Source organism: Bartonella sp. AS69XJJH (assembly GCF_042195585.1).
GTDB lineage: Bacteria > Pseudomonadota > Alphaproteobacteria > Rhizobiales > Rhizobiaceae > Bartonella.
Window position 1 is genome coordinate 1 of the sequence record NZ_JBHIOO010000001.1, and the last position, 57,671, is coordinate 57,671.

Annotated in this window: 47 protein-coding genes and 1 pseudogene (1 of these 48 running past the window's edge); 18 read left to right on the plus strand and 30 right to left on the minus strand. The window is 38.5% G+C overall.

Translation table 11 applies throughout. The features are described 5' to 3' along the window. Positions 1–3: 3 nt before the first annotated feature. The 5 genes from ACFIK6_RS00005 to virB11 are packed head-to-tail and all read left to right on the plus strand — an operon-like array spanning position 4 to position 3,858. On the plus strand, positions 4–147 hold the full coding sequence (locus ACFIK6_RS00005; protein ID WP_015857026.1) for a hypothetical protein: 144 nt from the start codon (positions 4–6) through the stop codon (positions 145–147). Continuing rightward, positions 144–845: a virB8 family protein gene (locus ACFIK6_RS00010; RefSeq protein ID WP_375641128.1), complete on the plus strand. Its 702-nt coding sequence runs from the start codon at positions 144–146 to the stop codon at positions 843–845. Before ACFIK6_RS00005 ends, ACFIK6_RS00010 begins: the two co-directional genes overlap by 4 nt. A 13-nt stretch (positions 846–858) precedes the next feature. Further along, positions 859–1,665, plus strand: a complete 807-nt coding sequence (gene virB9, locus ACFIK6_RS00015) for a P-type conjugative transfer protein VirB9 (RefSeq protein WP_375606008.1) — start codon at positions 859–861, stop codon at positions 1,663–1,665. Beyond that, complete coding sequence (gene virB10, locus ACFIK6_RS00020) at positions 1,665–2,822, plus strand: type IV secretion system protein VirB10 (RefSeq protein ID WP_375641130.1); 1,158 nt, start codon at positions 1,665–1,667, stop codon at positions 2,820–2,822. Before virB9 ends, virB10 begins: the two co-directional genes overlap by 1 nt. Beyond that, complete coding sequence (gene virB11, locus ACFIK6_RS00025) at positions 2,797–3,858, plus strand: P-type DNA transfer ATPase VirB11 (protein WP_375641132.1); 1,062 nt, start codon at positions 2,797–2,799, stop codon at positions 3,856–3,858. Before virB10 ends, virB11 begins: the two co-directional genes overlap by 26 nt. Before the next feature lie 3,298 nt (positions 3,859–7,156). Here virB11 and ACFIK6_RS00030 read toward each other — a convergent pair. The 7 genes from ACFIK6_RS00030 to rimM all read right to left on the minus strand — a co-directional run bounded on the left by ACFIK6_RS00030 (position 7,157) and on the right by rimM (position 13,275). After that, on the minus strand, positions 7,157–7,936 hold the full coding sequence (locus ACFIK6_RS00030; protein WP_375641134.1) for a succinate dehydrogenase iron-sulfur subunit: 780 nt from the start codon (positions 7,934–7,936) through the stop codon (positions 7,157–7,159). Positions 7,937–7,951: 15 nt separating this feature from the next. Then, positions 7,952–9,796, minus strand: coding sequence for a succinate dehydrogenase flavoprotein subunit (gene sdhA / locus ACFIK6_RS00035; RefSeq protein WP_375626304.1), 1,845 nt, complete (start codon positions 9,794–9,796; stop codon positions 7,952–7,954). A gap of 6 nt (positions 9,797–9,802) precedes the next feature. Continuing rightward, complete coding sequence (gene sdhD, locus ACFIK6_RS00040; protein ID WP_375625992.1) at positions 9,803–10,189, minus strand: succinate dehydrogenase, hydrophobic membrane anchor protein; 387 nt, start codon at positions 10,187–10,189, stop codon at positions 9,803–9,805. 18 nt (positions 10,190–10,207) lie between these two features. Then, positions 10,208–10,609, minus strand: coding sequence for a succinate dehydrogenase, cytochrome b556 subunit (sdhC, locus tag ACFIK6_RS00045; RefSeq protein WP_375656931.1), 402 nt, complete (start codon positions 10,607–10,609; stop codon positions 10,208–10,210). A 476-nt stretch (positions 10,610–11,085) separates the two neighbouring features. Further along, positions 11,086–11,526, minus strand: coding sequence for a 50S ribosomal protein L19 (gene rplS, locus ACFIK6_RS00050; RefSeq protein ID WP_375635295.1), 441 nt, complete (start codon positions 11,524–11,526; stop codon positions 11,086–11,088). A 209-nt stretch (positions 11,527–11,735) separates the two neighbouring features. Then, complete coding sequence (gene trmD / locus ACFIK6_RS00055) at positions 11,736–12,434, minus strand: tRNA (guanosine(37)-N1)-methyltransferase TrmD (protein ID WP_375641136.1); 699 nt, start codon at positions 12,432–12,434, stop codon at positions 11,736–11,738. 283 nt (positions 12,435–12,717) lie between these two features. After that, complete coding sequence (gene rimM / locus ACFIK6_RS00060; protein WP_375641138.1) at positions 12,718–13,275, minus strand: ribosome maturation factor RimM; 558 nt, start codon at positions 13,273–13,275, stop codon at positions 12,718–12,720. 132 nt (positions 13,276–13,407) lie between these two features. Between rimM and ACFIK6_RS00065 the strand changes: the two genes are divergently transcribed. Both ACFIK6_RS00065 and ACFIK6_RS00070 read left to right on the plus strand, forming a co-directional pair. Then, a complete protein-coding gene (locus ACFIK6_RS00065) occupies positions 13,408–14,229 on the plus strand; it encodes a SapC family protein (protein ID WP_273723284.1) in 822 nt (273 codons plus the stop codon). A 3-nt stretch (positions 14,230–14,232) separates the two neighbouring features. After that, positions 14,233–15,201 carry a tyrosine recombinase XerC gene (locus ACFIK6_RS00070; RefSeq protein WP_375641140.1) on the plus strand — a complete coding sequence of 323 codons (969 nt, stop codon included), beginning with the start codon at positions 14,233–14,235 and terminating at the stop codon, positions 15,199–15,201. A gap of 19 nt (positions 15,202–15,220) precedes the next feature. On the opposite strand, the gene ACFIK6_RS00075 is transcribed toward ACFIK6_RS00070, so the two are convergent. After that, complete coding sequence (locus ACFIK6_RS00075) at positions 15,221–15,493, minus strand: BolA family transcriptional regulator (RefSeq protein ID WP_273723281.1); 273 nt, start codon at positions 15,491–15,493, stop codon at positions 15,221–15,223. A 125-nt stretch (positions 15,494–15,618) separates the two neighbouring features. On the opposite strand from ACFIK6_RS00075, the gene ACFIK6_RS00080 reads away from it, so the two are divergent. The 3 genes from ACFIK6_RS00080 (at position 15,619) to cobT (ending at position 19,328) form a co-directional block, all read left to right on the plus strand. After that, on the plus strand, positions 15,619–16,239 hold the full coding sequence (locus ACFIK6_RS00080) for a J domain-containing protein (RefSeq protein WP_375641142.1): 621 nt from the start codon (positions 15,619–15,621) through the stop codon (positions 16,237–16,239). Positions 16,240–16,437: 198 nt separating this feature from the next. Further along, positions 16,438–17,418 carry a cobaltochelatase subunit CobS gene (gene cobS, locus ACFIK6_RS00085; protein WP_375641144.1) on the plus strand — a complete coding sequence of 327 codons (981 nt, stop codon included), beginning with the start codon at positions 16,438–16,440 and terminating at the stop codon, positions 17,416–17,418. Positions 17,419–17,432: 14 nt separating this feature from the next. After that, positions 17,433–19,328 (plus strand): cobaltochelatase subunit CobT, encoded by a 1,896-nt coding sequence (gene cobT, locus ACFIK6_RS00090; RefSeq protein WP_375656930.1) that lies wholly within the window; start codon positions 17,433–17,435, stop codon positions 19,326–19,328. 64 nt (positions 19,329–19,392) lie between these two features. Here the strand turns inward: cobT and ACFIK6_RS00095 are convergent. From ACFIK6_RS00095 to rpmB, 6 genes and pseudogenes are all read right to left on the minus strand, one after another. Next, positions 19,393–20,087: pseudogene (locus ACFIK6_RS00095) on the minus strand (HaeIII family restriction endonuclease). Continuing rightward, positions 20,012–20,416: a HaeIII family restriction endonuclease gene (locus ACFIK6_RS00100; protein ID WP_375677256.1), complete on the minus strand. Its 405-nt coding sequence runs from the start codon at positions 20,414–20,416 to the stop codon at positions 20,012–20,014. The pseudogene ACFIK6_RS00095 and the gene ACFIK6_RS00100 overlap by 76 nt, the downstream one beginning before the upstream one ends. 91 nt (positions 20,417–20,507) lie before the next feature. After that, positions 20,508–20,882 carry a DNA adenine methylase gene (locus ACFIK6_RS00105; protein ID WP_375641150.1) on the minus strand — a complete coding sequence of 125 codons (375 nt, stop codon included), beginning with the start codon at positions 20,880–20,882 and terminating at the stop codon, positions 20,508–20,510. A 109-nt stretch (positions 20,883–20,991) separates the two neighbouring features. Next, on the minus strand, positions 20,992–21,192 hold the full coding sequence (locus tag ACFIK6_RS00110; RefSeq protein WP_375641152.1) for a DNA adenine methylase: 201 nt from the start codon (positions 21,190–21,192) through the stop codon (positions 20,992–20,994). Positions 21,193–21,836: 644 nt separating this feature from the next. After that, positions 21,837–22,520 carry a VUT family protein gene (locus tag ACFIK6_RS00115; protein WP_375656929.1) on the minus strand — a complete coding sequence of 228 codons (684 nt, stop codon included), beginning with the start codon at positions 22,518–22,520 and terminating at the stop codon, positions 21,837–21,839. A gap of 118 nt (positions 22,521–22,638) precedes the next feature. Next, positions 22,639–22,956, minus strand: coding sequence for a 50S ribosomal protein L28 (gene rpmB, locus ACFIK6_RS00120; RefSeq protein ID WP_375656928.1), 318 nt, complete (start codon positions 22,954–22,956; stop codon positions 22,639–22,641). 298 nt (positions 22,957–23,254) lie between these two features. Here rpmB and ACFIK6_RS00125 point away from each other — a divergent pair, with 298 nt between their 5' ends. From ACFIK6_RS00125 to ACFIK6_RS00135, 3 genes are all read left to right on the plus strand, one after another. After that, positions 23,255–24,037, plus strand: coding sequence for an SURF1 family protein (locus ACFIK6_RS00125; protein WP_375677257.1), 783 nt, complete (start codon positions 23,255–23,257; stop codon positions 24,035–24,037). A 720-nt stretch (positions 24,038–24,757) separates the two neighbouring features. Beyond that, on the plus strand, positions 24,758–26,377 hold the full coding sequence (purH, locus tag ACFIK6_RS00130) for a bifunctional phosphoribosylaminoimidazolecarboxamide formyltransferase/IMP cyclohydrolase (RefSeq protein ID WP_375677258.1): 1,620 nt from the start codon (positions 24,758–24,760) through the stop codon (positions 26,375–26,377). Positions 26,378–26,726: 349 nt separating this feature from the next. Continuing rightward, positions 26,727–26,879, plus strand: a complete 153-nt coding sequence (locus tag ACFIK6_RS00135) for a DUF1127 domain-containing protein (RefSeq protein WP_375677259.1) — start codon at positions 26,727–26,729, stop codon at positions 26,877–26,879. A gap of 874 nt (positions 26,880–27,753) precedes the next feature. Here the strand turns inward: ACFIK6_RS00135 and ACFIK6_RS00140 are convergent. The 3 genes from ACFIK6_RS00140 to htpX all read right to left on the minus strand — a co-directional run bounded on the left by ACFIK6_RS00140 (position 27,754) and on the right by htpX (position 32,004). Beyond that, positions 27,754–29,481, minus strand: a complete 1,728-nt coding sequence (locus tag ACFIK6_RS00140) for a heparinase II/III family protein (RefSeq protein WP_375677260.1) — start codon at positions 29,479–29,481, stop codon at positions 27,754–27,756. A 64-nt stretch (positions 29,482–29,545) separates the two neighbouring features. After that, positions 29,546–30,910, minus strand: coding sequence for an RsmB/NOP family class I SAM-dependent RNA methyltransferase (locus ACFIK6_RS00145; protein WP_375641163.1), 1,365 nt, complete (start codon positions 30,908–30,910; stop codon positions 29,546–29,548). 50 nt (positions 30,911–30,960) lie between these two features. Further along, positions 30,961–32,004, minus strand: coding sequence for a zinc metalloprotease HtpX (gene htpX / locus ACFIK6_RS00150; protein WP_375641165.1), 1,044 nt, complete (start codon positions 32,002–32,004; stop codon positions 30,961–30,963). A gap of 83 nt (positions 32,005–32,087) precedes the next feature. Between htpX and ACFIK6_RS00155 the strand changes: the two genes are divergently transcribed. Beyond that, positions 32,088–32,303: a DUF1674 domain-containing protein gene (locus tag ACFIK6_RS00155; protein WP_375641167.1), complete on the plus strand. Its 216-nt coding sequence runs from the start codon at positions 32,088–32,090 to the stop codon at positions 32,301–32,303. 136 nt (positions 32,304–32,439) lie between these two features. Here the strand turns inward: ACFIK6_RS00155 and rpsP are convergent, their stop codons facing one another. From rpsP to ACFIK6_RS00175, 4 genes are all read right to left on the minus strand, one after another. Next, positions 32,440–32,814, minus strand: coding sequence for a 30S ribosomal protein S16 (rpsP, locus tag ACFIK6_RS00160; RefSeq protein ID WP_375641169.1), 375 nt, complete (start codon positions 32,812–32,814; stop codon positions 32,440–32,442). Positions 32,815–32,830: 16 nt separating this feature from the next. Next, a complete protein-coding gene (locus ACFIK6_RS00165; protein WP_375641171.1) occupies positions 32,831–33,160 on the minus strand; it encodes a chorismate mutase in 330 nt (109 codons plus the stop codon). A gap of 32 nt (positions 33,161–33,192) precedes the next feature. Beyond that, positions 33,193–34,761, minus strand: a complete 1,569-nt coding sequence (ffh, locus tag ACFIK6_RS00170; RefSeq protein WP_375656934.1) for a signal recognition particle protein — start codon at positions 34,759–34,761, stop codon at positions 33,193–33,195. A gap of 236 nt (positions 34,762–34,997) precedes the next feature. Further along, a complete protein-coding gene (locus tag ACFIK6_RS00175) occupies positions 34,998–35,648 on the minus strand; it encodes a carbonic anhydrase (protein ID WP_375656924.1) in 651 nt (216 codons plus the stop codon). Positions 35,649–35,923: 275 nt separating this feature from the next. On the opposite strand from ACFIK6_RS00175, the gene ACFIK6_RS00180 reads away from it, so the two are divergent. Then, positions 35,924–40,633 (plus strand): NAD-glutamate dehydrogenase, encoded by a 4,710-nt coding sequence (locus ACFIK6_RS00180; RefSeq protein ID WP_375677261.1) that lies wholly within the window; start codon positions 35,924–35,926, stop codon positions 40,631–40,633. A 1,314-nt stretch (positions 40,634–41,947) separates the two neighbouring features. Here ACFIK6_RS00180 and ACFIK6_RS00185 read toward each other — a convergent pair. The 4 genes from ACFIK6_RS00185 to ACFIK6_RS00200 form a co-directional block, all read right to left on the minus strand. Continuing rightward, on the minus strand, positions 41,948–43,003 hold the full coding sequence (locus ACFIK6_RS00185) for a DUF2125 domain-containing protein (protein WP_375641434.1): 1,056 nt from the start codon (positions 43,001–43,003) through the stop codon (positions 41,948–41,950). Positions 43,004–43,729: 726 nt separating this feature from the next. Further along, on the minus strand, positions 43,730–44,476 hold the full coding sequence (locus ACFIK6_RS00190; protein WP_375641177.1) for a glutamine amidotransferase: 747 nt from the start codon (positions 44,474–44,476) through the stop codon (positions 43,730–43,732). Between the two features lie 146 nt (positions 44,477–44,622). Further along, entirely contained in the window at positions 44,623–46,182 is a 1,560-nt protein-coding gene (locus ACFIK6_RS00195) for a heme biosynthesis protein HemY (protein ID WP_375641179.1), read from the minus strand. Between the two features lie 11 nt (positions 46,183–46,193). Continuing rightward, on the minus strand, positions 46,194–47,378 hold the full coding sequence (locus ACFIK6_RS00200) for a COG4223 family protein (protein WP_375641180.1): 1,185 nt from the start codon (positions 47,376–47,378) through the stop codon (positions 46,194–46,196). A 384-nt stretch (positions 47,379–47,762) separates the two neighbouring features. Here ACFIK6_RS00200 and tsaD point away from each other — a divergent pair, with 384 nt between their 5' ends. The 3 genes from tsaD to ACFIK6_RS00215 all read left to right on the plus strand — a co-directional run bounded on the left by tsaD (position 47,763) and on the right by ACFIK6_RS00215 (position 51,377). Then, positions 47,763–48,857 (plus strand): tRNA (adenosine(37)-N6)-threonylcarbamoyltransferase complex transferase subunit TsaD, encoded by a 1,095-nt coding sequence (tsaD, locus tag ACFIK6_RS00205; RefSeq protein ID WP_375641182.1) that lies wholly within the window; start codon positions 47,763–47,765, stop codon positions 48,855–48,857. Positions 48,858–49,470: 613 nt separating this feature from the next. Continuing rightward, entirely contained in the window at positions 49,471–49,905 is a 435-nt protein-coding gene (locus tag ACFIK6_RS00210; protein WP_375641184.1) for an EVE domain-containing protein, read from the plus strand. A 791-nt stretch (positions 49,906–50,696) separates the two neighbouring features. Continuing rightward, on the plus strand, positions 50,697–51,377 hold the full coding sequence (locus ACFIK6_RS00215; RefSeq protein WP_375641186.1) for a response regulator transcription factor: 681 nt from the start codon (positions 50,697–50,699) through the stop codon (positions 51,375–51,377). A gap of 898 nt (positions 51,378–52,275) precedes the next feature. On the opposite strand, the gene ACFIK6_RS00220 is transcribed toward ACFIK6_RS00215, so the two are convergent. The 5 genes from ACFIK6_RS00220 to argH form a co-directional block, all read right to left on the minus strand. Then, positions 52,276–53,016 carry a methyltransferase domain-containing protein gene (locus ACFIK6_RS00220; protein WP_375641188.1) on the minus strand — a complete coding sequence of 247 codons (741 nt, stop codon included), beginning with the start codon at positions 53,014–53,016 and terminating at the stop codon, positions 52,276–52,278. A gap of 252 nt (positions 53,017–53,268) precedes the next feature. After that, complete coding sequence (locus tag ACFIK6_RS00225; protein WP_375677262.1) at positions 53,269–55,698, minus strand: TIGR02302 family protein; 2,430 nt, start codon at positions 55,696–55,698, stop codon at positions 53,269–53,271. Positions 55,699–55,824: 126 nt separating this feature from the next. Continuing rightward, positions 55,825–57,105, minus strand: a complete 1,281-nt coding sequence (gene lysA, locus ACFIK6_RS00230; RefSeq protein ID WP_375641191.1) for a diaminopimelate decarboxylase — start codon at positions 57,103–57,105, stop codon at positions 55,825–55,827. 8 nt (positions 57,106–57,113) lie between these two features. Further along, positions 57,114–57,293: an LPS translocon maturation chaperone LptM gene (locus ACFIK6_RS00235; RefSeq protein WP_375641193.1), complete on the minus strand. Its 180-nt coding sequence runs from the start codon at positions 57,291–57,293 to the stop codon at positions 57,114–57,116. Positions 57,294–57,344: 51 nt separating this feature from the next. Continuing rightward, positions 57,345–57,671, minus strand: partial view of an argininosuccinate lyase gene (argH, locus tag ACFIK6_RS00240; protein ID WP_375677263.1) — the end only. The gene runs 1,074 nt beyond the window's last position; 327 of the gene's 1,401 nt are visible here — the last part of the coding sequence; its start codon lies off the right edge, out of view; it ends in the stop codon at positions 57,345–57,347.

The following is a 57,671-nucleotide window of genomic DNA, read 5'->3' on the forward strand; positions in this document are numbered from 1 at the left end:
AAAATGAAAAATATCATTCTTGTAATTTTGATTGCAAACCTTTTATCGGCTTGTGCATTAGCACCAAAGCTAAAACAGCCTAATGATAGGAACCGTGTGCCTATTAATAAAACAATCCCTGCCGAAATTAAGCGAGGAGACAGATGAAAACAAAACAAGCAAAACCAGTGAAAGCCGAACAACTTAGAAGTTATTATGAAGAAAGCCGTGGCTTAGAACGTGATCTTATAAATGAATTTATAAGGTCGCGTAGAACGGCATGGCGTGTAGCAAGTACTGTTGGTCTTTTTGGCTTATTCGGTATGATATGTGGAGTCGTTGGATTTTCTCAACCAGCTCCAACACCTTTAGTATTGCGCGTTGATAATACGACGGGTGCAGTTGATGTTATCTCAATCATGCGTGAACACGAGACCAGCTATGGTGAAGTTGTAGATAGATATTGGCTAAACCAATATGTGCTTAACCGCGAAACTTACGACTATGATACCATTCAACTGAATTATGACACAACAGCACTTTTAAGTGCGGCATCTGTTCAACAAGAATACTATAAAATCTATGATGGAGAAAATGCACGAGATAAAGTGCTTTCCAACAAAGCACGTATCGCTGTAAAAGTACGATCAATCCAGCCTAATGGGCTTGGTCAAGCAACTGTACGTTTTACAACGCAGCAACATGACAGCAACGGTGCTGCTACTGGACCAAAACAACACCAAATTGCAACAATTGGTTACACCTATGTTGGTGCACCTATGAAATCATCTGATCGATTGCTTAACCCCCTTGGTTTTCAAGTGACAAGTTACCGTTCTGATCCGGAAGTCCTGTTGAATGATTAAGGAATTGATTGTTATGAAAAAACTTGCATTCGTTGTTCTATTGTCTTCGTTTTCTTCTCTTTATACGGTACCTGTGCAGGCGCTCAAAAGCCCATCAAATTCACAATATGATCACCGCATTCGCTATATAACATATAACGAAGCCGATGTGGTTCAAATTGAAACAGTTCTTGGTGTGGCAACACATATTATTCTTGAAGAAGGTGAACAGTATATCACTCATGCCTTTGGCGATTCGGAAGCCTATGCCTTTGCTCATAAAGGGCGGCATATTTTTATTAAACCAAAAGCAGAACTCGCTAATACGAATCTCATCGTTGTAACTGACAAACGGAGTTACAAATTCCGACTACAATTTCGAAATGACCGTGCGGGATCAACATATGAATTAGCTTTCCATTATCCCGATTCAAATGATGAAAAGTCGGAAGAAAACAACCGACGCCTTGCGATTGAGCGTGGTTTTCACCAAAGCGTCAACGGCTATAATCTCAGTTACACCATGAGCGGTCACCAAGATATTGCTCCGATAAATGCTTGGGACAATGGGCGTATTACTTACTTCAAATTTCCCGCTAACATGGATATGCCATCGATTTATGTCGTAGATGCTGAAGGAAATGAAAGCTTAATACCACGCACCGTTATCGGCAGTTCTAATGATATTATCGCCGTTCATAAGGTCAATCCTAAATGGCTCATACGACTTGGTAAACGTGCTCTAGCTGTTTTTAATGAAGCCTATGACCCCAATGGTGTACCAAACACAACAGGGACAGTATCTTCGGTGGTTTATCGTATCAATAAAGGAGGAAAATGATGTTTGACAATAAGGAAGGAGAGGGAAAAAGTACAAAACTCGATAACGTCGAGCAAAAACATATTGAAGGTACCTATGGAGGGTCGGAACTAGGTTCTGAACGTCGTCCAACAATTCCAGGTACCCGTGCATTGTTAATGGTAGGACTTATTGTCATAGTAGCGATACCGATTGCCTTGACTTGGAAAGCTTTTAAAATGCGTAATACTGTGGAAGTTGAGGAAGAAAACCCACAACAAATAGTACAGCAAATTATACCAAACTACGTCCCTCGGATTATAGAAGAGCCAAAGCCTGTAGAAGAAGCAGAGAAATCAACACAAATAGAAGATTCAAGCCTAGATATTCCACCGGCCTTGAGTAAGCTTCTTCAAACAGCCATTCCTCCACATATGCTCCAAGATTCTGAAGAATTAGCACGCAAACGTATGCTTAGTTCTAGCCTTAACAGCGGCGGTAGCGAAGGATCTACAGATACAAGTAATAAAGCATCGAATAATGATAGAGGTAATGGCGCATTATTTGATAACCTTCAGCCCGTGCGTTTAGGTCAATCACATGCGGCGCAACTTCGTAACCGTGACTTTTTGATTACGCAAGGAACGCAAATAGATTGCACGTTAGAAACAAAGATCATTACATCACAACCTGGAATGACGACGTGTCATTTAACACGCGATATTTATTCCACAAGTGGTCGAGTTGTTTTGCTTGACCGTGGTTCTAAAGTCGTTGGTTTTTACCAAAGTGGCATACAACAAGGACAAACGCGTGTGTTTGTTCAGTGGTTACGCATCGAAACACCTTCTGGTGTTGTTGTCAATCTTGACTCACCCGGCACGGGTCCTCTGGGGGAAGCGGGTATTGGTGGATGGGTTGACAGACACTTTTGGGAGAGATTTGGTAGTGCAATTATGGTAAGCATTATCGGTGATTTAGGAGAATGGGTAAGAGGCAAAGTTAGTAAAAGCAGCAAAGAAAATAAAGAGAACTCACAAAATAAAGGTAATCAGAATGCTGAATCTATAGCAATCGATTTTATTCAAAATTCCATCAATATCACACCAACACTTTACAAAAACCAAGGTGAACGAGTAAATATTTTTGTTGCTCGTGATTTGGATTTCAGCAATGTCTACAGTCTTGTCACACGTTAACCCGATACAGAAAGATCAAGCTGTTTCTCAGCTTCTACAACCGCTTGATTGTTTCTTAGAAGATCCCACGATCACTGAATTATCGATTTGCCGCCCCTGTGAAGTATGGACGAAAAGCTTTAAGGGTTGGCAAGTACATAGCGTACCAGAGTTAACAACCAATTTTTTGCAAACGCTCATTACAGCTATTATCGTTTATAACGGTATGGCTCCCAGAAGTATTAATTATGTGCTATTGCCTGGTGGACAACGTGGTACAATCATACAAACGCCAGCTGTCGTTGATGGTGCTCTTTCCTTTGTGATTCGTAAACATTCTCTTATAGTTAAGACGTTAGAAGAACTCAAAGAAGAAGGTGCATTTGATAATTTCTCTGACGTAAGTTTTAACAAACCTTCAAAAAAAGAAGCAAATAACTTGTTATCGAAGCAGGACTTCACAAGGTTGGAACCATTTGAAGTTGAACTCTTGCAACATAAACGTGATGGAAAAATTCTTGAATTTTTACAAGAATGCGTCCTTCATAAACGCAACATTATTATTGCAGGCAAGACAGGATCTGGTAAAACAACATTTGCTCGCTCTTTAATTGAAAAGGTTCCTGTAGAAGAGCGTATTATCACAATTGAAGATGTTCATGAGCTTTTTCTACCCAATCATCCCAATCATGTACATATGATTTATGGTAGCAATGTAGGCCGTGTTTCAGCTGAAGAATGCCTAGATGCGTGTATGCGTCAATCACCCGACCGAATTTTTCTCGCTGAATTGCGAGGCAATGAGGCATGGGAATATCTCAATTCACTCAACACTGGTCATCCCGGATCGATTACAACAACGCATGCCAACAGCGCTTTGCAGACATTTGAGCGATGTGCCACCTTGATTAAAAGATCAGAAGTTGGCCGGCAACTCGAGTTAGAGATGATAAAAATCGTTCTCTATACAACGGTTGACGTAGTGTTGTTCTTTAAAGATAGAAAACTCTCTGAAGTCTTTTACGACCCGATTTTTGCTAAATCAAAAATCGCTTAAAAGGAGCTTCTTCTCTCGATAATATGATGCAAACAATAAATAGCCGTAACCAATTGTTACGGCTATTTATTTAACTTTCCCTATTCTCTTTGCTTCTCCAATGCATTTTCTACACTCTTCATGAATAAAAAAAGAAAAAAGTTAATAGACAACAACTTTACGAGAAAACCAAATTATACATAAGGCTCTCTCTATTCTCTTACCTTTAATCATTTTTTCCATTTATCTTTTGATAAAGGTATGTTTGATGCAAAAAAGAAAAGAATAAATTTTGATTCGCCTATCAATGAAAGCCTCGTAAAATAGGTACTTTTGATCATCACAAATAATTATCGTCATCAAGACCAAAACTTATCGTTTAAAAATTCTAAGTGCTATTTTCAAATGATTAATAAATATGTTTTTTAACCAAACAATCTCCAGATACGGAAAACCTCATATGAAATAAACTATCATTTCGATTTAGTATCCATAAACCACATTCTATTTGGTAATAAAAAGTATAGTGGTATATCAATGTCTTCTTCGAACGAAGAAAGATTCTTAACCTCCGGCTGTTCGTAAACAACCAAATTTCTCTTAAGCAAGCTTTGCTAACCATATCACGTGGCTTATGTCCCCACCCTAAAGACGATATCCATAGACTACACAGGTAAGCTCTACTCTAAATATTCCTGCCCTCTTCTCTGCACCTCAAAAAGCGAAAATTCCTAAAAGCACAGATTTAAAATCCCACTTCTTAAGATGCATCACATTGATTTATAAAGAGTGTTCATTATTTTGCGTGTTAGATAAAAGATCTTAGTACCGTAGGATTCTCTCATTTCAAAGCTGTTTATTAACCAAAACCATGTCTCTTGCACATTCCAAGTAAATAAAGCCGTGTAGAATGAAACTGTATAAAAAAGCACTAAAAATGCCTCTTATAAACCATCCCAAATGCCAAAATGTTCGTAACATTGGGAATTGGCAAAGTGTCTAATGGCGCCCAGCTTGCTCTTTTATGAAGTGTAAAGATAGAGATGCTCTATAAATTTTATATTATTCAACGGGGCTTTACCATTATACCATCCACGAACTCTGTCGTGAAATGAGCTTGGGCACCTTAAAGAAAGGTTTCTTAAAAACAAGTGCGTAAATTGACAAGCCAAGTGTATTTTGTTTGGAGCATTCTGTTTTTGCATAAGGGTTGTGATCTTATTAAAAAACGAGAGAAACAAAAACGTGAAGCAATGAGTAATCTCTATTATTTAAAAGACATTACTCTAGACGTTTTTGAAAGTTATAAAACTGAACTAAAAATAACGGCAAAAATGGAAACTGGTTTGCATCTCTACAGCTTCATATTCTCCCTAAATTAGAAGACTGTATACCGGTTTCAGAGATTACACCAACAGAAAGATACCTAATATTCTTAACTCCCATCTGCTAGATAAAAGCTGCAACAGCAAAAGCTCTTTTAGAAAAACAACGCCATAAAATCATTAATAATCCGGCAATGAGTTGGAGAAATGTTACAGATTTTTATCAAACACTCTGCAAAGCAACAATAATGATACAACTGACTTTGTGTCTGCTTATTCTTACAGGTTTCGTACCCATCTCTTGCATCAATTCGTGAAAATTAAATTGAAGGGGATATATGAACAATTCTTGACTCGAGAATATGAAAGATCTGCATGATACTATAATACTATAAGAGATTTTCACGTACCCTTATGATCAGAAGCATTAAAAATTTTAAAACAAGCACGCTTGTTTTTTCGCAATGATTTCTTTTTTCTGCAACCAGTCGTGGTCCTTATTAACGTGAATTTCCTATCACAATATATAAGAGAGATTAGACTAAAAACCTGTCCATGTAGATTTCACTCTCGTTTACGTAATTGGCTAGCAGACTCCACCTACCACATCTCAAAGGACAAAGCCTCTTAATACGCACTGATCTGCAAATTATTCGCCTCCTCGCCTAGCAGATTTCACCTTCTAACCACTTTAATTACCACGTCCTAAATACGATAATGTTTTACGGCACAACAGAATAAATACCAAAACAATGACCGATTATACCGTTAATACTTGGGCACCTCTCTTTCATGTTAAGAAATATCTTTTATGCTGAAAAATAAAAAACACTTTTACTGCTTAAATAACTTTCTTAAGAAGACATACAAGAAAAAATGAAATACTCTAACATAATAAATAAGATCTAAACCTAGAAATCTCTATTTTTTATAGATAAAACATATAAAATCAAAACCTATGAAACTCATCAAAATACAACATGTTTTCTTTGATAATTGAATTTATTCAACTCAAACGAACCTATAAACATCGCTTATTCCACATTTGCAACACGTGTTTTTAGAATTCTCACTACCGTTTTCTAAATTTTTAGAAAAAACTATAAATTTGATATTTTTTCAAACATCTTATCTGCTCTTTAATGAATTTAAATCTATGACGTTGCAATAATTTTAAATTACTGCCCCCTTAACTGTATGGTCTATCTCTACAATAGATAGGGATTTTACATTCTCCATTTTGAGAACTATAAATTTTGTTTTTTAATGCGATTAACAATCCAATCTTTAAAATAAAAAATATGACCTTTAAATATTTATAATGATTTTATCAAAAATTCCTAATCCCTGAATATTAGCAATGTTTTCGATATTATAATAAATGTGTCGTAAAATGACGAACTGTCATAATGACCACTTCTTTGTATTTCATTTGAATAATTTACATACGTTATAATATTCGTATCAGCATTTATTTTTTGTGCTCTATTTATACAGAGTTATCTTTTTTATAAAAAATGATTAATTGAATCTGCATTAAAATAAAAATTCTGATACGAATTTAATAAAAATAAAAACACATGGCATATTGATTTTATTGTTTTTACATAGAACGCTATTTAAAGTATAGTTTTCCCAAAATACTAATGCCTTTTTAAAGGTAATAATAACTATGGTAACCGCTTCATAGAAGCCAATAAATTTTAGAGATTAAACCTCAAGAGGCACAAAAAACACACATAATTTTCTGTTTTTCTTTTTACTGTTCGTTAATCGGCTAATTTTCAAAGATAACATTCAATTATGAGTTTTCTGCTCAGCCATTGCAAGGATTGCTCCTACAAGGATTGGTTAGTTTTTAGAGATTACTTCGCTTTTAGAATGATTATAGCTACTGCACCCTTATAAACAGCCGATCTTCTTTTAGAGATTTAATTGCTAAAAGGAGATCCAACTTTCTACCTTGCGCTTTATTTTCATCAATCAGTAAATTTTCAAAGGCGGCGTTCAACCATGAGTTTTTTAATTTCAGCAATCGCTTTCGCTGGATTTAATCCCTTTGGACAAGTTTGCGCACAATTCATAATCGTATGGCAACGATAAAGGCGGAAAGGATCTTCTAAATTATCAAGACGTTCACCACACATCTCATCACGTGAATCCGCAATCCAGCGATAAGCTTGAAGCAAAACAGCGGGGCCCAAATAACGATCACCATTCCACCAATAACTTGGACATGAAGTCTGACAACACGCACACAAAATACACTCATAAAGGCCATCGATTTTTTGACGATCGGAGTGACTTTGTAACCATTCTTTTGCAGGTTCAGGAGAAACTGTTTGCAACCAAGGCTCAATAACTCGGTGTTGCGCATAAAAGCGATTCAAGTCAGGAACCAAATCTTTAACAACCGGCATGGAAGGCAAAGGATAGACTTTAATGGGGTGTTTTACATCATCCATCCCTTTGGTACAAGCCAATGTATTGGTTCCATCAATATTCATCGCACATGAACCACAGATGCCCTCACGGCAAGATCGACGAAGTGTCAAAGTTGGATCAATATGGTTTTTAATAAACAAAAGCCCATCAAGAATCATTGGACCACAAGCAGAACGATCTACATAATAAGTATCCAGACGAGGATTATTCTCATCATCAGGCGACCAACGGTAAACCTGAAATTCTGTCAGCTTTGTCGCACCTTCAGGTTTAGGCCAAACCTTCCCCGGTTTTACTTGAGAGTTTTTGGGAAGCTTAATTTGTACCATAATTCGTGTCTCCCCTTAATAAACCCGTTTTTTAGGTGCAATGCGCTTTAAATCGATCCCACCATCAGCTTCAGATGTTAACGGGTCCACATGAACAGGTCGATATGATAACGTCACCTTACCTTCTTTTGACAAATGTGAAAGCGTATGTTTACGCCAATTTTTATCATCACGTTCCGGATAATCTTCACGAGCATGAGCGCCACGGCTTTCTAAACGGGCTTGTGCAGAATGAACAGTCGTGATTGCATTCGCCATGAGATTTTCAAGCTCTAACGTTTCAACCAAATCAGAATTCCATATCAACGAGCGATCTGTAACTTTGAGGTCAGACAATTCCCCCCAGATTTTATTCATCCGTTGACATCCTTGTTGTAAAGAATCTTCTGTACGGAACACTGCCGCATCTTCTTGCATCGTACGTTGCATTTTTTCACGCAATAGAGCAGTCGGTATCGCCCCTTGTGCAAAACGTAAACGATCAAAACGCGCTATAATTTCGTCAACAGCTTCTTCATTGATGGGTGGAATTTCTGCATTCCGATCAATAACTTCACCTGCGCGAATGGCAGCAGCACGACCAAACACCACAAGATCAATTAATGAATTTGACCCCAAGCGATTAGCCCCATGAACAGAAGCACATCCTGCTTCTCCTACCGCCATCAGCCCTGGTTGAATACGATCAGGCGAATCAGCCGTTGGGTTGAGAACTTCTCCGTAGTAATTGGTAGGAATCCCACCCATATTATAATGAACCGTTGGCAAGATAGGGATAGGCTCTTTTGTTACATCCACACCCGCAAAAATCCGTGCTGATTCCGAAATTCCCGGTAAACGCTCGTGCAAGATTGCAGGATCAATATGGTTGAGAACCAAATGAATATGGTCCTTCTTAGGTCCAACACCACGTCCTTCACGAATTTCAAGTGTGATACAACGCGAAACCAAGTCACGTGAAGCCAAATCCTTAAAGGAGGGTGCATAGCGCTCCATAAAGCGTTCACCTTCAGAATTGATTAAATAGCCTCCTTCACCACGAGCTCCTTCTGTAATTAAGCAGCCAGAACCGTAAATCCCTGTAGGATGAAATTGCACAAACTCCATATCCTGAAGTGGCAATCCAGCACGTGCGATCATTCCACCACCATCACCTGTACAGGTATGCGCCGATGTCGCGGAAAAATAAGCCCGTCCATAACCACCGGTTGCAAGAACAACCATTTTGGCAGAAAAACGATGTATTGTACCATCATCGAGATTCCATGCCACAACCCCCGTACAAACCCCATCCGTCATGATGAGATCGAGTGCAAAATATTCAATAAAAAATTGCGCATTATGCTTTAAGCTTTGTCCATAAAGCGTATGCAAAATGGCATGGCCTGTACGATCAGCTGCTGCACAAGTACGCTGAACAGGTGGACCTTCACCAAATTGTGTCGTATGTCCACCAAACGGACGTTGATAAATTTTGCCTTCTTGCGTCCGCGAAAAAGGAACGCCATAATGTTCTAATTCGTAGACAGCAGCAGGTGCATTACGCACCAAATACTCCATTGCATCGGTATCACCCAACCAATCAGAACCTTTCACGGTATCATATAAATGCCACTGCCAATTGTCAGGTCCCATATTTGAAAGCGATGCAGCAATCCCCCCTTGTGCTGCAACCGTGTGCGAGCGAGTTGGAAAAACCTTCGTGATACAAGCTGTCTTTAATCCTTGTTCCGCCATACCAAGCGTTGCACGTAATCCTGCACCACCTGCCCCAACAACAACAACATCAAATTTATGATCTACAGTGCGATAAGGGGCGTTACCTGCTTTAGCGCCCAGAGATGATCCTGTACCCGCCATACTTGTTTAACCCCCTAATGCAATTTTCAAAAGAGAAAAAATAATGATACCACCTATGAGAAAACAAAATGAAATATTTAACGTCAAAAAGAATATCCGGAAACCTTCACGTGGAATATAATCTTCAATCACCACCTGCATACCAAGTTTCATATAATAAAGGACCGAAAAAGTCATCAATCCCATCAAAATAGCAACAATAGGATGTGCAAGTCTTGCACGCACAATGCTATAGTCCTTTCCCACAAGCGAAAGAATAAGAACAATAAAAAATATCAAAAGTGGTAGATTGATAAACCCTGTCAAACGTTCTAGCCAAAAATGCTCTGTTCCTTCATGAGCACTGCCACGCCCCCGTACTTTTCCAAGTTCCGTTCGAAAATCTTTTTTCATATCTCTTTTCACCCCCAGCTAAACAACGGTATATCCAATAATCCAAATCGCAAAAGTAACAATAAGAGAAATAAATACTGTCGCCCAAGCAGTGACTGTTGCCTTTTCTTTTGCCAAAAGGCAAGGCTTCAGATCCCAAACAATGTGGCGAACACCACCAACCATGTGATGAACCCCTGCCAAAGTATAAAGAAACAAGATACACAATCCAAACCAAGAACTATAAATCTCGTGAACCGTTCTGAATGCCTCCTCCCCACACGCAATAGCAATTAACCAAACAGCAAGAAAGACCATTCCAACATAAAGTGCTATACCTGTAATGCGATGCGCAATGGACATAGCCATAGTAATTGTCCAACGATAAATACTTATATGAGGGGAACGAGGGCGCTCTTTTATCCTAGTTGTCTCTGTCATAAAATATCCTGACCTGGTTTTTACTGCAACCGCAATGAACGAGAAAATTCGCATAAAACGACTAAATATATTATCTCGTTTTTACTTGTTTGGCATCTTAAGATACCAATATTACAGGTCGGTTGTCTCAAATAACGGATTAAAGGTCACGCATAAAAAAAACCGATTGCTCCACGGATATAATCCGCAAAACTTGCTTTAATCTAATACAATTTTATCTTCACGTCAAAGGTCTAACATCTTTTCTCAAATATAAAATAGGAATTTTTCCAGATTAAACCTATCTTTTTGAGGATCCACGATATATGCAACGATATCTTAAATTAACCCCATGATTAAGAATAAAACGAGGCAAAAATGATAGATTAAACATTTTTATGTCCCCTCTAAGCCTTTTAAAAGACAAAACGAATCACGAAAGACACAAATAAGCGGCATAAAAGCCGCTTTTGCATAAAGTTTAGCCGATATAATCTCTACTCAGCAACTTGCTTTTCAACATCTGTGCTTACAGCTGCTGCTTCTACTTTCTCAACAACCTTTTCAGCTTTTTTCCGATAATCTCTCTTTTCAGCGATACGCGCAGCTTTACCTCTCAAACCACGAAGATAATAGAGTTTTGCACGGCGCACTTTACCACGGCGCACCAGCTCAACACCTTCAATCAACGGAGAATAAACAGGAAATACCCGTTCCACCCCTTCACCATAAGAAATCTTGCGTACTGTAAAGGTCTCATTCAACCCACCGCCTGAACGGGCAATACAAACACCTTCATAAGCCTGAACACGCGTCCGCGTACCTTCCGTCACACGCACCATGACACGGACTGTATCTCCTGGCTGAAAGGCTGGAAATTGGCGCTTTTCTTCAATTTTTGCACATTGTTCAGCTTCAAGTTGTGCGATAATATTCATTTCTTTTATCCTTCATGTTCTTTATCAAACAGTCAGAGCGCTCAACTCTTACCAAAAAAGCCTTTATTAAGAATAAGGAGCTCTTTAGGCTATGCCTTACACAGGAGCGAATACACCATTCCTTCATTTTAATTCTGGAACTACAGAAAACCTTTTATAAAAAACTCTCTAAAAAGAGAGCCATGCAATACACCACCTTATCATATGAATCAAGTTTTCTGATGATTTTTATCATAACGCGCATAAAGATCAGGGCGACGTTGACGTGTTAACAATTCGGCTTGACTTTGACGCCAATCTGCGATCGCTTTGTGATGACCTGAGAGCAACACAGGCGGAATACCCCGCCCTTCGAAAAGAGAAGGACGTGTATATTGCGGATGTTCCAGCAAGCCATTTTCAAAACTTTCACTCTTCGCAGAAGCTGCATTTCCCATCACTCCAGGCAGAAGACGTATAACAGCATCTAAGATAACCAATGCGGCTGTTTCACCCCCTGAAAGAATATAATCACCAATAGAGACTTCTTCTAATTCTCGCGCTTCTATGACTCGCTCATCAACCCCTTCAAAACGTCCACAAACTAACGTTACACCCCTATCACGAGCCAAGCTATGCGCATAAGCTTGGTCAAAAGGGCGCCCACGTGGACTCATCAACAATCTTGGCGAATCCTGTGGACAACAGTCAAGAGCAGCCGCCAATACATCCGCCCGCATCACCATACCAGCCCCCCCACCAGCAGGTGTATCATCAACGCTATGATGTTTATCCAAAGCAAAATCCCTAATCTGCACCGTCTCCAGTGACCAAATTCCGCGCTCTAAAGCCTGCCCTGCTAAAGAATACCCTAAAAGACCAGGAAACATTTCAGGATAAAGGGTTAAAACGCGCGCCTGAAACTTCATTTTATTTCTCATCCTTATTTTCTTAAACAGACTTTCAATAGTAAAAAGAGCACAAACAAAATATTTAACGCTATAGCGTTAAATTGAATCTCCTTGATATGGCCATATTTAATACGATCCTTCTAAATACTTGCACTAAAAAAGACTCTAAAAATTCAGGACTATCTCGAGATAAAGTGCTTAAAATATCCGCTCAAAAGTGCATTTTTAATATTTCCACACTTTCCACTTTTTATTGACGAAATTCGTCTGTTATTTTTTACCTTCATCTTTATTTTTAGATTCAAGCTATTTCCTTTTTATCATTGTCTCCCCCATCACTTAAACCAGCTGCCATGGGATCAACAACAAGAAAACCAGAATCCATACAAATTTCTGGTACCGCCGCCTTACTAAAGGGAATAAGAACTTTTTTACCCGTATTCAAACGTATTTCAAGCAAATCACCAGCCCCGAAATTAAAGAAACCACACACTTCACCTAAGATTTTTCCCCCACAATCTTGAACACACAAGCCTATTAAATCAACTTGATAAAACTCATCCTCCATCAAATCATCAATTAATTGATCACGCGTCACATAAAGGCGAATACCTTTTAAAGACTCAGCCGCATTACGATTTTCTACCCCTTTAAAATGTACAATCGCCTTATTTTTTTGTATGCGAAGAGTTACAATTTCATAAGAACGCCCCATATCATCATAAAGAGTGCTGTAAGACTTGAAACGCTGTGGCTCAGCACTTAGAATTTTAACAAAAACATCTCCTTTTATACCATGAGGCATACCAATAATGGCAAGATAGACTTTATTTTTAAGCTTTTCTTTATTATACTTCATGAAAAAGATATTATCTCTCAAAAATGAACCCTTCAATCTTATAGTTTTCTATTCAATCTTGTTGCCATATGAGACAATCTTCTAAAAGACCTTTCTTGGTAACAAAAACAAATTAATAAAGGAGAAAGTCTTATGGCAAATATTATGCTATTTTACAAAGATATCACGCCAATCAACAAAGTTTCCCATAAAAATCTAAAATTTGCTCCTCCAAGTGATATGTCTTTTGCCAAGGATACTCACTGGGTTCCTTTAGCAAGTACTGAGTATTTTCAAGCAGCACTAGACTATCCTATTTTATTTATGTGCGCCGAAGATGAACAAAAAAAACGGCACTACACATCCGCGGCTCTTGTCGGTCTTTCTAATGACGAAAATGACTATATCGCTTCTGATAAAAGTTGGAAAACCAATACTTATGTCCCTGCTTTTGTCCGTCGCTATCCTTTTGTTCTAGCACAAATTAGTAATGAAAAAGAACTTTCTGTTTGCTTTGATCAACAGTCAGGTATGTTTAATGAAGTTGCAGGAACAGAACTTTTTAATTCCGACGGCTCTATTTCTCCTTTTATGGAAGAACGTATTCGTTTTCTTGAAAGTTTTAAAATAGCCATGGAGAAAACCTCTGAGTTTATTGATGCTCTTGTGGAAATGGATCTTCTAAGCCAAAAATCCATCAATGTGAAAAACGATAAAGGTCTCTCAGCGCAGTTGGAACATTTTTGGGTTGTTGATGAAGAAAAATTGAATAAATTATCAGCAAGCCAACTTGCTAAACTTCATAAAAATGGCTTTTTAGGATTAATTTTTGCGCATTTGATGTCAACGCACAATCTCTTGAAAATACTCTCTCTCAAAGGTGAAAAGCAGATTATCAATCGTGAAGAGGAACCCCAAAACAAGAATGGTCATTCTAACGATGAAAAATCTAAAAAGAAAGAAACCCTCAACTAGATAATGCCTATCAAAAACGACAAGAGAAAAGATAAAAATATTCCTCTCATTCCAGCAGACCATGCAATTTTAAACGCAAGGAAAAATTGGTTAGAGTGTCTCATCCAAACACGTCGTATGTCGGCACAAACAGTGCAAGCCTATGAACGTGATACGCGGCAATTTTTGTCTTTTCTCTGTCAACACTTAAGCCATATACCAACCCTTACAGATCTTGCTCATTTACGCATCAGTGACTTGCGTGCTTATCTTGCTTATCGGCGTACAAACAATGTAAGTGCTCGCTCTTTAAGCCGCGGAGTGGCAGGCATACGTTCTTTTTTCAAGTACCTATCACGCGAAGGTATCGTCAATGTTCCCGCGGCTCAACTTATCCGAAGCCCCAAACACCCAAGATCGCTCCCAAAACCTTTAGCGATCAAATCAGCACTTCACATAGTCAAACAAGAAAACCAACTAGAAAATGAACCTTGGATTAGTGCTCGTAATGCGGCTGTCCTCATGCTTCTCTATGGCTGTGGAATGCGAATATCAGAAGCCTTAAGCCTCACACCAGAACAATTTTCTGATCCTGAAAAAACAAGTTTATTTATCACAGGAAAAGGCGGCAAAACACGCCTTGTTCCTCTCATAAAAATTGTTTACGAAGCTGTACAAAATTATCTCAAATGTTGCCCATATCCTTTAAGAGATAACCAACCCATATTTCGCGGAGTGCGAGGCGGTCCTCTACAACCCGCCATTATTCAGAAAACTGTACGCAACTTACGAGCAAGCCTTGGTTTACCAGAAACTGCAACGCCTCACACACTGCGCCATTCTTTTGCCACCCATCTTTTATCACGGGGGGGAGATTTGCGCACGATTCAAGAACTTCTTGGGCACGCTAGTCTTTCCACCACACAAATCTATACCCATGTCGATACAGACCATTTGTTAAAAATTTATCAAAAGGCCCATCCCCGTTCCTAAAAACGTCTCATCAAAAAAATTAGAGTGTCTCAACCTCAAGCGCCAAAGCATGGACACAAGTAGCTAACTCTTCTTGTAAAACTTTATAAATCGCTCGATGTATTTCTACGCGTGTCATATTGGAAAAAGAAGAAGATAAAATTTTCACTCGAAAATGTGTTTCTCCTTTACCATCAAAAGCATGTTCATTATGACGATGCCCCTCATGAAGATGACTTTCGTTAATCACTTCAAGCTTTTGCGGATGAAAAGCATCCTGAAGCTTTCTCTTTATTATTGTTTCTATAAACATTTTTCATTCCTCAAACAAAATGAACGTGCAAAAGTACCCCTTTTTCATAATAAAATTAAGTGTGAAAACAAATTTTTTAAAAGTCAATTCTTGTAAAATTAATCAATTTTGCATAAACCAAGGATATGACAATAACATCTAAATTATTCGATTCAATTCGCATAAGCTCAAATAAAAAACAAAAAGCTGAGCCAGAAGCGCAACAGTGCCAGTGGGAAGGTTGTGAAAAAACAGGGTCCCATAAAGCACCCGCAGGTCGAAATCACGAAGGACAATATTTATATTTCTGTATTGAACACGTACGCGCCTATAATAAAAATTTTAATTACTTCTCTGGTCTTAGCAATAAAGATATCGCAAAATTTCAAAAGGATGCTCTCACAGGACATCGTCCGACATGGCCTACAGATCTGAGCAATGGTACATCGAGAAAAACAGCCGCTAATTATGCAAAGATTCGCTCTGGAACAGCTGCCTATCAAAATCGCATGCGCGATCCCTTCACGCTTCTCACTGAGCGGCATTCAAGCAATAATTTCTCACGAAAATTAAAGCCCTTAGAAGCAAAAGCTTTTGATACACTGGGTCTACAGGCAAACGCTTCAGCAGAAGACATCAAAATGAAATATAAAGAGTTGGTAAAAAAGCACCATCCCGATTCCAATGGTGGTAATCGTGCTTCAGAAGAGCGCTTTCGTGATGTTTTACATGCTTATAATTTGCTAAAAAAGTCTGGTTTGTGCTAAAAATACGCGCTTGTATGAGCCTATTTTCATTTAGACCACCATTATTTGCGCAAGATATTATTTTTTGCAAAACATTATAGAATACGTAAAAATCTTCCTTCAATATCTAAGGCTTTCATTATAGAGCATTGCATAAATACTCTAACTCTTGTATCGTTTCTAATGAATAAATAGCGTCCTCTCCCTTCCAGAAACACAATGACAAATCTTAACCTTGAAAATTTGCCCGATATTACACTTTGTGCTCGCGATCTATTTCATATTGAAACAGATCTGAAAGTCCCTGCTTTTAGCACAAAAACCCCCCATGTCCCTGATATCGATCCCGATTATCTTTTTGATCAGCAAACAACTTTAGCGATTCTCGCAGGTTTTACCTTTAACCGTCGTGTAATGGTTTCTGGCTATCACGGTACAGGGAAATCAACACATATTGAACAAGTTGCTGCACGCCTCAACTGGCCTTGTGTCCGCATTAATCTCGATAGTCATGTAAGTCGTATCGATCTTGTAGGAAAAGACGCTATCGTTTTAAAAGATGGCTTACAAATCACTGAATTTAAAGAAGGCATTTTGCCATGGGCTTATCAAAATAATATTGCTCTTGTTTTCGACGAATATGACGCGGGGCGTCCCGATGTTATGTTTGTCATCCAGCGCGTTCTTGAAACCTCTGGAAAACTAAGCTTACTTGATCAAAGCCGTGTCATCTCTCCACATCCAGCCTTTCGTCTTTTTGCAACAGCAAACACCATTGGTCTTGGTGATACAACCGGTCTCTATCATGGTACCCAACAGATCAATCAAGCTCAAATGGACCGTTGGTCTATTGTTACAATACTCAATTATTTACCCCATGATAAAGAGGTTAATATCATTTGTTCAAAGGTCAAATCTTTTCAAACGGCTGAGGGGAAAAAGACAATTTCACAAATGGTTCATGTTGCTGATATGGTACGCCAATCTTTTATCAATGGAGATCTTTCAACTGTCATGAGTCCACGTACCGTCATTACTTGGGCAGAAAATACAACAATTTTTCAAGATGTCGGCTTTGCCTTCCGATTAACCTTTCTCAATAAATGTGATGAACTCGAACGTGCCACTGTTGCAGAATTTTATCAACGCGCCTTTGGACAAGAGCTTCCCGAATCACTCATTCATGGTGTTTCGCCTTAAGGAATCTGTCACTCATGGCTACCGATATTGGCGACAACAAAAATCTGGCAAAGGACTCTTCCAAAAACACTCTTAATGCTGAAGCTTTAAAAAAAGCACTTTCCACCTGTATGCGTGCAATTGCAGGCACAAAAAACCTTGAAGTTTCCTTTAGTCATAACCGACCATCTTTAAGCGAAAGTTGTGCGCGTTTACCAGAATTACCTCAATACGCAACGAATAAAGACATCACCATTACCCGCGGATTAGGTGATTCCATGGCTCTACGCAAAGCATGGCATGATAACCGCATTCACATGCAATTTGCTCCACTAGAATCAGAAGCACGTGCTGTCTTTGATGCCCTCGAACAAACACGTGTCGAAGCAATTGGCACTTTAGCCATGGAGGGGCTTGCAAAAAATCTTGATGTCATGCTCGCCGATAAATACAAAAGAGCCCATTATCATAAAATTAGCAACCAAAGTGAAGCCCCCATCCAAGAAGCGATTGCACTTTTATTGCGTGAAAAAATAACAAAGCGCACAGCTCCAAGAGAAGCAGGTCCTGTCTTAGAATTGTGGCGTCAAGAACTCGAACAAAAAGCAGCAGCAGAACTCGATGAACTCACTCATCATATTTACAACCAACAAGCTTTTGCACAGATTGTTCGCCAGATGCTTGCTACACTCAAAATGACAGTGCAACAAGCTGAAGCTTCTAACAGTGAAAACAATAAAAAATTAAAAAACGAATGTGAACCTCAAGACCAAGAAGAAGAAGAGAGTAAAAACAAAAAACACGCTCAAAGTGAAAAACAAACCAGCACTGAACAAGAAAGTGATGTGCAAGACGACGGAAAAACACAAGCGACACAATCAAACAACAATGATCAAGCTGACGGCGAGCAAAAAAATGGACCTTGGCAAGAAAAGCCGAGCAGACCCAAACGCCTTTTTTCCGATTCGGAACAAATGGAAAGACTTGGCAATTATAAAATCTTCACCCGTCAATTTGATGAAATTTTGGAAGCAACAGATTTTTGTTCTGAAAACGAGTTAGATCACTTACGCCGTTATCTTGATAAGCAAATCAATCATCTTCAAAACATCGTTGGACGTTTAGCAAACCGTCTCCAGCGCCGCTTGATGGCGCAACAAAATCGCAACTGGAGCTTTGACCTTGAAGAAGGATATCTTGATCCAGCACGGCTTCCACGTCTAATTATTGATCCCATGCAACCCCTTTCTTTTAAAATGGAAAGCAACACCAAATTTCGGGACACGGTTGTTTCACTTCTCATTGATAATTCTGGCTCAATGCGCGGACGCCCCATTAGCGTTGCCGCAAGCTGTGCTGATATTTTGGCACAAACTCTTGAACGTTGTAGTGTCAAAGTTGAAATTTTAGGTTTTACCACTAAAACTTGGAAAGGAGGAAAATCGCGAGAACAATGGCTTACCCAAAACAAATCCCACAATCCTGGACGCCTCAATGATTTATGCCATATCATCTATAAAAGTGCTGATACCCCATGGCGTCGCGCACGACGCAATTTAGGTTTGATGATGCAAGAAGGATTATTAAAAGAAAATATCGACGGAGAAGCTTTAATTTGGGCTCATCAACGTCTTTTATCGCGGCGTGAACAACGTCGCATCCTCATGGTCATTTCTGATGGTGCTCCTGTTGATGATTCGACACTATCGGTCAACTCCAGCAATTATCTAGAAAAACACTTACGCGCAGTGATTCAAGAAATCCAAACACACTCCCCCATCGAACTCATTGCCATTGGAATTGGTCATGACGTCACACGTTATTATCAACGTGCTGTAACAATTATGAATGCTGAAGAACTTGCCGACGCCATAACAAAACAATTAGAAATACTTTTTAGTGATAAAAAGCCTCATATTCATAAGAAATAAATCTGCCTTGAAACAGCCAACAGCTACATTTTAAAAAATTATCTCTATCATTAAACCATCGGCATTAAACCATCAGAATTTGATGACTAACAACCTGAGAAGATAATCCCACAAATTGAATATCGAACTTTAAAGAAGCTTCTACTTTACTGGATGCATTATGAATTCTAAAAGAAGTACTCCAACCATCTTCAAAAATTATAACGAGTTTGTTTTTACTTTCTGGTTTTAGTGCAACTGATAAAATTTTGCTTGGAATTTTCCATTTACGACCATATCCCAGAGTGCCATTCAAATTAAAAGACTGAATAATAACCCGTTTTTGTTTAGATCTTGTATCTATCATAATCTTATAAAATCATAAGAACCTATAACATACTGAAACAATAACTTCACAAATTTATCTTGATAATCTAAACAAAGCCTTTGAAGTTCTTTAGAAAAAGCTTCTAGGATTGGAAGATAAACTCTGCTGTCTTTATTCTCTATATCTCTAAAGAACATCTTCTTATCTCTGAGCTCTGCTAAATAATCAAAAATAGGTTTAATTTCATTAAAATAAACGCTGCTACAAGAATAACCTGTCCATTCTTTACCAAAATCTATTTTACTGGAAAGGCGAGGATGTTTGATAGCGCTATGATTATGTTTTGCAGAAATACCAATGTGATTTTCAGGAACTTTTAAAATAATATCACGGACATCTCCTTTGATCCCAACAGAATCTTCCTGAAGAACAATAGTTTTCGTGTTTCTAATATTTTTATCATGTAACTGTAAGAAATATGATTATGTTTTGCAGAAATACCAATGTGATTTTCAGGAACTTTTAAAATAATATCACGGACATCTCCTTTGATCCCAACAGAATCTTCCTGAAGAACAATAGTTTTCGTGTTTCTAATATTTTTATCATGTAACTGTAAGAAAACAGCTGCTTCAATAGAAGCAAGATTTAAAAGCCTTTTTTCAGTATCATTAAATAAATTATAAAAAGACTCCGCTATTTGAAAGGACGAGTTAAATTCTATAGAAGCCTTTGTCGCTTTTTTAAAACCCATGACAAAGCAATTCAAAGGCTTTTCCATTTTCTATCTGATTCATGCAATTTCCTAAAAATCCTTACTCAAAATTACGAGTTCATTTGATTTTTTATTGTTTCCCATACCGTAAGTCCATTCAGGATTTAAGTATTGTATGTCCTTTATAAAGTTCTCCAACTTCCACACAATCATTATAAGATAAAACCCATCTGTGATGCTTTCTCAAAAGTTCAGCAAGAGCTTGATGATCAAAAGAATGATGTTTATCGCCTTTTTGACCGTAAAGTTTTTGATTAATAAGATATGGAGGATCACAATAAAGAAAATCGTTAAAGTGTTTAGGAATACTTTCTGTAAAATCTCTGTGTTCCACTGTAAAATTTTCAATCTTAAAATCTTTAAGCCGTTCAATAGAACGATAATTGAATCGGGAGTGTCCTGGAGACATACCGCCAGAAAGTGTTGTTCCGGAAAAAGAAGAGCGATTAAGAGTAAGAAAAAACGGCAGCAATCTCTAATTGATTTTTAATATTCCCAAAAGTTTTTTGGAGATTATAAAACATTGCGGGAGTCATATCTTCATATTCTCTCACTTTTTATGCAAGAGCTGAAGCATCTCTCTAAAGTATCTGCCCCAAAATAGCATGCAGCTTAAAAGCATCATAAGCATAAACCCTTGTTCCTCTTTTTGCTAAGGTTAATTCAATTGAACCACCTCCTACAAAAGGAGAACATAAAGTTTTCCGTTTCCTTATATAGTTATTAATAATCATAGGAACAGCACGACTTTTCCCTCGGATAACGAAGAGGTGATTTGACAATGGGTAACTCCCTAGTCTCTCTCTGTTTTTTCAAGGAAGTTAATACCAAATTATCAAATAAAGCCTCTGTATGATCTCTTTGATTTATCATTTTGTTCATACTATCAGCTCCAAGTATCGCATTTTCTAACCTACAATTATCTAAAATAAATACTCGAAGCGTTTGCCAAATTCTACAGAGATCGCATTATAACAAATGATAAATTCATTAACATATCTGCACAAACGTTTGTTCCTAAAATAATGATAAATACCAGTATTAAAACCGTCAAAAAGGACTTGATACCATTGGTATTTATTTTTCTATTTATATACTACCCAAATGTATATCGAAATGTTTTTTCCTTTATAAGAACCAAGTTTCTTATAACTCAAATAATCATAAGGAAGAAATCACAATTCTTAACAAGACATTTTGGGTCCTTTATAAGAGCTTTATTATCTGTTTTTAATACTGATAAGATGCCTTTATCTCATACTGAATCAGTCAAAACCGCTTCCCTACACATTATAAGTATAGATGATGTATGGATAAACACCACTTGAGAAAAGAATCAAAATACTTCTTATAAATCCGCTCAAATTCTGCCCTTAGAGGACATAACGCCCCCCTCTTCTTTAGCAAAACAAAAGAACAAAGATCATTATTTGTTACAAACAAAAGAAGAATCATCCTTTGAATGACTTTGATAAAGAGGAAGCTTTACAATATTAAGAATTGTTCCATAAGGAATCAACATAAACAGGCTCATAATAATTTTTACCGAAAAATCACCAAAAGCAAGCGAGAGCCAAACTGGCATGCCTACCCCTCCCAAAACAGTACTCTCCACCAGTGAACTATCAGCATAGCCTGTTATCTTATCAAGAACAGCAAAAGAGCTAGAAAAAGCAAGAGCAAAAAACAGCACTGTATCCAAAGCCGAACCAACCAACGCTGCTGCTAAAGGTGCTTTCCACCATGTTTTACGTCGCAAAGGAGTAAAAACAACAATATCAAGGAGTTGCCCAAATAAAAATGCAAAACTAGAAGCAAGTGCAAGCCGTGGTGTTGCCAATATCCAAGAAACAAAGACGCCCGCAAAAAAACCAGCATAAACCACACGCCGCGCAGCAGATGGACCATAAAAACGATTGGTCAAATCATTGATCAGAAAAGCAAATGGATAGGTAAAAGCCCCATAAGTCAACAGCTCATTTAAATCAAACCAATAGACAGGATATTGAACAAAAATATTAGAAGCAGTGACAGCAAGGCACATTGCTAAAATAGAAAAAACAATATACCTCTTCTTTTGCTGTTCTCGTAAAAGACTGCTTGGGGGCATTTTTTCAACCTAGAATACGGAACCAATAAAATAAAACAATCAACCTGAAAAAACTTAACTTCCAGAACAGAAAACCGGAATGAAAGCGTCAATAAACCAAAAAGAATGGCGCTAACAATTACGCTGCTTGTTCAGCCTTTTGCCCATCTTCTTGCTCAGCTTTTTTCTTAATGATTTGTCGTTTTAGCAAACGCGCACGTTGCGACAACTCTTTATCGTCTGCTTTGACCAAAAAAGCATCAAGGCCCCCACGATGCTCAACAGAACGCAACGCATTTGCTGAAATGCGCAAGCGGTAACTTTGCTGTAACACTTCTGAAATCAATGTCACATTGCAAAGATTTGGTAAAAAACGACGCCGAGTCTTATTATTTGCATGGCTAACATTATTACCATACAGAACCGTCTTCCCTGTCAATTCACATGCACGAGACATAAACTTCACCCTTAAACTCTAAGAAACTTTCAAATCCCCATACCCAAAAGACACAATGAACGCAAAAAACGCACAATGCAACCTTGAACGGGCATCATTGGGAAGTCTCTTTCTAATAGGGGGTCGACAACAAAAGGTCAAGTCTTTTATAAAACCTTTTTCATCTCTTACGGGCTTATTCTTCATCTTTTTTCTCAATTAAGGCGTGCAAATTCTGCCAAAAAGCGTACAAAACGTTTTTTTTAAATACATACTATGTTAGAATAAAAACCTATTGTCCCGAAAGGAAGCATAAATCATGAGCAAAAAAGAGCCTCCCATGACAAAGCTTCAGGGAAAATCTTGCTGTTTTTCTTCTTTTTTGTTTGGAACTTTATGTATTTGTTTTTTTCTTCTCTTCAGCGCATTAGGTATATGGCAAGTACAACGGTTAAACTGGAAAACAAATCTTATCACCAGTGCCAATCAGCGCATTCATTTGCCCCCCATAAAAGCCCCCCTAAAAAATCAATGGTCAGATATTACTTTTGAAAAAAATGAATATCAACCTGTTGTTATCACAGGAAAATTTTTAACAGACAAAAATATTTTAGTCACTGCAGCCGCTCAAAATACTACAGGCTATTGGGTTTTGACTCCTTTACAAACTGCTGATAATACACTGATTTTTATCAACCGTGGCTTTATCCCCATGGATGAACGTAACAATTTTCAAAACTCAGAGCAATCGTATACAAATGCCTCATCTCAGCGAAATTCGACCACGGACACAGAACAAACAACGATTATAGGTTTATTGCGCATGAGTGAAAAAAATGGTTTTTTCCCACGTAAAAATAATCCTGACAAAAATTTATGGTATACGCGCGATCTCCCCGCTATGGCACAAAAACTTGGTTTGTCCACTGTTGCCCCTTATTTCATTGATGCCAGAAAAACATCTCCACAAGCAAACCTTCCCGTCACTGGTCTTACGATTATCCATTTTCGAAATAATCATCTCGTTTATGCAATCACGTGGTTTATTTTAGCGGCTGGTGTATTAGGAGCTTTTCTTTTTCTGCTACGGCAAAAAAACTAAAAAAGACCTCTTCCATCTCAAGTAACAAAAATTTTTAAAATCTTGAAAACTGATAAAGAGAATAAACGCTACTAACTTGCGCCTTTGTTAAATAAAGATCATAGGCGAACAATGGATCTTTATACCGTCCACACAAAAAATTTACGCGATACTCTTCAAAAAAATCATCATAAAACGAGGATTAATTCATTAAAAATGTAATACACAAAAATGTGAAGCAATACATTATCTCCACTCTATAAAAAATTCACTCTTAAAAACATTGTCATAAAAGCTTTTGAAAAACATAAAGCCAAATTTAAAAATGATAGGAAGGATAGGCACTCATTTTTGCCTTTATAATTTGATATTCCTGCCTCATTAGATTGTTTCCCATTTCAGAGATTACTCCAATTGATATACGCAATACTTTCGCCTTCATCTAGTATAAAAGCTAATATAGCAGAGAATATACGGAAGCATTTTTTGTTTCAAAACTGCTATGAAGATAAGATGTTGAGTTATAAGCAACAAAAAAACATTTAATGTCTCGATGAGACTTTTATACCTATCACCACACCTTAAATAAGAGGTTTTTACAGGATAATAAAAAAAGATGAATCATCCTATATTCTAAAAAGACAGTTTATCCTTTCAGTGTATTTTGCTAAAGGCTTATGCTATAAATATATAAGCTTCTTTTGCTAGAATTTTAACTCTTTCATTTTTAAGGCTTCTGTTATGGGTGTTGTTGCCAAAAATTTTCCCATACCTGATCTTCATCGGGTTCGTCGTGTTCTCTTTTCTGTGTCTGATAAAACGGGTGTGGTTGCTTTTGCACAAGCCCTTCACGCTACTTACAATGTTGAATTGATCTCAACAGGAGGAACAGCCAAAACCCTCATAGCTGCTGGTTTACCCGTAAAAGATGTTGCTGAAGTTACCGGATTTCCTGAAATAATGGATGGGCGTGTGAAAACACTCCATCCTTTGATTCATGGTGCTTTATTAGGGGTAAGAGAAGATCCTAGCCATAGAGAAGCTATGGAAAAGAACAACATTCATGGAATTGATCTTTTGGTGGTGAATCTTTATCCGTTTGAAGAGACGATCCTATCGGGAGCCGATAGGCAAACAATTCTTGAAAATATTGATATCGGTGGACCGGCGATGATTCGCGCCGCGGCAAAAAATTATGCTTATACTGGTGTTGTAACAGCGATAAAAGATTATGATTCGATTCTAGCTGAATTAAAGCAGCATAATGGATGTTTAAGCTTATCTATGCGTCATCAGCTAGCAATGCGCGCTTATGCACACACCGCTGCCTATGATACGGCAATAGCATCGTGGTTTGCACAGGATTTAAAAATTGAAATTCCATCGTGGCAGAGTTTTTCTGGTCATCTTGAAAGTGTTATGCGCTATGGGGAAAATCCACATCAACAGGCAGCATTTTATCGCAATAATGAAAAACGTTTTGGTATTGCAACAGCAAAACTTTTACAAGGCAAAGCACTTTCTTATAACAATCTGAATGACACAGATGCAGCCTTTGAGCTTGTGGCAGAATTTGATCCGCAAAAAACCGCTGCTGTCGCTCTTATTAAACATGCCAATCCTTGTGGTGTTGCGGAAGGAGAAAATTTGAAAGAAGCTTATTTGAAAGCTCTTATGTGTGATAATGTATCGGCATTTGGTGGAATTGTTGCTTTAAATCAAACCCTTGATGAAGAATGTGCTGAAGAGATTGTTAAAATTTTCACAGAAGTGATTATTGCTCCTGATGCCACAATGGCGGCACGTGAAATTATCGCCAAGAAAAAAAATCTTCGTTTGCTCATTACAGGTGGAGTTCCTGATCCACGCTGTGGAGGACTTCTTGCGAAAACACTTGCAGGAGGAATTTTAGTGCAATCACGTGATAACGTGGTGGTTGATGATCTTAAATTGCAAGTAGTGACAAAGCGGGCACCAACTCAAGATGAAATGCGTGATCTTCAATTTGCTTTTCGTGTAGCAAAACACGTTAAATCAAATGCTATTGTGTACGCAAAAAATAGCGCAACAGTTGGAATTGGAGCCGGACAAATGAGCCGCATCGATTCAGCAAAAATTGCTGCAAGTAAAGCAGCAGAAAGTGCTCAAAGAGCCGGCTTAACAGAACCCCTCACAAAAGGATCAGTTGTTGCATCAGATGCATTTTTTCCTTTTGCAGATGGTTTATTAGCAGCAGCTGAAGCAGGGGCAACAGCAGTTATTCAACCAGGAGGCTCCATGCGTGATGAAGAAGTTATCACTGCTGCTGATGCGCAGGGTTTAGCAATGGTTTTTACAGGAACACGACACTTCCGACATTAATAGTTTTGCTGATTCCCTCTTCATATGAGACAAATATTTCAAGGAATTTTTCATAATCATCGTATGACTATTGATAACTGTTGAAATGAAAGCAGTTATTCAATCCAAAGAATCTACACGTGAAGAAGTTTATCACCGAAGAAAATGCACATAATTTAGCCATTGTTTAAGGAGAGAATATTGTTTTTGTTGATATTTTTAATGGTTGCCCTTTCACATGAGGAAAATGTTAAAGGGATGTTATCTTGTATGTAGATGCATACCTGTTATGATATTATAACACAACTCTTTTTAGTAATATGCTCTATTCTTAAACTAAAGAGTGTAATGAAAAGTTTGAGTAGAGGATATGAATATTCTACGTTTTTATAGTAATTGGCGCCGTTATCGTCGGACCGTTAATGCATTAAGTCGTCTTTCAGCATATGAACTCAGCGATCTTGGAATTTGTCGAGGTGATATTGATTCGATTGCACGACGTTATTCGCGTAAATCTTTATGAAAATTTTTTGAGATATTTGAGAGAATGCTTTGCTATGAGAAAACGTGTATTTTGTGGTTTGTTATTACGCCTTCATTTTCAGTATAATAACGAAGAGCAGAAGAGTTTTTTCTTGGGCGTTGCTGCGTGTTGTTTTTCAAATTCTCAGTACTTCTGTGATATACAACATTTGATTTATTATTTGATTTATAATGACAATTTAGCGTTAATGTTGAATTAGAACCCCGAATACCGTAGAATTCTCTCACTTAAAATTTATGTATGTTGTATCAACCAAAACATTCGCTTGCACGTTACAAGCGGGGAGTCCTGTGTGGATAAAAACTATTAAGAAAAGGCTAAAAATGCTTCTTATGAACCATCTCTAGTGCCAAGAGCTGTTAGATTGGACACTGATGAGATAATAGTGCGATGGTGCCGAATTGCTCCTTCATAAGCGTAAAGGGGTTTTTCTTTAAAATAAGTTCATGAATATGCAATACAACAGCGCTCTTTTTTCGTGAGAAGCGTGCCCCTATTAATGCAACTCTCTCAGAAATAAATATTGATCCCAACAGTACTCTTAAGAACTTATCGAAGATAAGCAACAGCTTAATTTTCTCTCCATATCTTTAAAGAATGAAGATCTTTAACTGGTACGCATCTGTCAACAATGGTTTGTCAAAAAACCTTTTTTTTGGAGCCAATCCCTCTTAGCATCACCTCATGAGATTCTATGAGCAAACCTGCCTAAAAACATCCAACCTATACTCTAACACAATGCTTCATGTATAAAATTTATATGATCTTCAAATTTTAAGAATATTACCACAATAAACGATAATGTTTTGCGACACGTAAGATAAAACGCAATATACTATGGGTTAGAACAATGTTATGATTTTTTATCAAACGCTTCACGGATAAAACGCCAACGAACTTTTTCCTGAAATGCAGGGCGAAAATATAAAACAATCTGTTGTGTCCGTTGTGGACCTGTTGATTCTGCAAAATCAATAGAATCTTCAAGACAAATATCTGCGTCAGGCGATATAAAATACCATACTTGTTCGCTCTTCGCGTTCTCGTTTTTTACGGCTAAACACACACGTTCGCCATCATAATTAACTTCAACTTGTGGATGAAGATGAAACCGAACAGCAACATTATTCTGTTCATTTTGCACACTCTTGTGTCTCTTTCCCCCTTTATTTGGCATAAAAAAGCGATCAAAACCCTCAATCATATCTCCATTTGTCGCCAAAATAAGACCACGCTCATGAATAAGATTAAAGGGTCGCACATAACCATTATGACTCGCAATAAAACCCGTCTTCTCTGAATCCTCTATACGGCGCACTTGAACATCTGTTGGTCCATCAAACAAAAATGGCGCGCCATTTTTCCTTTTCTGATAAAAAGCACCTACTGAACAATCATTAAGCGTAGCTGTTGAATGCGCTGCAGTAACACGTCCTAAATGTCGATAATCTTCCCGCCCATCCGGATTAACACCGGTATTGATAATAAAACGGTGCCCTTGTGAAGACATTTCAAAAGACAAACACCCCGAACAAGCCTGCTGTGCTACAAAGCGGGGTGGAAACTTTCCTGTATCTGCAAGCACTGTTGTTTGATTGGCTTTTAAGCGCTGAAATCCTGAATAACGGGCATAACTAAAAGGATGCCCTCCTGTTTCATCAAGCTCCAAAAGTGATGATAACCGTTCCGACACAAGAGGCCCAACCCCATTAAAATGGGCCAACGTTTGATCCTCATGGATAAAGAATCGTAAAGCTGGCAACATACGCTCAACAGAATCAATCAAAATACGGGGTGCTGTTTCATTGCTACGCATAAAAAGATGCCGTAACGATAATAAATCTGATAACAAATTCAGCAAAATAACAGGACTACGGGAAATATGCCCACCATCAACTAGAATTTGACGTGAAAGCTCCTCTATAAGTGTGGTTTGTGTCTTTTTTTTCACTGCCTCAGAAACAGGCAAAGCAAGAGATGCGAACGTCAAAGCCACTGCTGCTTGTAAACGTTGATCATTGTGCTCCATACTGCAAATTGTTACGCGCAAATAACGAAATTGCAAACCAAGTGCACGTAAAAAGCGTTTTTCAAACCGCTCACTTGCCCCTTCTAACAACATTTTCGAATGACAAATCCATGAAATCAAGCGCCGCGCCACAACAGGACCACTCCAAGCAAGTCCTTTTACCTTCTTGCCAGCATGGTCAAACCAATCTTCTAAAAGAGAGCGTGCATGTGCAGAAGCTAAATCACTTCCTGCTGCCTCCATATGGCGCAACCAATGAAAATCATGTAGAGCCGCTTCCCATTCTAGCGTTGGTGAAACCAATGAAAACGGCGAAACAGCACCAGAATGAACAATGTGACCAGCAAAAGCAAAACGACCATGATAAAATTCATGCGCCATCATAGGGTCTGCTACATGCAAATCCATGGGATGCGCTAAAATTTTATGAGGACGAAACCCTGAAAATCGCCAACGAAACAATGGTCCAACCCATAAACGCCGCATAACATTCTGTATCGTATCGATACAGGCCGCCACTTTTACCTGAGGAGCTTTTACCGCAACCGCCAAAATTTCATCTCCATTTATGCTGAATCAAATACAATTTCGACCATTTTCGTAAATGAAGCGTTAATTAAGCAATTTTTCGTAAGCGCGCAGCGAAAAAACCATCCATTCCTAAAAATGCGGTGTTCTCAGCATCAAAATTTTTATGACAAAAATCCGCAGGCGTTGTACGTAACATCCCCCCACAAAGCAAATGTGCCAGCGCTCCCATTTCCTCTGGATAAATAGGTTCTAAAACGATGTCATTGCGTGTCGATAAAATTTTCTCAATAAGATCTTCACCTTCTTCTCTTGCCAATGAACAATTGGAAAAAACAATCCGTCCCCCCACCTTCACCAAAGAAATTGCCCCGACAAGCAAATCATGTTGAAACGCCGCTAACTTGACGATATCATCTCTCGATTTCGTCCATAAAATATCTGGATGACGACGGATCGTTCCAGTAGAAGAACAAGGAGCGTCAAGAAGAACCGCATCAAAAAGCTGTGGGGGATGGAAATTCCTCACATCGCCTTGCCAAATGTTGACTGAAAAATGAAGCCGTTCCATATTTTCTTTTAAACGCTTTACGCGGTTAGCAGAAAGCTCAATTGCTGTTACCTCTGCCCCTTGTAAAGCCAATTGTGCTGTTTTCCCCCCAGGGCTCGCACAAAGGTCAGCAACTCGTTTACCCCGAAGTTCTCCTAGTAAACAAGCAGGCAACGCTGCAGCAAAATCTTGAACCCACCAAGTTCCTTCACTATAGCCTGGTAAATCAGAAACAGAACACTCTAGACGATTCAATCGAACAGAACCATTGGGCAACACCACACCGCCAAGCCTTTTAGCCCATCCAACACTGTCAGATTTCACTGTTAAATCGAATGGGGGTTCCACACTTTGAATTGCTATAATCTGATGCGCCTTTTCTGTTCCATAAGCTGACATTAAAAGCTGTCCAAACCACGCTGGCACACCTTCAATGGTAGGAACTTGTTGGCATAAGGGCATCGCCTCACGTGCAATATTGCGCAAAAGAGCATTCACCACCCCTGAAAAACGACGCATTCGAGGGTCAAGTTTCGCCACACGCACAGCTAAATCAATAGCCGCATGATCGGGAATATCAAGATAAAGAATTTGTGCAACACTGATATGCAAAAGATGCTGGAGTGAAAGTGCTTGTGAAGGCAAAGGACGCGCCAAAAGGCGTGAGAGAGCTGCCGTAATCTGCCCTCGATGACGCAATGAAGCTGTTAAAATAGCCCGACATAACAAACGATCTCGTTGTGAAAGCTTTAAATATTGTGGATGTCCGTGTTCATTATCCGTCAAACCAGACAGAGGCGTGTACTTATCAACTACCGCCCCCAAAAGACGCACACACACCTGTCGAACAGCTAATCCTGGAACATTTTTTTCAGACACATGCCCCGCTTTTTTGTGTTTCAAAACACCACCTTTATATCACTGTTTCCTTTAAAACCCCCTCAATAACTCTATCAACGAGATCTTTTTGAATTTTCATAACGAAGCCAAGAAGGACGTTTTGTAACACGCTGAAAAGAATTGTTTTCTTGCTCACCTAATGCATGAGCCTGACCACTATGAAAATCTCCATAGTTCATCCCGCTGCTTTTTTCATGCATAGTGTCTTCTTTATTCCATCCCACACTTTTGGCAAGAGCCCCTTTCATCTCTTCTGCTTGCTGATAAAGAGCAGCAATACGATTTGCAGTTGCTGGATGTGTAGAAAAAAGACTATCCGCTCCCTCACCGCTCAAAGGATTAATAATAAACAGATGCGCAGTTGCTGGATTATGCTCTGCTTCTTCATTATATACCCCACGTCCCCCATCAGCAATCTTACGCAATGCCGAAGCCAACCATAAAGGATTGCCACATATTTCAGCCCCTCTCCGATCCGCAGCATATTCACGCGTACGACTAATCGCCATTTGCACCAACATCGCTGCAAAAGGTGCCACGAGCAATGCAATAAATCCTCCAATTGCCCCAGCGCCATGAGAATCTTCTGAAGAGTTGCGCTGCCCTCCCATAAAGAAAGCAAAATTACCAAGCATTGAAATTGCCCCTGCAATCGTTGCGGTTAAAGTCATTGTTAAGGTATCACGATGCTCAATATGTGCGAGCTCATGCGCCATAACGCCGGCAATTTCCTCAGCGCTTAACCGCTCTAACAACCCAGTACTTGCAGCAACAGCAGCATTTTGCGGATTACGTCCCGTCGCAAAAGCATTTGGCTGCGCATTCTCAATAACATAAACCTTTGGTTGAGGAAGAGAAGCCCTTTGCGCTAAATCGCTTACAATCTTATAATAAACTGGTGCTGAATGCTGATCAACTTCACGCGCCCCGTACATGCGTAAAACAATTTTATCCGAATTCCAATAAGAAAAAAAGTTTAAACCACTTGCCATCAAAAGAGCAATGACCATGCCACCGCCCCCTCCAACAAGATAACCAACTCCCATAAAGAGAGCAGTTAAAAAAGCCAAAAGCATGGCTGTACGCATTATATTCATTACTCAAAAAACTCCATGATAAAAGTCAATCAATATTATATGATGGTGTTTTCTTTCTGCTTCTTCAATGGAATAGGTGTAAAATGAATAAAAAAGATGGAAAAACAAGCAAAAAAAATGCAACTGTCGTTAAACAGCAATCTCTTTCTCCCGCAGCACAACGCGCCCTTAAAGAAGCTGAAGAACGGCGAAAAAGCGCAGCAAAAAAAGAACAACCTTTAGAAAACGGCGGACGTGGCGGCAAAGACCCTTCCCGCTATGGAGACTGGGAAATTAAAGGCCGCGCTATTGACTTTTAAAACCATTGATTTTTAAAAAACCAACGCTGTTTAAACAAGCAGCTTTTTAAAGAAAATCCGTTTTTGATAGACAAAAACGGATAATATTTATTTTTCTAAAGCTTTTAAAAACACGTTGATTAAACAATCATGCTTCTTATGCTGAAGCAGATTCTGCTTCAACCGCTGCTGCTGCTTCTTCTTCCGCTTGCTTTGCTGCTGCTATACGTTCTTGTGCCTTTTTACCCGGTTCACCTTTATGTGGATTATTACGAGTTGGACGCTTTTTCAAGCCAGCTGCATCTAAAAACCGTAAAACGCGATCTGTTGGTTGAGCCCCTTGCCCAAGCCAATATTGAATACGTTCTTCATTAAGTTTCACCCTCGGTCCATCTTTAGGCAACATTGGATCCCATGCACCAACACGTTCAAGAAACCGCCCATCGCGCGGACTACGAACATCTGCAACGACGATATGATAGTAAGGACGTTTTTTTGAACCTCCACGGGACAAACGAATTTTCAATGCCATATTTTATCTCCTATTGTCAGCTCTGGCTTTCGTTTAAATTGACTTTTTTTGTTTTTTGCTCTTCAGAAATAACTTCATGATGACTCACAACTTCTTTAATAATAAATTTTAAAAATCTTTCAGCAAAGTCAGGATCAAGATCACTATCTATAGCCAATTGCCGCAAACGCGCTACCTGATATTGCTCACGCAGAGGATCTACTTTAGGCAAATCATAACGCGCTTTTAAACGCCCAACAGCTTTCGTACAACGAAAACGCTCTGCTAAGATATGAATCAAGGTTGCATCAAAATTATCAATAGATGCTCGTAAATGTGCCAATTCGTTTAATACTGTTTCCTGCATTATATTCCTTTCCCTCTTTACATCTTTACATCTTATCTTTTCTTAGGATGCTGAGGAAATTTTCCCCCATCGGCAATGCCATTAGAAAGACCAGGAAACGTAGGTCCACGCTTGGGAAGTCCGGGCAAGAGCTTCCCTCCATTACCATTTTCAATTTGCTTTTGAAGCGTTGAGAATTGCTTGGGATCCAATCCCGACAAATCCGGCATAGCTGGAGAATCCCCTCCCAAGTTTCCCATACCACCAAAACCCATTTTGGAACCAAGTCCTCCCAACATTTTTCCCATCAAACCACTTTTTCCTTTACCACCCATGGCTTTCATCATATCAGCCATTTGGCGATACATCTTCAAAAGTTTATTAATATCAGCTGCCGTTGTACCAGATCCCTTAGCAATTCTCTGTTTGCGGCTATGTTTTAAAAGCTCTGGATTCGCCCGCTCTTTCGGTGTCATAGATGAAATAATGGCCAATTGACGATCAAACAAACGATCATCAAACCCCGCAGCCGCAATCTGCTCTTTGACCTTCCCCATTCCTGGCAACATGCCCATAATACCGCCCATTCCACCCAGTTTTTTCATTTTCTGCAACTGTTCTGCAAGATCATTCAGATCAAATTTTCCGGCTTGCATTTTTTTTGCAAAAGCAGCAGCTTTCTCATGATCCATTGTTTCAGCAGCTTTTTCAACCAAAGAAACAATATCCCCCATTCCGAGAATACGATCAGCAATACGACTGGGATGAAATTCTTCTAAAGCATCTATTTTTTCACCAGTTCCAATTGCTTTAATTGGTTTACCTGTAACAGCACGCATAGAAAGAGCAGCACCACCACGCCCATCACTATCCATCCGTGTTAAAATAATCCCTGTAATCCCTACACGCTCATCAAAAGAACGAGCAAGATGAACGGCATCTTGCCCCGTCAAACTATCAGCTACCAACATAATCTCATGAGGAAGGGAACATGCTTTAATTTCAGCCAATTCAAGCATCAAAGATTCGTCAATATGATTACGTCCTGCTGTGTCAAGAAGAAGCACGTCATAACCACCCAATTTAGCAGCCTGCACGGCACGCGATGCAATATCAACAGGCAGCTGTCCCGCAATAATAGGCAAGCTTGCAAGTTTTTCCTGCTCTCCCAATTGGCGCAATTGCTCCTGTGCAGCGGGACGGCGTGTATCTAATGATGCCATGAGAACTTTTTTATTATGCTTATCAGTAAACCGTTTTGCAAGCTTTGCTGTTGTGGTTGTTTTTCCGGAACCTTGCAAACCAATCATCATGATAACAACTGGAGCTGGTGCATTTAAATCACTCAGAACGCTTTCATTTCCAAGAATATGAACCAATTCATCATGAACAATTTTAACCACCATCTGGCCTGGTTTAATTGATTTAACGATTTCGGCCCCAACCGCTTTTTCCCGAACCCTATCGGTAAAAGAGCGTACAACATCAAGAGCAACATCAGCTTCCAATAAAGCGCGACGAATTTCACGCAGCGCCTCTACAACATCCTGATCCGATAAAGCGCCACGTCCCGTCAAATGAGACAGAATAGAACCGAGTCGCTCTTGCAAGGATTCAAACATCATTTACCTCATTGTTGCATAACAAACAAACCAAAATAGCATCCGAGAACGCATCGCGCCGTCGGATGTTGACCTCTGAGATCTCTTTATACCCTTAAACTGGGGTCTCAGTCGGTGGCTCCAAGTTAATTTTGTCACTGAAAGCTTGCTCCTTCAAACAATAAAACCCCAGCTTTGTCAAGTTTTATCATAAAATGTCTTTTTATACGAAGAAATAAAAACAGCAAATACTATACTTAAAAACTTTCAACTTCAACACGCATAAAACAACCTGTTTCCTGTTCCATACTCCATAATTTTCCGCTAGAGATATCAAACCAAACCCCATGCAATGTCAAAAAACCTTGATCTTTGCGAAGCTTTATCCATGGAAACGTCTCTAAATTTCTCAACGAATGACGAATAGAAAGCTGCTCTAATGCCGTCTGTTTTTCTGGCCACGACAGCGACTTATTATTCAAAACGATTTCTGCTGCTGGTGCTAAGAGACTTATCCATTGACCAATAAAATCATTTGATGATAAAGATTTATATGTCTCCTTAAGAGCAGTATGAACGCCTCCACAATGGGCATGACCAAAAACGACAATATGTTTCACCTTAAGCAATTGCACAGCATATTCAAGAGCTGCTGATGTTGCATGATATTGGTCATCAGGAGAAAAAGGAGGAACCACATTTGCCACGTTGCGCAGGGTGAAAATTTCTCCTGGCTTAGCATCAAAAATCATTTCTGGTACTGCACGCGAATCACAACAAGCAATGACCAAAACTTCAGGTTTCTGTCCCTCAATCGCCAATTGCTGATAATGTGCTATTTTATATAAAAAATGATTGTTTATAAAGTTTTGGTAACCACTCAAAAGTCTTTCTGGTAAATGCGCCATTCTCTCTTTACTTTTGCTTCTTTTTTTACTTTCATTTTGTATATTTTAAAAAACAAACTATTAACATACAAAAATACTAAAAACGCCCTTCCCTTGAAGCAAAATATTTTTTTAAAGTACAAAATATTACTAAAAAATAGCAAAAACAAACTCATTCTTTCCAAATAAAGAGCTATTTTCTTCAGAAAGAAGGTGTTACAGTATATAAAAAATATAATGGTCTGCTTTTAAAAAGAGAAGAAAAGACCCCTTAAGAGCAAAAAGGGAGAGTGAACGTGTTGCAACAGAAAAAAACAGAAACAAAAAACACCCAAGATAAAATAGAACAAATCCTTTTTGCCCAAACCGATAAAGAAGATATTACTTATTATGAAAATGAAGAACTTCAAAAAGCTACAGCCATCGCGGTAAAAGCTTTTAATCTCCATCAGACGGGAAAAAATACCATCTGCTTTGAGCAAAATTTAACCCGTAGTAACAGACCTATAACCGTTATCACGCTTGTCAATGATAACAAACCCTTCCTTCTCGATTCTATTTTAAATGTTTTTAATCAACACAAAAACCATATCTATTTGATTGCACACCCCATTATTGATTGTGCTTCTGGAAAACGCATCAGTCTGATGCAAATTCACATCGAGTCATTAAACAAACAGCAAATACAAAAACTTGAAAATGAACTCACCTTAGTTCTTGAACAGGTTAATGCTGCTGTACAAGACTGGAAACCTATGCTTGAAGAAGTTGAAAAGCAGATTCATGCCTACCAAATAAGCCTTCCCCCACACTACAAACAAGAAGGCGAAAAAGCTATTGAATTTCTTCACTGGCTAATGGACGATAATTTCATTTTCCTTGGTATGCGCACTTACAACTTCATCAAAGACCAAAAACCCCTAAAATCCTTTACAGCGAGTAATATTGAACTTGGTATACTCACGGATGCTTCTATTCATATTGTTGACGATGAAAGTATGAAAGAACCTCCTCAAGAAGTTTTATCCTTCATGGAAAGTGATAATCTGTTTATCGTGACAAAAGCTAACAGCCGCTCCAAAATTCACCGTTCTGTTTGGCTCGATTATATTGGTCTTAAAATCTTTGATAAAGAAAACCAACTCTGTGGAGAATTACGCATCGTAGGGCTTTTTACCTCCTCAGCTTATACACGTTCTATTTTGCAAATTCCTTTCTTAAAAGAAAAAGCCCGAACTATTATTCAACGTCTTGGACACAATCACGCCGATTATTCAGGAAAAGCACTCATCAGTGCTTTAGAAACCTATCCAAGAGATGAAATGTTTCGCTCTGATGTCGATACATTGACAGAAAACACTAAACTTATTCTACAATTAGATGAGCGCCCACGTTTACGGGTTCTTGCCCACACTGATTCTTTTGGGCGCTTTGTTTCTATCCTTGTCTACGTACCGCGTGACCAATATAGCAGCAACCTGCGTGAAAAAGTTGGCGAACATTTTGTTGAGCTTTATAAAGGCGACTTTTTTGAATCTTATCCGCTATTTTTGGAAAGCCCCCTTATACGTGTCTATTATATCATCCATCGCAAAGGAAATGAAACTGTTCCCCTTCACGAACGCTCCACACTTGAACAACATGTACGTTCGATTGCACGAAGTTGGGAAGACAGAGTTCAAGCCATCGCTCTGACCCAGAAAATAACAGAGCCACAAACACGTCTAGCCAGCGAATTCCCCAACAGCTATCGTGATTTATTTTCAGCCGAAGACGCTATTAATGATGCTGGACATATTTTAAACCTTCATGATGAGAAGCCCCTTTTCGTGAACTTTTATCACGCACAAAACAAAGAAAAATGTACCATTTCTCTTCGGCTTTTTCACCGCCATGAAGCTCTTGCTCTTTCTAAACGTGTACCACTCCTTGAAAATATGGGGTTTCGCGTTATTGCTGAACAAACCCTTGAATTACCAGATGGCTATGGACACTCTGTGTACCTTCATGATATGCAGCTGGAAAGCACTTTCCAGCTCTGTATCGATTTTGGAAAAAACGGGCAAAAACACGCCGAAACCTTTGAGGCCATTTGGGCAAAAAATGCTGATAATGACGGCTTTAACGCTCTCACCCAAACAGCTGAGCTTGATTGGCATGAAATTGTTATTTTGCGCCATTATGGGCGCTATCTCCAACAAGCTGGAATTCCTTATTCGCAAGATCGCGTTGCTCAAACTTTAAATGCTTATCCTGACATTACCCAAGATCTTTATGCTTTATTTCATTTAAAATTTCACCAAAGCCATACAGAAAAAGAACGGGGAAAAAACCAACAAGTCATTCAAAAGCGCATTGAAGAAAAATTACGGAAAGTCTCTGGTTTAGATGATGATCTGATTTTACGCCGTTATTGTAACCTTATCGATGCGAGTTTACGAACGAATGCCTTTACGCCTCTTGACGATGGAAGTCCACGGCGTATTTTAGCCACCAAATTAAATCCGCGCCAAATTGAAGGTTTGCCTGAACCACGCCCTTATCGAGAAATTTTTGTTTATGGACCAGAAGTTGAAGGGGTTCATTTGCGTTTTGGACCTATCGCTCGTGGCGGAATTCGTTGGTCTGACCGTGCATTAGATTATCGCACCGAAGTGCTTAGCTTAGTCAAAGCCCAACAAGTTAAAAATGCGGTTATCGTTCCTGCAGGTGCAAAAGGTGGATTCTATCCCCATAGGCTTCCCCAAACAAATGACCGTGCTGTCATCATAGAAGCAGCACGACAAGCTTATACAGACTTTATCACAGCTTTGCTCTCCATCACAGACAATCTGATTAACGGCAAAATAAGTTCTCCCCACAATGTCATCTGTCATGATGACCCTGACCCCTATTTTGTTGTCGCGGCAGACAAAGGAACAGCAACTTTTTCTGATACAGCCAACGCCATCAGCCAAGCAAACCACTTTTGGCTCGATGATGCTTTTGCCTCTGGAGGCTCAGCAGGTTACGACCACAAAGACATTGGTATTACAGCTAAAGGTGCATGGGAAGCCGTCAAAAGACATTTTAGAGAGTCATTTAATCACGATATTCAAACAACGCCCTTCACCTGTGTCGGTGTTGGCGATATGTCTGGTGATGTCTTTGGCAATGGAATGCTGCTTTCCAAACAAACAAAATTGATTGCCGCTTTTGATCACCGCGATATCTTTATTGATCCAGATCCAAGCATAGACGAAAGCTATGCAGAACGTATGCGCCTTTTTAAACTTCCTCGCTCCAGCTGGCAAGATTACGATCAAAGCAAATTATCAAAGGGCGGTGGTATCTTCTCACGAAAAGAAAAAACCATTACTCTCTCACCTGAAGCAGCACAAGCCATTGGTTTCGAAAAACAAACAGGAACACCCTTTGAAATTATCTCTGCTCTTCTCAAAGCCCCTGTTGATCTTTTATGGTTCGGTGGTATTGGTACTTATATCCGTGCTGCAACAGAAAATGATGCCCAAGTAGGTGATCGTGCAAATGATGCAATACGCATTACCGGAGAGCAAGTGCGTGCAAAAATTATTGGCGAAGGGGCTAATCTTGGTGTTACACAACGTGGGCGGATTGAATATGTCTTAAATGGTGGTCGATGCAATACAGATGCCATTGACAATTCTGCTGGTGTGAATTGTTCTGATATTGAGGTCAATCTCAAAATTGTTCTTGCATCAGCACTACGTGCCAAAACGTTAACCCGCGAAGAACGCAATAAGCTCTTGAAAAAAATGACACCTCAAGTCGAGCAACTCGTCTTGCGCAACAATTATCTACAACCCCTTGCTCTTTCTTTGGCAGAAAACCAAAGCACTACTGATTTGCCCTATCAAATACGCTTTATGCACGATTTGGAACAAAAAAAGCTTCTAGATCGCAGAGTTGAAATACTCCCTGATGAGCAAATTTTACGACAAAGAGCAACCCAAGGCAAAGGTCTTCTCCGTCCAGAACTCGCCGTTATTTTTGCCTATGCTAAATTGACCTTAAAAGAAGAAATTGCTCATAGCCCCATTGTTGATGATCACTATTTCAATACAGCCTTGCTGAACTATTTTCCAACCCAAATTCAAGAAAATTTTAAGAAGGAAGTTATTAACCATCAATTGCGTCGTAATATTATCGCAACGCTGATTGCCAACGATATTGTAAATCGTGGAGGCCCTACTTTTGTTAATAGACTACACGATGCAACAGAACAAAAGACTGAAAATATTATTCGCGTTTTCATTGCCATCCGCGATGGTTTCGAAATTCCTCAATTGTCTGAGCAAATTGATAAGCTTGATAATAAAATACCCGGTCTTGTCCAAAATAAATTCTACGCAGCAATGACCCCAATGCTCTTTGAAACAACCAATTGGGGTTTGCACAACATAGATCTCTCACGTCCATTAGAAGAAATTGTAAAAACAATAAAGCAAGCCCGTAGCGTTATTGAAAAAGAGCTTATGCATTCTCACAACAACGATATTAAGCAAAAGATTGAAGAAAAAGCATTACACTACAGCGAAGAGGGAGCACCAAAAGCATTAGCGAAACAATTAGCTCTCCTGGAAGCTGCTTCAACAATCTGTGATATTTCTTTAATTGCAAAAAAAAGCAACAGTGATCTTATTAAAACCGCAGAGATCTACTTTTCACTTGCGCAAATCATTCGTATAAACCGCATTAACGAAGCAAGTCGTATAATCCCTGTAGTAGATTATTATGATAGTATGGCTTTAAGCCAAGCCAAAGAAAATGTTTCTGAAAGCTTTCGGCAAATCGTTATGAAAATTCTCAAAAATTATGGAAAGAAAAAAGATCCTTTTGACACTTGGAAAAAAACAGAAGAAGATCATATTCACAACATTACAAACCGCATTAGCGCCCTTATTGAAAATGATCTCAATATTTCTCGTTTTACTTTTGCAGCAGGATTGATTTCTCAACTTCAAAATATTGGCTTTCAAACCTAAAGCAAATACAAAACGGCCCACTCAATCTCCTGTTCTATCCCACCACCACAACAAACCAACAAAAATAGAGAGCGGAAGTTTGCATTTTTAGGCAAGGCTCCAATAATAAAAATCTCGCTATTTATCACAATAGAATTGTTTGCAATAATTTCAAAAAAACAACAGGATTGATTTCTCACCCTAAAAACATCAACTCTCAGACTTAAAAGCAGTACAAAATAGCTAAGCTTTTTCCCTGTTCTATCCATCCATGTCTAATCAGTAAGGGAAAAACGGAGACGCTATCCCGCATTTTTAGACAGAGCACTTAAAATAAAAAATAAATTCAAATTTTACTGTCAAATATTCTTCAACACAAAAATATAATATATTGATTTACAATCATAATTTTATCATTTTTATGTTGAAGGAGAAGCTGATATTCTAAGTTTGCCTCATTTCCAATCCGTTTATATTCAATCAATTAAACGCATTACCCCTTGCATGTTGCAAATGGGAAAGCTGTATAAATAAAAAACATTAAATAAAGAACTAAAAATGCCCCTCATAAACCGCCTCAAATGCCAAAAGCCGTAGAAACACTGGGGGTAGAAAATATAAATATGATGTGTCCCCCCTTAAGCTTCTTATTCCATAAGCGAAAAGAGGGTAGCACTTAATGGTTTTATCATTATACCATTCATAGGCAACATCGTGAAATAGAAAGTACTGAGAAATATTTTTTAACAAATGTGTAAATATGCAATACACATATATTCTGTTTTACGTGGAAGACATCTGGCTTCATTAAAAAACATCAGAAACAAAAGGATATGCTTAATCCATTATTTAAAAGATATGACTGTAACTGCTTTTGAAATGTGTAAAATCAAATAAAAAATGACAGTGAAGATGGACGTTTATTTTCTCCCTTTACAACTTCATATTCTCATCCAACTAGGCTGTTTACCTATTTCAAAGGTCACCCTAAACAGATATATGCAAGATGCTCATTCCATACATAAAGAAAAAAGCTCCTAACACAGTACCACACCACCTGTATAAAAAGGCAATTCAGCATGCTTTACAATGCCACTTTTTGCACACAAACATTGTTTCTATATGTAGTTTGACATAAGACTTTATAGTTAAGTGAAAAAGAGGTTGGACTAGTTAGGAGTAGGTAATAATTTTTTATTTTTATAGCTATTTTTTTACCATTAAATACGTGTTTTGTTAAAATAGATTTTGACACTCTAAAATTGCAAAAAAGTGTAAAAATCAGAAAAGATCGAAATTTGGTGGTAAAAATGAAAAAAGGCTTTGGTACAACACCTAAAGCGGAGAAAGACGACCAAGTTTTAAAAAACCTAATTTTACCCACCCATTGTTAATGAGCAAGGGAAGAACAGGAGCGCCATCGGCATTTTTAGGCAGTGTACCCAAAATAAAAAATAACGCTTGAAGATTATTGGCCTGCTCGGGAAATAAGCGCTGCAGAGTGTCAAGAAGCTTCATAGGCTGAATAAGAACAAGTTCAAATTTTGCTGTCAAATATCCTTCTTCATCAAAAGAAAAAGGCCCATTCATACGTAACCCACCACCTGTATGAAAAGTCAATTCACTTTGCTTTAAAAGTCCACTTTTTCCATGCAGTCGCTGTTGCCAATTTTTTCCTTCATCTTCAGACAGAAAAGAGATGTCATTTAAAATCACTTTCAAATTGCCATCAATTTTGGGGACATCAACAAAAGAAGATATAAAAATTCGAGAAATATCAAAACCGTCAAAAGTTATATTTCCCGATAAATCATTCTTTTCATGTTTAAGATCAAGTCGAAAAAATTCTGCCGTTATTTTTTGGGTAGCTTCTTTTGGCTCTAATGGCTGAATAGTCACGTTATGCGTATTTTGCAAAGATGCCTGATCTTCTATATTTTCTTGTGTCGTTTTTTTATCTGTTGTTTGCACTCCTAATGCTTCTTGAGGCTTTTGATCTTCAAGGGAAGAGGAAAGAGGTGAAATTTCAAGCCCCTCAGCTATAAACTTCAATGTTTTACCTGTTTTCCAATAAGGTTCCGTTTCAATCACCAAATTGCGCCAACGCGATACTATGGAAGTTTTTCCAGAAAAAACAATTAATGCAGGAGAATGAACATTAAACTCTATCAAATGAGGTGCATAAATTGGTGCACCAGCTGTCAAACGCCCCGTCGATAAAGAAACCCCATGTAAAGGCCAAGAAAATTGAAACTTGTCACAAACAACACCGACACGTAAAGGATAACCATCCTTGTGCACATTCTCACATACCGCCGCCATATTATGGGAAGATACTTTTGTGAATATATCAGAAACATAGTTTTCTATTTTACGTGAAAAAAAAACCAGAGTGTGCTATAAATAAATATCAGAGCAAGACAAAAGAGCCCACAAATTAAATAACCCAAAGAAAAACTTTTTTGTGATGACGATATTTGAGAGAATTTAGACAACATCAAAACTTTCTTTATCTCTTAACTTCCTCCCCGCCCTAAAAAGGACAAAGATTCTTAACCACGGTCAGTTGATAAACAATCCAACTTCTTAATCGATCGGATCCTATCTGCTAACCACTTCACGGAGTCCCTATACATCATTCTAAAGTACAGCATCTCATACGCCCACCCAGCAAGATCTTTTTAAGAAAACCCATTACATCCTTTAACAAAAAACACCTCATGTGTAAAGTTTTATATAGATTTTCTGCCTTAAACCACACTGTTTCACAGCATAACAAAAATGATAATGAATAGTGTTTCTTAACGATAAAGCCATTGAGCACCCCCCATCATTACGCTTATGGAGGAGAGCAAGCTAGCACCATCATTATATTGGGCCTAGCCCCCCTATGTTGCGACAGCCCTTGGCACTTAAGACAGTTCATAAGAGGCATTTTTAGTCTTTTCTTATACAGTTTTTGCCCACACGCCAGCCCTACTTGTGACATGCAAGCAAGAGGTTTTTATTGAGTCAACATACACAGGTTTGGAATGAAAAAAGCTTACTATATTTGGGATCCTCATTTAATATGCAAAACAGTAAATTATCTATATGAATCAATTCGTTATCAAAAAATCACACAAGTACGGTCGGTGTACAAAAAATCTGGTGTAATGCGCTTTCAAACCATTGGCTCAAAGCTCGATCATAGATTAAACGTCCTTTCAAATGTGCACAAGCAGGTTGAGCACCTTTTTCAGTCAATTTATGTGCCGAACGCATGACCAAACGCCGCATCATAGCACGTGTAAATTCAGCATGAAATTGCAAACCCCACGCATTGTTTCCATAACGAAAAGCTTGTGTAGGATATGTATGCCCTGTTGCCAAAAGCATTGCCTCTTTCGGTAAATCATAAATACCTTCATCATGGAAATGGTAGACCATTTCTGGCCAATTCATCAATTCCTTCCCCTGTGGGGTTGCTTCTAGTGGATACCAGCCCACTTCAACAGTCCCATCACTTCTTGTACCAACGCGCCCCCCTAGATTTCTCGCTAACATTTGTGCTCCAAGACAAATACCCAAAAAAGGCTTATTTTCCTTTAGTGATAACGAAATCCAATCAATTTCCTCACCAATATAGGTTTCGCTGTCATTCACACTCATCGGTCCCCCTAAAATAACAACACCAGCATAATGCTCTAATGTATCAGGGAGTTTTTGTCCAAAAATAGGACGATAAATATCAAGAACAAAACCATTTTGTTGTAAAAATTTTCCCAAACGACCAGTATAGATAGACCGCCGATGAATAACGACAGCAATCCTTGGTTTGTTATTTTTTTGTTTTTTATCAAGACACCTCTGATTTAAAAACATTTTTTAACCAATCACCTTTGCTACCAAGCAAAACTTTATTTTTAAAGCATAAGAGAATAATTTTATTGGACAAGACTAACGATATTTTTTCTTCTAGGTCAATTGTTTCTTCTGAGAAAACATTCGTATTATCACATTGGTGCAATTTAAAATAAACGAAATTTTTTCCTCGACAAAGATGTTTCTTCTTCTGTTTTAACCCCTGGATCATCAACATTTAAGTGAGTTTGACTGAACATTTTTACATCTTGTTCTTTTATATCTTGTTTCTCCACCTGCGCATTATGCAAAAGAGAATCATCTATAGGTGTTAATTTTTCAAGTTTCTTATCTTCAACACCATCACTTTTTCCCATAACATACTCTTTGTCTTGCTTTTTCGGCACAATATTATCCGCCTCTAATGTGAGAGAAGGCATACAGGGAGGCGCCTTCCATTCAAAACCGCCCAAACGTCCACTGATTGGAGAAACCGCTGACCAAGAAGAAAAAATGGACCCATCACACATCCATACTGGATCACGTTCAGCACGAAGTGCTAAAGAAAGCCATTGACGCACAGCACCTTGATTGTTTCCCTGTGCCTCTTCGATATCTGCCAACAATAAATAAACACTTTCTCGTGGATGATACTCTAATGCTTTTTTTGCCTGCTCTCTCGCTAATGCTGTTTCACCAGCATCTAAAGCTGCTTTAGCAATAAGGAAAGCTGATTCAAATGCATCTTTATTATAAGAAGCAAGTGTCTTAGCTCTTTTCAATCGCCCAATGGCTCCTTCTTCTCTTTCGAGATAAAGCGTCCCCAAATCAGGATGAGGATCCTTTTGCCAAGCCGCTATAATCATTTTATCCGCTTTACGCGTTTCATTTAACTTATAAAGAATATCAGCAGCAATAACTATTATTGGAACAAAATCAGGCGCCAATTTATGGGCTTTCAAAATGGCTTCACGTGCTTGTACAGGATGTGTATCAAACAAAGAAAGTGCCTGCCCACTTAATAGTAAAACTTGGATATGCTGCCGCTCTGGAGTCGTGCGAACAGAACGCGGGAGAGCTTTTTGCGCTCTTTCAAAAATAGTAAGTGCCTTATCCCATTTACCCTCAGTACTTAACCGATCAAGCACCGCTTGATGCGCCCATAAAAGTGCTGGCGATAAAGTCAGCGCCTCTTCGGCATATTGTTGCGCCGCCTCATAAGCTTTACTCTTCATCGCTTCACGAAACAAACCATAAAGTCCAACCAGTTTTGTTGGATCTTCCTTTCTCATCTCCTCATAAAGACCGATGGCGCGAACAGAGTTATTTTGTAAAGACAAGGTTTGCGCTTGTAAGAATTTTACCAATGGCTCTTGTTTTCCTGCAAGATATTTAGCAACCCGTGCTTCCATTTTTTGCGCAACCATACTATCACCAGCAAAAGTTGCAAGAATCCCCTTTGAAAGAGCTTCATAACCACGCTTTTGATGGCGTTTATAAAAATAATTGGAAAGAGCACTCGGTATGGAAAAAAAGAAAGACAATAACCACCATAAAAGCATCAGTGTTACAAAAAACAAAATAAGCACACTTAACACTGTAAGCAGCGAAGCAGAAAATCTGAAATGCAAAAATGTGAGAACAAAAATACCATTGTGATTAGCAACCCACGCGAAAGCTAAACCGAGGATACAAACAACAAAGGTATAAATAAAAACACGTATCATCTTGAGCCTATTTACATCTTTGTTGCTTTTAAAGATCCTTGTTGCACAGACAATAACAATTGCTGCAACAACTGTTGAATAGCAATATGTCTTTCAAGCCGCTTAACAAAATCCATTGAAATATCTTTTGCACTTTGGGGCAACGATTGCCATTCGCCCAAAGCCTTTTCGTAATCACCGGCTTGAATAGCAACTTCCATGCGTGCCGCAATAGCCCCAAGCGTCATCCCTTCAACATTTCCAATCGGTCGCGAAACAATGAGCCCTTTTATCCACGCTAAAATTCGGTCAAAAAAACCAGCATCTGACGCAACAATATTTTGCGTACCAACAATTGCATCGGCAACATGAGCAAAATCAACTGAAAGTTGTGCTGAACTTGGAAGACCTACAGTAGCTGTTTTTTGCAACACATCAAGTCCATCAATCGAAGGCGATAATTGCTGTAACAGCTTTAATTCATTATTATAAGACCCACCACGCTCTACAGCATTTTTTAATGAACTAATTGCAGTAAAGAGCGCGGTATCTATTTTTCTTTTCTCACTATTTTTAACAGCTGTTTCTTCTTGTAGTGCTTCTAACTGTTGTTTTAACGCAGCAAGATCATTTGCATTGCTCTGCCCAACAGACAAAGCCGTCTCTATCTCTTTCGATTTTCTAACAAAAGTTTGTACAGTTTCTTCAAGAGCTTTTACTTTTTCCTCTAAAATCGCAAAAGCTTTTTTGCTTTCTTCTTTCGATAGTTCATCGTTGTTCGTTGTTTTAAACTGTTGTGATGAAAAAGAAGAAAACTCTGTTTTTAATCCATCGATTTCTTGAAGGAGCCGCCTCAATTGTTCCTTTGTGTCTTCACCTTGACTTTTTGCGGCTTCAGCAATCTGCAAAGCTTTTTCCCCTCCAGCAGAATTTGCCACAAAAGGAGAAGAAAAAAAACCAGCCCATTGAAGCCCCATAAAAATTCCCAAAGCAATGAATCCCCCCAAAATTCCAGAAAGGGACAAGAAAAGCCAAGTTGTACTAGCGGTACTTTTATCCTGACCTTGCATATTCTGTTTTTCTCGCGCATGAGATTCTACAGAATTGTGGACTTTTTCCTCTGAATCATGGGGAACAGCTTCATGCTCAATAACTGGTTTCTTACGGCGCGTACCAGCATAATGTGGTTTAATTTTTGGTTTTGAAGAATCGACCATCTCTGTCACTTTTCGTGCACACTTTTTTTAATGATAAAATAATAAAATGAAGAAAGTTTTAAAAATGCAGCTTTTCTCAAATATCTTCGTTTACTTTACATTCTTTTTATAAAGAGTATAACTTTATAAAAATTTTCCAAATCTCATTTTTCTCAATAATATTTATAATTATAGACTTTAATAGACAAGTTTTAAAAAACACATTTGCATTTTATACTCAAAAATACAGCTTTATTTTTTAATCAACAATACCATGAAATTCAAAGAAAATGCCAAAACACATATTTTTCATAGAAAAATCAATTCTAAGAGAAATACTTTGCATCTTTTTCTGTTCATGGTACGCACGCAGGAAAGAAGCTTCAATATAAGGTTTTGTTTAAAATGCGTCTGCTGGGAATAGAAACAAGTTGTGATGAAACAGCAGCGGCTGTCATCGAATATAACAATGAATCAAATAGCCAAATTCTTTCCAATGTTGTTTGGAGCCAAATTGATCACCATGCACCTTACGGCGGTGTTGTTCCTGAAATTGCTGCTCGTGCTCATGTTGAAGTTCTTGATCATTTAATTCTGCAAGCACTAACAGAAGCAAACACAAAATTAAAAGATATTGATGGCATTGCAGCCACCAGTGGACCTGGTTTGATAGGAGGATTGTTGGTAGGCGTTATGAGCGCAAAAGCACTCTCTCTTGCCACTGGCAAACCATTTATTGCGGTAAATCACTTAGAGGGACATGCTTTAACAGCTGTATTAACGCACAACGTCAGCTTTCCTTATTTATTACTTTTGGTTTCAGGGGGGCATACACAAACAATCATTGTTCATGGAGTAGGCAACTACCAACGTTTAGGAACCACTATTGATGATGCATTAGGAGAAGCCTTTGATAAAACTGCAAAACTTTTAGGTCTTCCTTATCCTGGTGGACCAGCACTTGAAAAAGCAGCTTTATTTGGTGATAAAAATCGCATCCCCCTTCCACGCCCTTTAAAGGGTGAAAAACGGTTAGATTTTTCTTTTTCCGGACTCAAAACTGCTGTCCGACAAGCCGCAACAGCCATAGCTCCTCTTACAGAAAATGATATTGCTGACATTGCCGCAAGTTTTCAAGCCGCCGTGACCGATACGATACATGATCGTATTCACCTAGCCCTACAACACTTTACCCACCAATATCCTCTCTCTCATGATCAAGGAAAGCGTTCTCCTGCTTTGGTTGTCGCGGGCGGTGTTGCAGCAAACCAAGCCATTCGCTCTACATTGCAAGAACTTGCCCATCAACATGGTTTTGAATTTATAGCCCCTCCTCTTTCCTTGTGTACCGATAATGCTGCAATGATTGCTTTTGCCGGTGCACAAAAACTCGTACGAGGAGAAACAAGCTCTCTCGACATTGCACCCCGCTCACGCTGGCCATTAGATGAAAAAGCCCCCCCCTTAATCGGAATGGGACGCCGTGGAACAAAAGCATAATAAAATTGACGTTCCCCCACACACACATCTTAAAAAACGAAGATTTCTATTCAATCTGGTCTACAGATAGTCCGAACTCTCTATCGAGAAGATTCCACCTGCTTCCCACTCTCACAATTCACTTAACCCAAAGCTCGACACGCAAACCTAAATATTCACCACACATTCTAAAAAACTTTATGTTTCAAAAAACTGCCTTATATCATTACACTTCAAATGACGGTATTTTGCGGCATAATAAGATCGACTCTTTCCCACGAAGTATAGATATGAAAGCCATTCTTTGGCCTCATCATCTTTGACCTTCTATTCGTTTCATTGCCGTTGTAATTTAAAGCTTTTTAGAATCAATTTTCTTAATTTTTTCCAACAAACTCTTATAGTGACCGCATTTCAAACCATAGCTGCAAAGATAAGCAAAGAGCAAAATACCTTTATACAACATGAAATATCAATGAATCGCGTTTCTCTGCTACACGTTATTTTGAAACAAGAAAAAACAGATAATGCCCGTTCTTTACCCCATTTTAAAAATCATCGTTGATGGTGTTACAAAGATGCTTATAAAAATGCATATTATGAATGCATAATAGTCTATTAAAAAGGAGAACTCATGGCTTATTGGCTTTTTAAATCTGAACCCCACAAATGGTCATGGGAGATGCAAAAGAAAAAAGGAGTTAATGGCGAACAATGGGATGGTGTACGCAATTATCAAGCCCGTAATAATATGCGCGCCATGAAATATGGCGATAAAGGTTTTTTTTATCACTCAAATAAAGGTTTAGAAATTGTAGGCATTGTAGAAATATGTGCTGAAGCACACCATGATTCTACAAGCTCTGATCCACGCTGGGAATGTGTGGATATCCGTGCACTTTGTGACATGCCAACACCCGTTTCATTAAAACAAATTAAAGCCAATCCGAAACTAGCAAATATGGTGCTGGTTAAAGCCAGCCGCTTATCAGTACAACCCGTGACAGAAGATGAATGGAAAGAAGTCTGTTTGATGGGCAACCTTAAAAGTGAAATGCTTTTATCTTAAAACAATAATTTTTATTCATTAATTCATATAAAAAGATGCTCCATAGCATTGCACAAAAAATCTCTTTATGATGCATCTTTTCGGCATTGCTAAAGGCAAAGCTTACTCAACGATTATAATAAGCAACACCACAAACATCACACATAGCCCCCCCTCGCACACAAATGCAACGAAAAAACAAAACTGAGCGTGGATAAAAAAACAATAAAATGACCGTGAAATTCTCCGAAACAGTGCATATGTGTTAGGTGTTGCACAGTTTTCTTCGGGCTTAAAAAACGCATCATATTGAGCATTCACCGTTTTGCATATTGAATGAAAGTCTCTTATACCGCAGGCTTCTCTCATTCCCAACCTGTTTATATTGAATTAATCACAAGCTATTTGCTTGCACATTACAAGCGGAGAAGGTTCCGTATGGATAAAAACGTGAAAGAAAGGACTAAACATTCCTTTTATGAATCGTCTCAAGTGCCAAGGACTGTCCGCAACACCCACGAGATGGCAAACTGTATGATAGTGTCGGCTTGTTTCTCCATAAGCGTAAAGATGATGACACTTAATGGCTAAAACACCTTCTAGAGCATAAAAAATGCTTCCAACCAATACATAAAATACTCTGCAGACGGAAATACCTTCTTTTCAGCAAGCAACCATAGAAATGATAAAAGTTTATTTTTAGAGACCCTCTTTTTTTAATTTTCCTCTTTTAATTTTTCTTGCATGAAATCTCATTTTTCACGAAACTACTCTTTACCAATCAGTGCATCAACATGCCTATAAGGAAAAACATGAACCACTATACTCTTTTAATTGTTGAAGACGATGATCTACGCCCCGTTTTAGTAGAACAATTGCAAATGCATCAAGAGTTTGAAATTTTCCAAGCCAAAACAGCAAAAGCAGGAATGAAAATAATCCAAGAAGAAAATATTGATCTTGCTATTTTGGGACTTGAACTTCCTGATCTTGATGGTTGCAAAGCCGTGAAACAATTACGCACCCAAGGATTTCGTGCCCCTATTATCATAATAACGAATTATGATACAGACTGCGATAATATTTTAGATCTTGAAACAGGCGCCAATGATTATGTGACAAAACCCTTTCGCTTTGCGGTGTTATTAGCGAGAATTCGAGCACAGCTGCGCCAATATGAACAAAATGAAGATGCAACCTTTCACATTGGACCCTATACTTTTAAACTAAGACAAAAACTTCTTCTTGATCAATGTAACAATAAAATCTGTCTCACAGAAAAAGAAGCAGCAATTCTTAAATGTCTCTATCATGCCAATGATAAAATTGTCAGCCGTGAAACATTGTTAGAACAAGTTTGGGGTTATAATGAAAATATTGTCACCCATACTTTAGAAACCCACATCTATCGTTTGCGACAAAAAATCGAAAAAGATCCCTCTAATGCACAAATTCTCATGACAGATCAAAATGGTTATCGTTTAAATCTTTAATTCGAGATTTACTGTTTCAAAAATAATTTTAATATCCTAAATGAAAACAAAAGCGAGATGAAAAAACTTCACATATAATTGGAATGCTATTACATAGAACTTACTCTTATGACAAAATATATAACATTATGAATAAAAACGAAATATTCCAACATGAGAACCAGAAACAAAAATGCTTTCAAACCTCACGATATACTTTGTAACTTCTGCTTCACATGCTTTTGTTCTCTCTAAAATTTTTAATATGTTCCGCATATAAATAATCGTGATATCTTTTAACGACATTCTTGATCATAACTATCATCTTTAGATGCGTGATGTTTATGATTATTTTTTTCAGAAATACCGCTCCACGCACTGCTTTATCTCACATTCACGAACCTAAATTAAGAGATGTTTTTTATCTTTATAGTTTTTCTCCATCCTTTATGATTTTATCTCCTCTTAAGAGGTTATATAATTAATGATATAACGCTAAATGTTTATCCTAACGATAAAGCCACTGAGCACCACCGTCTTTACGCTTATAAAAGAACAAGCTGGCACTATCACACACTTTGTTAGATATCGATGTTGGCAGATAGCCCTTGACACTTGAGATAGTTCATAAGAAGCATTTTAATCCTTCTTTGTACAGTTTTTAACCACCATGAACCATATTATGCAAGATCCCTTAGACTCTGCTATTTTTATGCTTACGAAGACATCAGCATTTTTTTCTCTTAAAATGTTTCCACTATTCATGAAATATGGTTCGGTATATAGATACTTGAGATTTTTTATTCACATGCCAATTCCACATATAATGTACAAAAGAATATTTTTTGATTGTAAATACAAAAAATTGAAATAAGAGAATCCTTCTATATTTGCGGTTCTTATGCCAATGGCAAAATGATTAATTATCTTTATAAATTAAAATATTCCGCACTTGTGGTGATAAAGCAGGAATAAAAATACGTCGCGACTGACGACGCTGTACGAGCAAACCTTGATAAACACGTTTTTGTGCCTGACACATTAAGAGTCCACCAAAATAAGGCAAAAGATAGCGTGCAAATGGCTCATAAAAAAATGAGAACAACCGCGAAACATAACTCGTAGAAGGCATATAATGTACAATTTCTTGTATTGGCCCAGAAACAAAATTTGTTTTTTCGAACAAACGAGTAATTTGTTGCCGACTATAGGGTTCGCCATAACCAAAGGGCGTAGTAATATTTCGCGCCCAAAAGCCAGAGCGATTAGGTACAATAACAATTAAGCGGCCATTGGGTGCTAAAACACGCCATATTTCATTCAACGTTTCAAATGAATTTTCTGTATATTCTAATGCATGTACCAATAAAATACAGTCAACTGACGCATCCGGAAGCGGCAAATCTTCTTCAAAAACAAGCGCTGCAGCAACTTGCTCCGCACAAGGCCAAGACGAAGCACCCTGGGAAGCTGGCATAAAAGCAAAACATTGTTGGGCACGTTCACGCAATATAGAAAGATAAGGAAGTGCATAACCCAACCCCATAATCCGTTTATCCGTAAGATCAGGCCACCATAAATTCAACTGGTCACACAGCGTCTTTTGTACACGCAAACCAAGTGCAGAAGTATAAAAATCTTTCAGCGTAACGATATCCAACTCAACCTACCATGTAGAAACAAATTTCAAACATTACAGATTTTCATATACCCAACTTATATGGACTTCTGCCCTTTTTCCGCAATAGCGAACATTTCAATATTTCATATTTTAAACTTAAATGATCAAAAAATCAGTACAAAAGGATGATTATTGCGTTACAAGCGCTTTAATCATTTTCTTGGAGATGAACCCCATAGAAGTTCTTCATACACTGTTTCCGACATCAATTAAGAAAAAAGCCAACACTGGTTAATTAAAACGAAGCAATCTTTCAAGATAGTTTTTTTCTTCTTCTGGAATATGCTCTTTACCAAGACGTTTGCGAATTTCATCCAAAATCTGCCGCGTACGCATTTGATCACTTTCTTGTGGTAGTGCCTCACCTTCTTGTTCTTCATCTGTTTTTGAAGAAAGTGGGCGTCCTAACGGATCTTTAGGACCAAAACCAGCATTTTGATCATCTCCCGTTTCTTTGAGTGCTTCGCGCATTTTTTTCAAAACATTTTGTGCACCTTGCCTCAAAGATTCCAAAGCATCAGACTGATTTTGTATAGATACCTGATGATTTCCATTATCAAGAGCATTTTCCGCAGAATTCATTTTTTCTTCTGCCCTTTTCAATGCGCCCCCTGTTTCAAATCCTTGTTCTGATAATTCTTTTTCCAATGTTGATAATTCAGACTGCAATTCAGTTTGACGTTTTTTTAAAGATCTGCTTTGTGTCTCCGGCACATTTTCTCCGCGTTTTTGTTCCATCTCTAACTGATGTGTTTCATTGAGAATTTCTTGCTGACGACGCATTAAATCCCCAAGCTGGTCCATCTTTTCTGTCATTTGTGCAGATTGGCTTTTTTCTCCCTCATTTTGATTGCCTTTTTGCACATGCAAATGATCAAGCGTCTGTTCAACTTCCGCCAAGAGTTGTTCAGCTGCTAAAGAAGAGCCCGTTTTAGCCATTTCCTCAATTAAATTTAGCTTTTCTTGTAATGTAGCTTCAGAAAGATTAGGACTTTTTGAGCTTTTAGAATTTTTAGAAACTTGACTATCTGGTGCTTTTTCAGCCAAAGCACGGATATACTCATCCATAGCTTGACGTAAATCTGCCATAAGCCGTTCAATTTCTGCCGCTGAAGCACCGTAACGCAGTGCATCACGTAAAGCAGCTTGTGCTTGTTTTAAATTTTTTTGCACGGATTCAAGCTGATTATCTTCAATACCCAAAGCAATTTGCCATAGATAATCCACCACACCACGCAAATCCTCTTCTGTTTGTGCTAAAGAAAGTCTTGTCCACGCACTTTGTAGAACAAGAAAATGCATTGCATTTTGCAACCCCTTTTCTGGACGTACAAGCAAAGCAGAAAGCATATCCAATACACGCTCTCTCGCAGAAGCATCAAGCGCTAATAAACGACGCAATTCACTCACCGCACGCGCAACAGGATTTGAAAAAACGTGTTGCGGTAATGTCATGACAAAAGTTTTGCTACGTCCTTTCTGCCCCGCACCATCTTCTGCCACCAAAGTAATTTTGACTTGCGAACCCGCCCACGGATGCGCTGATATATCTTGCACCATCCGCATTTTTCCCTTTCCACCACGCGGAAGAAGAAGCTCTATTTCCGGAGCATTATAAAGAGAAGAAGCACTTTTATTCTGAGGAAGAAAAGGCTCTATTTCAACAAAAGCCTTTGTCACACCATAATCATCATCCACCATATATCGTAACTCTAACGATCCCGTTAAAATCCGCCCTGGTTTTTCCAGCCAATGAATTGTCGGAAGCGTGTCCTTAACCATCTGCAAATGCCACTGCTGTTTTTTACGACGTGATGATACAAATAAATTCATTGAATGCTTGAAATGTGTTTCAAAATGAACAATTGGATCATTCAAAGCTGTTTGTTCCGTTTTCTCTGAAAACGAAACTTCCCTCCCATCTTCTACAGACTTTGCTTTTACTGTAATGCCAGCTCCATTGACAACACGCACAACAACATTACTCCCTTCAGGAATTTCTAGTTGTGTTTTCTCATCTTTTGTCAAATAAATCGGTGCCACACCGGTATAAGCAGGTGGTGTTACCCAAGCATCAATCCGCATGAGTTTTTCATCAACGACAGGACGAAAATCAAAGGCATCAGCCAAACGCCCCCCTTGTGAACCAAAAGAAAAACTAAAAGAGCACACAAAAAGAAGAGCACACAAAGCCCTCAAAGCAAAAGGATCGTAATCCGCACTATTAAGAGAGATAAATCCAGTTTTTAAATGATATAATTGCTTTGCCATTCGGCGTTGATGTTCACGCCAAATAACAGCACTAAAATCTTCATCATTTTCAGAACATAAACGATCTGTTTGAATATTCAAAGGCTGGTGTCTAAGATCATTGACGCGTTCAAGACGGCAATTTACTTCCCGCATTGTGGGAAACCGAAAACGAATAAGAAAAAATAAACTCGCCCCAGCACAAACAAGTATAATCCCAAGTAAGAGCAAATGTGACCAATAGCCCAAAATGCCAAAAAGTCCCAACCAGCTAAACGAACAAAAGAGACTAAGAACAAGGAAAAATGGCAACAACCGCACCCACATCCGTTCAAATGAAAGGATCCCCCACATCAAAATGCGCACACACAAAAGCTTCATTGCAAAGCCTTTAATGTTTTTATTTTTCATAAACAAGCATTTATCCCCTTTTATCGTGGTGCATTAAGATCATAAACCCCATACAAAACAATTTCTAGAAAATAAATTGTTTCATCAAAGTTTAGTAAAAATAAGACCAAAAATATTTAATAATGCTCAATCTAATTTGGGTTCAATCCAATCTGGAACATGATCACAGCCTATCAATTGTGCATAATCAAGGCGTGGACGAATAACTGCATAACGTGTATCCTGAACCAGAACCTCCGGCACCAAAAGTCGACTATTATAAGTGCTTGCCATCACTGCGCCATAAGCCCCCGCTCCTGTTAACATCAAAACATCACCCGCTTTCAACACTGGTAAAGAACGTTCCAAGCCTAAATAATCACCAGTTTCACAAATAGGACCAACAATATCAGCATTAATCAGAGGGGCATCTACTGGTGCTTTTTTCACTGGCATTATATTTTGCCACGCATCATAAAGCGTTGGACGCATGAAATCATTCATCGCCGCATCAACAATAACAAAATTTCGTCCTTCCCCCTTTTTTAAATACACAACCGATGTCACCAACACACCGGCTTCACCAACAATACTACGCCCAGGTTCTAAGATAATATTAATCCCTAAAGGAGCAATATATTTCTTTACCAGTTCTGCATACTCAAAAGGAGAAGGTACTGGATGCTGCTCATAACCATAAGGGATACCAAGCCCGCCCCCAATATCGATATGGGTTATCGCATAACCATTATTCCATAATTGACGCACAAAATCTGCAACAATAACAAATGCATCTTCAAACGGTTTTAAATCACAAATTTGACTACCAATATGGAGATCAACACCACACACATGAAGACCGGGCAATTGGGCTGCTTTTTTATATGCATCACCCGCCAAAGACAAAGGAATACCAAATTTATTCTCAGACTTGCCTGTTGTAATTTTCTTATGAGTCTTAGCATCCACATCAGGATTAATGCGTAAAGAAATCCGAGCCGTTTTTGAAAGCGCATCAGCTCGCGCCGATAATTGTTCAAGTTCTTGCTCTGATTCAACGTTAAAACAATAAATATCTTGTGCAAGAGCAAAATCTATTTCTTTCACTGTTTTACCAACACCAGAATAAACAATATTCTGCGCAGGAATACCAACAGCAAGTGCACGCCGTAATTCCCCTTCTGAGACCACATCAGCTCCCGCTCCATTGTTAGCTAAAAGTTGTAAAACCGCTTGATTGGAATTCGCTTTAACCGCATAAGCAATTAAACTCGGCATATCATGAAATGCATTCTGATAATCTTTAAAATGTGCAACGATTGAGCTAGCTGAATAACAATAAAAAGGTGTTCCAACTTTCCGCGCAAGTTCCAAAAGCGAAAGACCTTCAGCGTGGAGCACACCCTGATGATAAGAAAAAAAACGCATAAAAATCCCTATTGTATCAACCTATCAAGAATAAAAGGTTTATCTGTTTTGCCTTGAGGAACAAAAGTTCCTTGTGAAGAATTCACTCCTGGTGAAGGAGGTAACTCTAATGACCCTTTACGCCCACACCCAACGATACCCAAGCCCCCCAAAAGAACAATCATCAACCCCTTTAATATAATTTTCATCTGTCCTCTTTCCTCATCTCGATCTCTTTTTTACCTTTAAAATACAATCACTCAAACGCTCACGAGACGCTTTTTCCAATACGCAATTTGCCGAAGAACCTCTGAAGGTGCTGTTCCCCCAAAGCTTTTACGACTTTCAACAGATTTTTCAACGGTCAAAACATCAAAAAGTGTCGCATTAATATCAGGACAAATTGCTTGAAGTTCATCTAATGATAAATCATGAAGGCGACACTGTTTTTTTTCTGCTAATGCCACAGCACATCCTGTTATATGATGTGCTTCGCGGAAAGGAATCGCTGATTCGCGTACAAGCCAATCAGCAAAATCTGTAGCTGTTGCATACCCTAAATCCGCTGCTTGTTTCATGGCTTTTTT

What these genes read in the sequence shown, in the direction of transcription:
- ACFIK6_RS00005 (WP_015857026.1), top strand. Translation starts at nt 4, where the DNA reads ATGAAAAATATCATTCTTGTAATTTTGATTGCAAACCTTTTATCGGCT.
- ACFIK6_RS00010 (WP_375641128.1), top strand. Translation starts at nt 144, where the DNA reads ATGAAAACAAAACAAGCAAAACCAGTGAAAGCCGAACAACTTAGAAGT.
- virB9 (WP_375606008.1), top strand. Translation starts at nt 859, where the DNA reads ATGAAAAAACTTGCATTCGTTGTTCTATTGTCTTCGTTTTCTTCTCTT.
- virB10 (WP_375641130.1), top strand. Translation starts at nt 1,665, where the DNA reads ATGTTTGACAATAAGGAAGGAGAGGGAAAAAGTACAAAACTCGATAAC.
- virB11 (WP_375641132.1), top strand. Translation starts at nt 2,797, where the DNA reads ATGTCTACAGTCTTGTCACACGTTAACCCGATACAGAAAGATCAAGCT.
- ACFIK6_RS00030 (WP_375641134.1), bottom strand. Translation starts at nt 7,936, where the DNA reads ATGGTACAAATTAAGCTTCCCAAAAACTCTCAAGTAAAACCGGGGAAG.
- sdhA (WP_375626304.1), bottom strand. Translation starts at nt 9,796, where the DNA reads ATGGCGGGTACAGGATCATCTCTGGGCGCTAAAGCAGGTAACGCCCCT.
- sdhD (WP_375625992.1), bottom strand. Translation starts at nt 10,189, where the DNA reads ATGAAAAAAGATTTTCGAACGGAACTTGGAAAAGTACGGGGGCGTGGC.
- sdhC (WP_375656931.1), bottom strand. Translation starts at nt 10,609, where the DNA reads ATGACAGAGACAACTAGGATAAAAGAGCGCCCTCGTTCCCCTCATATA.
- rplS (WP_375635295.1), bottom strand. Translation starts at nt 11,526, where the DNA reads ATGAATATTATCGCACAACTTGAAGCTGAACAATGTGCAAAAATTGAA.
- trmD (WP_375641136.1), bottom strand. Translation starts at nt 12,434, where the DNA reads ATGAAGTTTCAGGCGCGCGTTTTAACCCTTTATCCTGAAATGTTTCCT.
- rimM (WP_375641138.1), bottom strand. Translation starts at nt 13,275, where the DNA reads ATGAAGTATAATAAAGAAAAGCTTAAAAATAAAGTCTATCTTGCCATT.
- ACFIK6_RS00065 (WP_273723284.1), top strand. Translation starts at nt 13,408, where the DNA reads ATGGCAAATATTATGCTATTTTACAAAGATATCACGCCAATCAACAAA.
- ACFIK6_RS00070 (WP_375641140.1), top strand. Translation starts at nt 14,233, where the DNA reads ATGCCTATCAAAAACGACAAGAGAAAAGATAAAAATATTCCTCTCATT.
- ACFIK6_RS00075 (WP_273723281.1), bottom strand. Translation starts at nt 15,493, where the DNA reads ATGTTTATAGAAACAATAATAAAGAGAAAGCTTCAGGATGCTTTTCAT.
- ACFIK6_RS00080 (WP_375641142.1), top strand. Translation starts at nt 15,619, where the DNA reads ATGACAATAACATCTAAATTATTCGATTCAATTCGCATAAGCTCAAAT.
- cobS (WP_375641144.1), top strand. Translation starts at nt 16,438, where the DNA reads ATGACAAATCTTAACCTTGAAAATTTGCCCGATATTACACTTTGTGCT.
- cobT (WP_375656930.1), top strand. Translation starts at nt 17,433, where the DNA reads ATGGCTACCGATATTGGCGACAACAAAAATCTGGCAAAGGACTCTTCC.
- ACFIK6_RS00100 (WP_375677256.1), bottom strand. Translation starts at nt 20,416, where the DNA reads ATGGAAAAGCCTTTGAATTGCTTTGTCATGGGTTTTAAAAAAGCGACA.
- ACFIK6_RS00115 (WP_375656929.1), bottom strand. Translation starts at nt 22,520, where the DNA reads ATGCCCCCAAGCAGTCTTTTACGAGAACAGCAAAAGAAGAGGTATATT.
- rpmB (WP_375656928.1), bottom strand. Translation starts at nt 22,956, where the DNA reads ATGTCTCGTGCATGTGAATTGACAGGGAAGACGGTTCTGTATGGTAAT.
- ACFIK6_RS00125 (WP_375677257.1), top strand. Translation starts at nt 23,255, where the DNA reads ATGAGCAAAAAAGAGCCTCCCATGACAAAGCTTCAGGGAAAATCTTGC.
- purH (WP_375677258.1), top strand. Translation starts at nt 24,758, where the DNA reads ATGGGTGTTGTTGCCAAAAATTTTCCCATACCTGATCTTCATCGGGTT.
- ACFIK6_RS00135 (WP_375677259.1), top strand. Translation starts at nt 26,727, where the DNA reads ATGAATATTCTACGTTTTTATAGTAATTGGCGCCGTTATCGTCGGACC.
- htpX (WP_375641165.1), bottom strand. Translation starts at nt 32,004, where the DNA reads ATGAATATAATGCGTACAGCCATGCTTTTGGCTTTTTTAACTGCTCTC.
- ACFIK6_RS00155 (WP_375641167.1), top strand. Translation starts at nt 32,088, where the DNA reads ATGAATAAAAAAGATGGAAAAACAAGCAAAAAAAATGCAACTGTCGTT.
- rpsP (WP_375641169.1), bottom strand. Translation starts at nt 32,814, where the DNA reads ATGGCATTGAAAATTCGTTTGTCCCGTGGAGGTTCAAAAAAACGTCCT.
- ACFIK6_RS00165 (WP_375641171.1), bottom strand. Translation starts at nt 33,160, where the DNA reads ATGCAGGAAACAGTATTAAACGAATTGGCACATTTACGAGCATCTATT.
- ffh (WP_375656934.1), bottom strand. Translation starts at nt 34,761, where the DNA reads ATGTTTGAATCCTTGCAAGAGCGACTCGGTTCTATTCTGTCTCATTTG.
- ACFIK6_RS00175 (WP_375656924.1), bottom strand. Translation starts at nt 35,648, where the DNA reads ATGGCGCATTTACCAGAAAGACTTTTGAGTGGTTACCAAAACTTTATA.
- ACFIK6_RS00190 (WP_375641177.1), bottom strand. Translation starts at nt 44,476, where the DNA reads ATGTTTTTAAATCAGAGGTGTCTTGATAAAAAACAAAAAAATAACAAA.
- ACFIK6_RS00195 (WP_375641179.1), bottom strand. Translation starts at nt 46,182, where the DNA reads ATGATACGTGTTTTTATTTATACCTTTGTTGTTTGTATCCTCGGTTTA.
- ACFIK6_RS00200 (WP_375641180.1), bottom strand. Translation starts at nt 47,378, where the DNA reads ATGGTCGATTCTTCAAAACCAAAAATTAAACCACATTATGCTGGTACG.
- tsaD (WP_375641182.1), top strand. Translation starts at nt 47,763, where the DNA reads ATGCGTCTGCTGGGAATAGAAACAAGTTGTGATGAAACAGCAGCGGCT.
- ACFIK6_RS00210 (WP_375641184.1), top strand. Translation starts at nt 49,471, where the DNA reads ATGGCTTATTGGCTTTTTAAATCTGAACCCCACAAATGGTCATGGGAG.
- ACFIK6_RS00215 (WP_375641186.1), top strand. Translation starts at nt 50,697, where the DNA reads ATGAACCACTATACTCTTTTAATTGTTGAAGACGATGATCTACGCCCC.
- ACFIK6_RS00225 (WP_375677262.1), bottom strand. Translation starts at nt 55,698, where the DNA reads ATGAAAAATAAAAACATTAAAGGCTTTGCAATGAAGCTTTTGTGTGTG.
- lysA (WP_375641191.1), bottom strand. Translation starts at nt 57,105, where the DNA reads ATGCGTTTTTTTTCTTATCATCAGGGTGTGCTCCACGCTGAAGGTCTT.
- ACFIK6_RS00235 (WP_375641193.1), bottom strand. Translation starts at nt 57,293, where the DNA reads ATGAAAATTATATTAAAGGGGTTGATGATTGTTCTTTTGGGGGGCTTG.